The 57,671-nt window shown below is 63.7% G+C and carries 44 protein-coding genes and 1 tRNA gene; 13 read left to right on the top strand and 32 right to left on the bottom strand.

The genetic code is table 11. The features are described from left to right. The first annotated feature begins 98 nt into the window (after positions 1-98). Positions 99-175: transfer RNA gene (locus tag MPN20_RS01895), tRNA-Pro, on the top strand. Positions 176-373: 198 nt separating this feature from the next. Here the strand turns inward: MPN20_RS01895 and MPN20_RS01890 are convergent. Together MPN20_RS01890 and MPN20_RS01885 are read right to left on the bottom strand one after the other, a co-directional pair. Beyond that, on the bottom strand, positions 374-1,651 hold the full coding sequence (locus MPN20_RS01890) for an MFS transporter (protein WP_242778806.1): 1,278 nt from the start codon (positions 1,649-1,651) through the stop codon (positions 374-376). 22 nt (positions 1,652-1,673) lie between these two features. Further along, positions 1,674-3,074 (bottom strand): sodium:proton antiporter, encoded by a 1,401-nt coding sequence (locus MPN20_RS01885; RefSeq protein WP_242778804.1) that lies wholly within the window; start codon positions 3,072-3,074, stop codon positions 1,674-1,676. A gap of 420 nt (positions 3,075-3,494) precedes the next feature. On the opposite strand from MPN20_RS01885, the gene MPN20_RS01880 reads away from it, so the two are divergent. Continuing rightward, positions 3,495-4,970 (top strand): sugar porter family MFS transporter, encoded by a 1,476-nt coding sequence (locus MPN20_RS01880; RefSeq protein ID WP_242778801.1) that lies wholly within the window; start codon positions 3,495-3,497, stop codon positions 4,968-4,970. 76 nt (positions 4,971-5,046) lie between these two features. On the opposite strand, the gene MPN20_RS01875 is transcribed toward MPN20_RS01880, so the two are convergent. Together MPN20_RS01875 and MPN20_RS01870 are read right to left on the bottom strand one after the other, a co-directional pair. Further along, on the bottom strand, positions 5,047-5,574 hold the full coding sequence (locus tag MPN20_RS01875) for a VTT domain-containing protein (RefSeq protein ID WP_242778798.1): 528 nt from the start codon (positions 5,572-5,574) through the stop codon (positions 5,047-5,049). A gap of 394 nt (positions 5,575-5,968) precedes the next feature. After that, the gene (locus tag MPN20_RS01870; protein ID WP_242778795.1) at positions 5,969-7,183 is read right to left on the bottom strand and encodes an amidohydrolase family protein; all 1,215 of its coding nucleotides are present in this window, start codon (positions 7,181-7,183) and stop codon (positions 5,969-5,971) included. A gap of 464 nt (positions 7,184-7,647) precedes the next feature. Here MPN20_RS01870 and MPN20_RS01865 point away from each other — a divergent pair, with 464 nt between their 5' ends. Further along, positions 7,648-11,631: a Pls/PosA family non-ribosomal peptide synthetase gene (locus tag MPN20_RS01865; protein ID WP_242778792.1), complete on the top strand. Its 3,984-nt coding sequence runs from the start codon at positions 7,648-7,650 to the stop codon at positions 11,629-11,631. After that, complete coding sequence (locus MPN20_RS01860; RefSeq protein ID WP_347566787.1) at positions 11,558-12,925, top strand: M1 family metallopeptidase; 1,368 nt, start codon at positions 11,558-11,560, stop codon at positions 12,923-12,925. Before MPN20_RS01865 ends, MPN20_RS01860 begins: the two co-directional genes overlap by 74 nt. A 47-nt stretch (positions 12,926-12,972) precedes the next feature. Here MPN20_RS01860 and MPN20_RS01855 read toward each other — a convergent pair whose 3' ends face one another. Together MPN20_RS01855 and MPN20_RS01850 are read right to left on the bottom strand one after the other, a co-directional pair. Beyond that, on the bottom strand, positions 12,973-13,791 hold the full coding sequence (locus MPN20_RS01855; protein WP_242778789.1) for a GNAT family N-acetyltransferase: 819 nt from the start codon (positions 13,789-13,791) through the stop codon (positions 12,973-12,975). Next, positions 13,788-15,104, bottom strand: coding sequence for an MATE family efflux transporter (locus tag MPN20_RS01850; RefSeq protein ID WP_242778786.1), 1,317 nt, complete (start codon positions 15,102-15,104; stop codon positions 13,788-13,790). The genes MPN20_RS01855 and MPN20_RS01850 overlap by 4 nt, the downstream gene beginning before the upstream one ends. A 722-nt stretch (positions 15,105-15,826) precedes the next feature. Here MPN20_RS01850 and MPN20_RS01845 point away from each other — a divergent pair. Beyond that, the gene (locus MPN20_RS01845; RefSeq protein WP_242778783.1) at positions 15,827-18,754 is read left to right on the top strand and encodes an HNH endonuclease signature motif containing protein; all 2,928 of its coding nucleotides are present in this window, start codon (positions 15,827-15,829) and stop codon (positions 18,752-18,754) included. An 81-nt stretch (positions 18,755-18,835) separates the two neighbouring features. Here MPN20_RS01845 and MPN20_RS01840 read toward each other — a convergent pair whose 3' ends face one another. Beyond that, positions 18,836-20,035, bottom strand: a complete 1,200-nt coding sequence (locus tag MPN20_RS01840) for an acetyl-CoA C-acyltransferase (RefSeq protein ID WP_242778780.1) — start codon at positions 20,033-20,035, stop codon at positions 18,836-18,838. Positions 20,036-20,083: 48 nt separating this feature from the next. After that, positions 20,084-20,827: a 3-oxoacyl-ACP reductase FabG gene (gene fabG / locus MPN20_RS01835; RefSeq protein ID WP_242778777.1), complete on the bottom strand. Its 744-nt coding sequence runs from the start codon at positions 20,825-20,827 to the stop codon at positions 20,084-20,086. A 422-nt stretch (positions 20,828-21,249) separates the two neighbouring features. Here fabG and MPN20_RS01830 point away from each other — a divergent pair, with 422 nt between their 5' ends. From MPN20_RS01830 to MPN20_RS01810, 5 genes are all read left to right on the top strand, one after another. Next, positions 21,250-22,470: an ABC transporter substrate-binding protein gene (locus MPN20_RS01830; RefSeq protein WP_242778774.1), complete on the top strand. Its 1,221-nt coding sequence runs from the start codon at positions 21,250-21,252 to the stop codon at positions 22,468-22,470. A gap of 206 nt (positions 22,471-22,676) precedes the next feature. Continuing rightward, entirely contained in the window at positions 22,677-23,543 is an 867-nt protein-coding gene (locus tag MPN20_RS01825; protein WP_242778771.1) for a branched-chain amino acid ABC transporter permease, read from the top strand. Continuing rightward, entirely contained in the window at positions 23,540-24,595 is a 1,056-nt protein-coding gene (locus MPN20_RS01820; protein WP_242778768.1) for a branched-chain amino acid ABC transporter permease, read from the top strand. The genes MPN20_RS01825 and MPN20_RS01820 overlap by 4 nt, the downstream gene beginning before the upstream one ends. Beyond that, positions 24,592-25,365: an ABC transporter ATP-binding protein gene (locus tag MPN20_RS01815; protein WP_242778765.1), complete on the top strand. Its 774-nt coding sequence runs from the start codon at positions 24,592-24,594 to the stop codon at positions 25,363-25,365. Before MPN20_RS01820 ends, MPN20_RS01815 begins: the two co-directional genes overlap by 4 nt. Next, entirely contained in the window at positions 25,365-26,069 is a 705-nt protein-coding gene (locus MPN20_RS01810; RefSeq protein ID WP_242778762.1) for an ABC transporter ATP-binding protein, read from the top strand. The genes MPN20_RS01815 and MPN20_RS01810 overlap by 1 nt, the downstream gene beginning before the upstream one ends. Before the next feature lie 321 nt (positions 26,070-26,390). On the opposite strand, the gene MPN20_RS01805 is transcribed toward MPN20_RS01810, so the two are convergent. The 24 genes from MPN20_RS01805 to MPN20_RS01690 form a co-directional block, all read right to left on the bottom strand. Beyond that, positions 26,391-27,011 carry an L-threonylcarbamoyladenylate synthase gene (locus MPN20_RS01805; RefSeq protein ID WP_242778759.1) on the bottom strand — a complete coding sequence of 207 codons (621 nt, stop codon included), beginning with the start codon at positions 27,009-27,011 and terminating at the stop codon, positions 26,391-26,393. Between the two features lie 128 nt (positions 27,012-27,139). Next, positions 27,140-28,513, bottom strand: coding sequence for an AI-2E family transporter (locus MPN20_RS01800; protein ID WP_242778756.1), 1,374 nt, complete (start codon positions 28,511-28,513; stop codon positions 27,140-27,142). Positions 28,514-28,772: 259 nt separating this feature from the next. Next, a complete protein-coding gene (gene der, locus MPN20_RS01795; protein ID WP_242778753.1) occupies positions 28,773-30,284 on the bottom strand; it encodes a ribosome biogenesis GTPase Der in 1,512 nt (503 codons plus the stop codon). After that, a complete protein-coding gene (gene cmk / locus MPN20_RS01790) occupies positions 30,281-30,940 on the bottom strand; it encodes a (d)CMP kinase (RefSeq protein WP_242778750.1) in 660 nt (219 codons plus the stop codon). The genes der and cmk overlap by 4 nt, the downstream gene beginning before the upstream one ends. After that, positions 30,937-32,115, bottom strand: a complete 1,179-nt coding sequence (locus MPN20_RS01785; protein ID WP_242778747.1) for a prephenate dehydrogenase — start codon at positions 32,113-32,115, stop codon at positions 30,937-30,939. The genes cmk and MPN20_RS01785 overlap by 4 nt, the downstream gene beginning before the upstream one ends. Continuing rightward, positions 32,112-32,972 (bottom strand): pseudouridine synthase, encoded by an 861-nt coding sequence (locus tag MPN20_RS01780; RefSeq protein ID WP_347566786.1) that lies wholly within the window; start codon positions 32,970-32,972, stop codon positions 32,112-32,114. Before MPN20_RS01780 ends, MPN20_RS01785 begins: the two co-directional genes overlap by 4 nt. An 18-nt stretch (positions 32,973-32,990) precedes the next feature. Further along, positions 32,991-33,623, bottom strand: a complete 633-nt coding sequence (gene scpB / locus MPN20_RS01775; protein WP_242778744.1) for an SMC-Scp complex subunit ScpB — start codon at positions 33,621-33,623, stop codon at positions 32,991-32,993. Further along, entirely contained in the window at positions 33,620-34,537 is a 918-nt protein-coding gene (locus MPN20_RS01770; RefSeq protein WP_242778741.1) for a ScpA family protein, read from the bottom strand. The genes scpB and MPN20_RS01770 overlap by 4 nt, the downstream gene beginning before the upstream one ends. 8 nt (positions 34,538-34,545) lie before the next feature. Beyond that, on the bottom strand, positions 34,546-35,415 hold the full coding sequence (locus MPN20_RS01765) for an AAA family ATPase (protein ID WP_242778738.1): 870 nt from the start codon (positions 35,413-35,415) through the stop codon (positions 34,546-34,548). 39 nt (positions 35,416-35,454) lie between these two features. After that, the gene (gene xerD, locus MPN20_RS01760) at positions 35,455-36,402 is read right to left on the bottom strand and encodes a site-specific tyrosine recombinase XerD (protein WP_242778735.1); all 948 of its coding nucleotides are present in this window, start codon (positions 36,400-36,402) and stop codon (positions 35,455-35,457) included. Between the two features lie 10 nt (positions 36,403-36,412). Continuing rightward, positions 36,413-37,090 (bottom strand): NUDIX hydrolase, encoded by a 678-nt coding sequence (locus MPN20_RS01755; protein ID WP_242778732.1) that lies wholly within the window; start codon positions 37,088-37,090, stop codon positions 36,413-36,415. A 126-nt stretch (positions 37,091-37,216) separates the two neighbouring features. Further along, the gene (locus tag MPN20_RS01750; protein WP_242778729.1) at positions 37,217-38,881 is read right to left on the bottom strand and encodes a CTP synthase; all 1,665 of its coding nucleotides are present in this window, start codon (positions 38,879-38,881) and stop codon (positions 37,217-37,219) included. 26 nt (positions 38,882-38,907) lie between these two features. Beyond that, positions 38,908-40,044, bottom strand: coding sequence for a group 1 glycosyl transferase (locus tag MPN20_RS01745; RefSeq protein ID WP_242778726.1), 1,137 nt, complete (start codon positions 40,042-40,044; stop codon positions 38,908-38,910). Positions 40,045-40,077: 33 nt separating this feature from the next. Beyond that, entirely contained in the window at positions 40,078-41,331 is a 1,254-nt protein-coding gene (locus MPN20_RS01740) for a glycosyltransferase (RefSeq protein WP_242778723.1), read from the bottom strand. Further along, positions 41,328-43,076, bottom strand: coding sequence for a lipid II flippase MurJ (locus tag MPN20_RS01735; RefSeq protein ID WP_242778720.1), 1,749 nt, complete (start codon positions 43,074-43,076; stop codon positions 41,328-41,330). Before MPN20_RS01735 ends, MPN20_RS01740 begins: the two co-directional genes overlap by 4 nt. Next, positions 43,073-43,942 (bottom strand): hypothetical protein, encoded by an 870-nt coding sequence (locus tag MPN20_RS01730; protein WP_242778717.1) that lies wholly within the window; start codon positions 43,940-43,942, stop codon positions 43,073-43,075. The genes MPN20_RS01735 and MPN20_RS01730 overlap by 4 nt, the downstream gene beginning before the upstream one ends. Position 43,943: 1 nt before the next feature. Continuing rightward, complete coding sequence (locus MPN20_RS01725; RefSeq protein ID WP_242778714.1) at positions 43,944-44,894, bottom strand: copper transporter; 951 nt, start codon at positions 44,892-44,894, stop codon at positions 43,944-43,946. After that, positions 44,887-46,125, bottom strand: a complete 1,239-nt coding sequence (gene steA, locus MPN20_RS01720; RefSeq protein WP_242778710.1) for a putative cytokinetic ring protein SteA — start codon at positions 46,123-46,125, stop codon at positions 44,887-44,889. The genes MPN20_RS01725 and steA overlap by 8 nt, the downstream gene beginning before the upstream one ends. A 15-nt stretch (positions 46,126-46,140) precedes the next feature. Next, positions 46,141-47,844, bottom strand: a complete 1,704-nt coding sequence (gene recN, locus MPN20_RS01715) for a DNA repair protein RecN (protein ID WP_242778707.1) — start codon at positions 47,842-47,844, stop codon at positions 46,141-46,143. Next, complete coding sequence (locus MPN20_RS01710) at positions 47,845-48,786, bottom strand: NAD kinase (protein WP_242778704.1); 942 nt, start codon at positions 48,784-48,786, stop codon at positions 47,845-47,847. Then, positions 48,783-49,586, bottom strand: a complete 804-nt coding sequence (locus tag MPN20_RS01705; RefSeq protein WP_242778701.1) for a TlyA family RNA methyltransferase — start codon at positions 49,584-49,586, stop codon at positions 48,783-48,785. The genes MPN20_RS01710 and MPN20_RS01705 overlap by 4 nt, the downstream gene beginning before the upstream one ends. After that, entirely contained in the window at positions 49,583-49,771 is a 189-nt protein-coding gene (locus tag MPN20_RS01700; RefSeq protein WP_242778698.1) for a hypothetical protein, read from the bottom strand. The genes MPN20_RS01705 and MPN20_RS01700 overlap by 4 nt, the downstream gene beginning before the upstream one ends. Then, positions 49,764-50,867, bottom strand: coding sequence for an HAD-IIA family hydrolase (locus tag MPN20_RS01695; RefSeq protein WP_242778695.1), 1,104 nt, complete (start codon positions 50,865-50,867; stop codon positions 49,764-49,766). Before MPN20_RS01695 ends, MPN20_RS01700 begins: the two co-directional genes overlap by 8 nt. Beyond that, a complete protein-coding gene (locus MPN20_RS01690) occupies positions 50,864-52,000 on the bottom strand; it encodes a hypothetical protein (protein ID WP_242778692.1) in 1,137 nt (378 codons plus the stop codon). The genes MPN20_RS01695 and MPN20_RS01690 overlap by 4 nt, the downstream gene beginning before the upstream one ends. A 12-nt stretch (positions 52,001-52,012) precedes the next feature. Between MPN20_RS01690 and MPN20_RS01685 the strand changes: the two genes are divergently transcribed. The 3 genes from MPN20_RS01685 (at position 52,013) to MPN20_RS01675 (ending at position 57,366) form a co-directional block, all read left to right on the top strand. Beyond that, positions 52,013-53,512, top strand: coding sequence for a hypothetical protein (locus MPN20_RS01685; protein WP_242778689.1), 1,500 nt, complete (start codon positions 52,013-52,015; stop codon positions 53,510-53,512). 781 nt (positions 53,513-54,293) lie between these two features. After that, positions 54,294-55,772, top strand: a complete 1,479-nt coding sequence (locus tag MPN20_RS01680; RefSeq protein WP_242778686.1) for an aldehyde dehydrogenase family protein — start codon at positions 54,294-54,296, stop codon at positions 55,770-55,772. A 31-nt stretch (positions 55,773-55,803) separates the two neighbouring features. Next, positions 55,804-57,366, top strand: a complete 1,563-nt coding sequence (locus MPN20_RS01675; protein WP_242778683.1) for a GMC family oxidoreductase N-terminal domain-containing protein — start codon at positions 55,804-55,806, stop codon at positions 57,364-57,366. Positions 57,367-57,671: the final 305 nt, after the last annotated feature.

Raw genomic sequence — 57,671 nt, 5'->3', positions numbered from 1 at the left:
ATGATACCCGTTTTCTCAAGGTCACGAAATGCATTTTTGGCACTTGGCCGATGATCGTTATAGGCTTGGTCTCGTTGCCTTACGAGGTTGTTCGGGAACGGGCTATGGCGCAGCTTGGTAGCGCGCTTCACTGGGGGTGAAGAGGTCGTGGGTTCAAATCCCGCTAGCCCGACCATATGATGTGTCGCGATATCGTTCACTCGATGTCGCGGCACATTTCTCATTTCTGACACGCGTCTCTCGCAGCCACCGTTCCGGCCTTCACGCGTCTCTCGCAACCATCGTTCCGGCCTTCACGTGTCTGTCGCAACCATCGTTCCGGTCAGCCGCACAGCGACATGCCCACCAAGCTCGCACGCTGAAGCCCTCACCGTCAACGACCTTTCGTGAATGCGGCTCCGAGTCGCCCGGCGAACACCATCGTCAGGACGCCGATGACGATGAGCAGCGCCAGACCCCACCGCAGACTTCCAGCAGTCGCAATGACACCGACGAGCGGGCTGGTTCCCAAGAACCCGATCCGCATGATCCAGTTGACCAGCGTTACTCCCCCGGCCCGTCCAGCACCGGGAATGTGTGCGGCTGCACTGAGTGCGCCCGGCACGAGAGTCGCTGATCCGTATCCCATCAGCGCAAGGCCGACCAGCAGCTGAATCGGCTCCACCGCGGTCACCAGAGCCAGGCCGCCGAGTGCGATCAGACCACCGCCGAGGCGAGCGACCGCACCAGGCCCGAAGCGCTGGACGAAGAGATCCCCGCTGAATCGGCCGAGGCACTGGCTGCCGATGACGACGCTGAAGGCGATTCCGGCCGCAGCAATGGGAATCCCGCTGAACTGGACTGCCGCGATCGCCGACCAATTGTTCGCAATGTCCTCCACTGCTGTGCCGCACACGGCGAGCACGGCCAGAGGCAATACCGTAAGCAGGACTGCCCGTTTGGACCGCCTCGGCGCCCGGCTTCCCTCTGCCGATTCGGAGTCTGCGCGGCCTTCGCCGATCGAGCTCTCGCCGGAGACGGACTCGGGAGCGGATCCCCCATCTGCGGCGCCCCTGCCGTCGGGGTCAGGAGCCGCTCGAGGTGCAGCAGCCTCCCCGACCAGCACCCGGGCTATGACGACGAGCCCGACCGCGACGAGCGCAACAATTCCAAGATAAGGGCGCATGTCCATGCCGCTCGAGGCCGCAAACGTGGCAGCTGCGCCGCTGAGCAGACCGCCCAGACTCCACAGCGCATGCATCGATGACAGAATCACCCGCCCGAGGCTGTCCTGAACGGCGATTCCCACGACATTCTGCGCAACGTCGACGATCGCATCGAAGAAGCCGACGAGGAAGAGACCGAGGGCCATCATCCATCCGCTCGTCGACCAGGCGGTGGCGGCAGCAGAGAGTCCGAGCAGAACCGTCCCGCCGACGACAACGGCGTTGGCGCCGAAACGGGCGATGAGCCGAGCGGGCAGCACCGAGGAGGCTATCGCGCCGACGGCGAACGATGCGACGACGAGACCGAACTCCCAGGAGCTCAGCCCCAACCTCTCAACGAGCAGCGGATACCACGGCAACAGGGCCGCGAACACGAGACCATTGCTGGAGAAGTAGATGCCGACACCGGATACGGGTCCGATGGCAGACCTGCGCCGGGCGCTCATGCGGCGGACTCACTCCACCGTGTCACGCGGGTCTGTCCCGTTCTTCGATTCGACTCGCTCGGATGTCGAGGCCTGCTCGGCCGAGGATGACCAGGGCGACGAGGACTCCGAGCAGCTTCCACCACAGGCCCTCGGTCATGAAGATCAGCACCATCGATGCGAGGATCGGAGCCAGACGCGTCATTGACCATCCGACGTAGCCGCCAAAGCTGGGCATCGCGACATTTGCCGAGTCTGCAACGGATTTGACCATGAAGTTCGGTCCGTTGCCGATGTAGGTGATCGCCCCACCCATCACCGCGCCCAGCGACACTGCGATGAGCAGCGTCTCTGCGACGCCGGCGACCCTCGGCTCGCCAGGCACCTGGGCGGCCATTTCGAAGAACGTCACATACGTCGGCGCATTGTCGAGCACGGACGAGAGGCCTCCGGTGAAGACGAACAGCGAGATCTCATTGAGAGGAATCTTGTGGGCCACCTGACCGAGGTACTCCAAGGCCGGCATCATGGTGAGGAAGATGCCGATGAACAGGGCGCCGACCTCGAGGATCGGGCCCCAGGTGAACTTGTTGAGGTCGAATCGGGCTCCCCTATCCCCGAAGACAAAGGAGGCCAGCGCCGCCAGGAGCATCACGACCTCGCGCCACGGAACGTAGGCGGCGATTCCCGCGTGGCCGGACTCGATCGCATGGAGGTCGACTGAGGGCAGGAACGCGACGGCGACGATGATGACGGCGAGGAACAGCAGTCCGCTGGCTCCCCGCAGTCCTAGTTTCGTCACGTATTCGGCATCCTTGGCAAGCGCCTCGGCGGGTTCCTTCGCGTACATTCTCCGGTCGAGAGCGTAGAAGCTGATCAGGAGCATCGCGTTGACGAACAGCCAGTACGGCCACAGGCCGAAGGTCCACTCGAACGGGACTCCGCGCAGCATGCCGAGGAACAGCGGCGGATCGCCCAGGGGCGTGAGCAGACCGCCGCAGTTCGCGACGATGAAGATCGTGTAGATCACCGTATGGGTGCGGTGCTTGCGGTCCTGATTGGTGTTGAGGATCGGCCGGATGAGGAGCATCGCCGCTCCCGTGGTGCCGATGAAGGAAGCCAGGACACCGCCGACGAGCAGGAAGATCGTGTTGTTCTTCGGCGTGGCTTTGATGTCGCCGACGAGGAAGATGCCTCCCGAAGCGACGAACAGGCTGCCGACGAGCACGATGAACTGGAAGTATTCGAGCAGTGCGTGGGCCACAGTGGGTCCGGCTCCGCCGATGACGAACCACACGGCGATGGGCACACCGAGCACCAGCGCAACGATGAGCTTGACGAGGTTGCGGTCCCAGGTCTTCTCTGTGGCAGGAATGAGCGGCAACACCGCTATGCAGCCCAGCAGAAGGACGAACGGCAGGATGCTCCACCAGGCGACAGCCATGCAGCGGTCCCTTTCTCACGATGGTGTTGACGAGTTCCACCGAGCCCGTCGTCGATGACGAACTCCCACTCTACTGAATGCACGGTCGAGCTCCCGCCATGAGCTCACCTTTCGGACATCGACCTCGCGGCGGGACAGCTAGCTCCGTTGGCGAGACAGCAAACTCCGGTGGCGCGACAGCAGTCTCCCGCAACGCGACAGCAAACTCCGGTGGCGCGACAGCAGTCTCCCGTAACGCGACAGCAGACTCCCGTGGTGGGACACCAGGCCCACGATGTGACAGGCCCCACATTGCCTGTGGATGCGGTGTGCGTGCCCCACAGCAGCACGTGGATTACGCTGGTCTGGATTCGCTGACCGCGAACCGACGATTCTGCCTTCGCGCCGTCCGCAAAGGCGCACCAACTCCAGGAGGCCGACGTGTCCCAGCCCGAACCGACGTCTGATGGCAGGCTCCACGGCACAGAGCGAGTGAACTCCCGCATCGTCGGAATCTCACTGGCGGCCGCACTGGGCGGCTTCCTGTTCGGATTCGACACCGCCGTCATCAATGGGGCCGTGGATGCACTGGCCGAGGAGTTCGCGCTCAATGCCGGGCTCAAGGGATTCGCGGTCTCGTCCGCACTCCTGGCCTGCGCCTTGGGCGCATGGTTCGCGGGCAGTCTCGCCAACCGGTTCGGCCGTCTCCCGGTCATGGTCGTCGCAGCGATCCTGTTCCTCGTCTCGGCCATCGGGTCGGGGCTGGCCTTCGGGGTCACCGACCTCATCATCTGGCGAATGGTCGGCGGGCTGGGCGTCGGAGCCGCCTCGGTGATCGCTCCTGCTTATATCGCCGAGGTGTCGCCCGCCCGGGTGCGCGGACGTCTCGGCTCGCTGCAGCAGCTGGCGATCGTGACCGGCATCTTCGCCGCTCTCCTGTCGAACGCCCTCCTCGCTTCGCTCTCCGGCGGGGCTGCCGACACCTGGTGGCTGGGCATCGCGACCTGGCGCTGGATGTTTATGGTCGAAGCCATTCCCGCCGTCGTCTACGGTCTCATGGCTTTGGGCCTGCCCGAGTCTCCCCGCTTCCTCGTCGCCCGCGGCCGAGAGGACGAAGCCGCTCGGGTGCTGCGCGACTTCACCGGCGTCACCGACGCGGACTCGCTCATCGGCCGGATCCGCGAGTCGCTCAAACGCGAAGACAGAGAGTCCTTCAAGGACCTCATCGGAAACCGCTTCGGACTCAAACCGATCGTGTGGATCGGCATCCTGCTCTCTGTCTTCCAGCAGTTCGTCGGCATCAACGTCATCTTCTACTACTCGACGACCTTGTGGAAGTCCGTCGGATTCGACGAGTCCAGTGCACTGCTGACGTCGGTCATCACCTCGGTCACGAACATCATCGTCACGATCGTCGCGATCCTCCTCGTCGACAGGGTCGGGCGCCGGAAGATGCTGCTGGCGGGTTCGTGCCTGATGGGGATCTCGTTGGCGATGATGGCCGTGTCATTCTCGTTCGCCGAACTCGTCACGGCCGCGGACGGCACGACGAGCGCTCAGCTGGGAGCGCCCTGGTCGATTGTCGCCCTGGTGTCCGCGAACGTCTTCGTCGTCGGCTTCGGAGCCACCTGGGGGCCACTGGTCTGGGTGCTCTTGGGTGAGATGTTCCCCAATCGGATCCGCGCCGGCGCACTCGCTGTCGCGGCTGCCGCCCAATGGATCGCGAACTTCGCCATCTCGACGACGTTCCCGATCTTCGCCGACATCAGCCTGACCTTCGCGTACGGCTTCTACGCGTTCTTCGCGATCCTCTCGTTCTTCTTCGTCTGGTGGAAGGTGCCCGAGACTAAAGGCATCGAGCTCGAGGACATGACCGAGGACTTCTCAACCTCCCCGTCGACATCCCCGAAGGGCTGACCCGCACGGGTGCGGACCGGACGACCAGCGCCGAGGCGGGCCCTGGCTCAGCAGAATGAGGTCAGACGGATTCAGATCAGGCTGATTCAGATCCGGCGCGCTTGGATGGGGCGGATTCCGAGCCTGTCTCCTCCTGCTCAGGGCTCTTCTTCAACCCGATGATGAGGCCGCCGACCGCGAGGAGGAAGCATACGCTGACTCCGATCGTCAGGCCCGGCGCTGAGGCGTAGGCCATGGCCAGCGTCTTGAATCCGATGAAGCCGACGGTCGAGTAGATGAGCGCCCACACCGATCCGCCGACGACAAGCGCGGGGACATAGCGGCGATAGCTCATGGCGCTCGTTCCGGCAGCCAGATTGAGGACGGTCTGGACCCCGATCATCAGGAAGCTCACGGCGATCACAGGTGCCCCGTAGCGGTCGATCATCGCCTCGGCCTTCCGATACTTCGGACCGGACATGATCGCATCGATGCGGTCGACTCTGCGGATGCCGCGGCGGGCCAAGCGGCCGAGCAGATAGGTTCCGCCGGCGCGGACAAGAATGATGCCGAACATGATGAGCCAGGTGACAGCGAGCGGAAATGACCAGTCCAATGGGTTCATGGTCGTTCGCAGCTCTCGCGATGGTCTCCTCTGTTGCTCACACCGGAAGTCTACTCCAAGTGAGGTAAGACTGTCCTCACTTAGGGGATGAGTACTCGCCCATGACGGCGCTTCCCCTCACGCGTTCAGCGGGAGCACACGCTTGCAGCCAGGCGGCGCAGAGGAGCCGCCGACTCGACCGTCGATCCGGTGAGTCAGCGGCTCCTAGCGCTGCGGTTCTGAAGCTCGCAACCAGGCAACCAGGCAACCAGGCATTTGCCCCGCCAGTCAGCCAGTCAACCCGCCAGTCAGCCAGTCAGCCAGTCAACCCGCCAGTCAGCCAGTCAGCCAGTCAGCCAGCCAGCCACCCAGTCAGCCAGCCACCCAGCCACCCAGTCAGCCGGGCTGGTCTCGCTCAGACGAGTGCGCCGTTGAGGTAGACGGAGCTCACCTTGTTCTCGATTCCTCTGACATCCTCGGTGCTGAGGTCGCCGTCGATGAGGACGAGGTCGGCGAGCGCGCCCTCGGCGATGCGGCCGACACTGTCGTGGCCCAGCAACTCGGCCGCGACCGAGGTGCCGGCGGCGAGCGCTTCGGTCGTCGACAGGCCGACCCCGGCCAGCAGGCTGATCTCCTCAAGATTCTCGCCGTGCGGGCCGACTCCGGCATCGGTGCCCATCGCGATCTTGACGCCGGCCTCGTGAGCCTTCGAGATCGACGAATAGTGCGCTTCGATCACCGAGTGCGCCTTGTCGACCACGGACTGCGGCAGGGAGGCACCCGCCTCGGCGGCCTTGATCACGGCTTGCGGAGCCTGCAGGGTCGGGACCAGGAACGTCTTGTGTTCGAGCATGAGGTCGATGGCTTCGTCATCGAGGTAGATGCCGTGCTCGATCGAGCGGACACCGGCACGGACGGCATTCTTGATGCCGGGAGCACCCTGGGCGTGCGACATCACGTGTGCGCCCTGCGAGGAGGCTTCCGACACGATGACGGCGATCTCTGCCTCGGTGAACTGGGAGTGCTTGGGGTCGTCCCGCGGGGAGAGCACGCCACCGGTCGAGCAGATCTTGATGTGGTCTGCTCCTGCACGGAGGAGTTCGCGCACCTTGCGCTGCACTCCTTCGAGCCCGTCGGCGACACCGGAAGGGCGTCCGGGGTGGGGAGCCATGAACGGGGACTCAGCGCCGGAGACCAGGTGGAAGTCACCGTGTCCACCGGTCTGGGACATGATGTTGACGGCGATGGACAGTCGGGGGCCGCGGATCACTCCGGTCTCGACTGCGACCTTTGCGCCGAGGTCGGTCCCGCCGGCGTCGCGGACTGTGGTCACACCGCCCTTGAGCGTGCGCTCCATGTGATCGACCGAGTTGTAGAACTGCAGGGAGAACGGATCGTGGAAAGCCGATGTGTTGCCCGCTCCCGCGCTCGTCAGGTGCACGTGGCAGTCGATGACGCCTGGGATCAGGGTCTTCGTCGTACAGTCGACATAGGTGTCGCCGGCATCGTGGGAACCCTGACCACTCTCGGTCACCCCCACGATCGCTCCCCCGTCGACGACGACGTCGCGGCGCCCGGGCAGGAAGCGGACCCCGTCGAAGACTTTCGCATTCTGAAACACTGTGACCATGTGCACTCCTCATCTGTGATGACCGGCTCGTCATTGAGAACCGGTCTGTCATCGGGAAATCGACCCGTCATCGGCAGTCGACTCGTGGGCGGAACTCGACTTATCGGTGGAACTCGACTTATCGGTGATACTCGACTCGTCGGTGATACTCGACTGGGCGACGTATGCCCGGCCCTCGTTGTACATCTATCACGGACACCGGGGCCACGTCATGCCCGATCACGACGATAATGAAAACTCCATAGAATAGTGAAGATGTCCAGAAGTCGAAACGGCAGATCGACGGGAAACTGTTCACCTTCACGACACCTTGAGTCCGTATCGTCTCCGACGTCGTCCAGCGGCAGACACCTGTCCTGCTCGGCAGCACCTGCTCGACTCGGCAGCGACCACTGGCTCAGCAGGTCTGCCCGACTCAGCAGCACCTGTCCGACTCAGCTCCTTCGCTCTACCCGGAAAGTCCAGTGACCGAATACTCTGCGCAGTACCCACCCGTCGCCCGTCCCCGCGAGGACCGCACTCTCATCGACCTCCTCCTGGAGACGACCGGAGCCCACGGCGATCAGCCCGCGCTCGATGACGGACGCACGGTCCTCAGCTATTCGGAACTCATCACAGAGATCCGCAGCATGGCCCTGCAGCTGGCCGAGGCGGGCATCGGCCCCGGTGACAAGGTGGGCATCAGGGTGCCCTCGGGCTCGGTCGACCTCTACGTGTCGATCCTGGCGACCATGATGGTCGGGGCCGCCTACGTCCCCGTCGACGTCGACGATCCCGAGGAGCGAGCTGCGACGGTCTTCACCGAGGCGGCTGTGGCCGGAATCGTCACCGCCGACCGTGCGATCGAAGCTCGCAACCACAGGGGCCCGCTCGATCGTTCCGCACTGCGCCGACCTGCCCCCGACGACGACGCCTGGGTGATCTTCACTTCCGGATCGACCGGCACACCCAAGGGTGTGGCCGTCTCCCATCGTTCCGCTGCGGCCTTCGTCGACGCCGAGGCGGTCCTGTTCTGTCAGGAGGAGCCGCTGGGTCCCGGGGACCGCGTCCTCGCAGGCCTGTCCGTAGCCTTCGACGCGAGCTGCGAGGAGATGTGGCTGGCCTGGCGTCATGGCGCGTGCCTCGTCCCGGCCCCGCGTGCGCTCGTGAAGTCGGGCATGGACCTCGGCCCGTGGCTGTCTTCGCGAGGCATCACCGTGGTCTCGACGGTCCCGACGCTGGCGGCCCTGTGGCCGGCGGAGAGCCTCGACGCCGTTCGCCTCCTCATCTTCGGCGGCGAAGCCTGCCCTCCTGAGCTTGGCCGCCGGCTCAGCGACGAAGGACGCGAGGTCTGGAACACCTACGGCCCCACCGAGGCGACCGTTGTGGCCTGCGGTGCACGCTTGGACGGATCGGAGCCGGTTCGGATCGGCCTGCCGTTGGCCGGCTGGTCACTGGCCGTCGTCGACGGCGAGGGCATCCCGGTCGCCGACGGTGAGACCGGAGAGCTCATCATCGGGGGCATCGGCCTGGCCCGCTACCTCGACCCGGCTAAGGACGCCGAGAAGTACGCGCCGATGCCGACCCTCGGCTGGGATCGTGCCTACCGGTCCGGCGACCTCGTCATCTCCGATCCGGCCGGGCTCATCTTCGTCGGACGTGCCGATGAGCAGATCAAGCTCGGTGGGCGACGGATCGAACTCGGCGAGATCGACGCCGCACTCCAGGCGCTGCCCGGCGTCGAAGGGGCCGCCGCCGCAGTCAAGACGACCCCGGGCGGCATGGACCTGCTCATCGGCTACATCTCCACGAGCATTGGTGACGCTCAAGATCGGATCGCGGGCTGGGAGAAGTCGCTGCGCGCCGAACTTCCCGCGGCCCTTGTGCCGCGGCTGACGCTCATCGACGAGCTGCCGACGAAGACCTCCGGCAAGGTCGACCGCAATGCTCTGCCCTGGCCGACGTCCGACGCGGCCGCTGATGATGACGCTGCAGCCGCTGCCGGAGGAAAATCTGCCGAGAGCTTCGATCCGGCCACCTCGTGGATCGCCGAGCAATGGGCGTCGATCCTCGGCACAGCACCCCGATCCAACACCGACTTCTTCACCGCCGGCGGCGGATCTCTCGCGGCCGCGCAGCTCGTCTCGCGACTGCGCACACAGCACCCCAGCGTCACCGTCGGCGACCTCTACGCCCACCCACGCTTCGGCGCTTTGGCCTCACTGTGCCTTCGTGAGGACGGGGCAGCGGCGACCGCCTCTCCACGGCGGACGATCGGGCGGACCTCTCGGGGGATGCAGATCTTCCAGACGCTGCTCGCGATTCCCGTCCACATCCTCGGCGGGGTCAGGTGGGTCGTCATCGCCATGGTGCTCGCGAACCTCGGCGCCGGGCTCGGTGCGGACCTGCCGACGACACCGTGGCCCGTGATCATCACGCTGTTCCTCGTCTTCGTCTCGGCCTGGGGCCGGATGCTCATCTCTGCCCTCGCTGCCCGTCTGCTCATGCTCGGGGTCACCCCGGGCGACTATCCGCGGTCGGGATGGGTGCACAAGCGGCTGTGGCTGGCCGAGCACATCGCCGATCTCGCCGCCGCCGTATCGGTGGCGAGCGCACCCTGGGTGACCTGGTACGCGAAACTGCTCGGAAACAGGATCGGCCCCGACGCCGACCTCCACTCCGCCCCTCCGGTGACCGGCTTCCTGACCCTCGACGATGGTGCGGCCATCGAGCCTGAGGTCGACCTCAAGGGCTGGTGGGTCGACGGAGACCTGCTGCGCATCGGCACGATCGAGATCGGGGCCGGTGCCACTGTCGGCGCTCGGTCAACGCTCATGCCCGGCGCACGCATCGGCTCCGGTGCGCTCGTCGAGGCCGGCTCGGCTGTCACCGGCAAGGTGCGCCGCAACCAGATCTATTCAGGGTCGCCGGCGGTGCGGATCGGCAAAGCGAAGAAGAGTTGGCCCGCCCCACCACCGCGGCGTCGCTTGCCGTTCCTGTTCTACGCCCTCGGCTCTCAGATCAATGCCTCGCTGCCCTACCTCGCCGCGCTTCCCGGCCTTCTGCTCATGCTCGCGGTCTCGGGTGTGGGTGTTCTCGAGTCTCCGTGGCTCGTCCTTGCGTGGTCGCCGCTCATCGCGTGCATCTGGTTCTTCGTCACCGCACTGCTCATCCTGGCCTCGGTGCGGATCCTCTCGCTCGGAATGAGGGAGGGTGAGTTCCCGGTCCGGTCGGCCAACGGCTATCGGGTCTGGGCCACCGAGCGACTGCTCGATCTTGCCCGCGATCTGTTGTTCCCCCTCTACGCGTCGATGCTCACCCCTTGGTGGCTGCGGCTGCTCGGAGCCAAAGTGGGGCCAGGAACCGAGATCTCGACGGTCGTGTTCGTGCCGAAGATGACCACCATCGCGGCAGGGGCGTTCCTCGCCGACGACACGATGGTCGCCAGCTACGAGCTCGGACACGGGTGGATGCGCGCCGGCCGAGCCAAGGTCGGCAAGCGAGCCTTCCTCGGCAACTCGGGCATCGCCTCTCCCGGGCGGCGGGTGCCGAAGAATGCTCTGGTCGCTGTGCTCTCGACCGCCCCGGCGAAGGCGAAGAAGGGTTCGTCGTGGCTCGGGTCTCCCCCGGTCCAGCTGCGTCGGTCCGCCGTCGCTGCCGACGAGGCTCTGACCTACGCACCGTCGCTGCGGGTGCGTGGGGCCCGTGCGTTCTTCGAGACCCTGCGCATCACCTCGGTGATGGTCGGCGGTGGACTCGTGGGCGCAGTCATACTCACGATTCTGTTCCTGCTCGGACTGCCGGGAGGAGCCGAAGCCGGCGGTACGTCCTTCTTCGCCTCCGTCGCTCTCGCCCTGCTGAGCTCCGGCATTGTGATGATGGCGGCGGGAGCTGTGGCCGCAGGCCTCGCGGTGCTCGCGAAGTGGGTGTGCGTCGGACGGATCAGCGCGGGCGAGCATCCTCTGTGGTCGTCGTTCATCTGGCGCAACGAGGTGGCCGACTGCTTCGTCGAGCTCGTCGCGGCCCCGTGGTTCACGCGCAATGCTGTGGGCACTCCGGCCATCGTCTGGTACCTGCGGGCGATGGGCGCGAAGATCGGCCACGGTGTGTGGTGTGAGAGCTACTGGCTGCCGGAGACCGACCTCGTCGAGCTCGGTGACAATGCGACGATCAACCGCGGCTGTGTGATTCAGACCCACCTGTTCCACGACCGGGTGATGAGTCTCGACACGGTGGTGCTGGAGTCGGGCTCGACGCTCGGGCCCAACAGCGTCATCCTGCCGGCGTCCACATTGGGCACGAACGCCACGGTTGGGGCGACGTCGCTGGTGATGCGCGGAGAGTTCGTGCCGGCTCATGCCTATTTCAGCGGCAATCCTGTCATACCCTGGGTGGATGCACCAGAATTTTCTGCCGTCCACGGGGCACATGAAGTCGAAGCTGCACCGACGGAGCGCGGACATGCTTGATCCGTACACGCCCGGTGTCGGCAGCCCGGATCTCACGATCGACCACTACGACCTGAATCTCGACTACCGCATCGGCCCCAACCGACTCTCGGCCCGCGCTGTCCTCACCGGTCGCGTCCTTGCCGAGACGACGTCGATCGTCCTCGATCTGACCGGCCTGCGGGTCACGAAGGCCAGCGTCAACGGCCGCAAGGTCCGGTTCTCCACCCACGGCAAGAAGCTGCGGCTGACGACGGAGACCCTGCCGACGAACCAGCCGGTGCGCATCGACGTCTCCTACGTCGGCAACCCGCAGCCTGCGATCGGGACGTGGGGCGATGTCGGCTGGGAAGAGCTTGAGGACGGTGTGCTCGTGGCCGGTCAGCCGGTCGGGGCCTCGACTTGGTTCCCGTGCAATGATCACCCCTCCGACAAATCGAAGTACCGCATCCGGGTCCTCGTCGAGTCCGAGTACACCGTCGTGTCCAACGGGGCGCTCGTCGACAAGACGCGCAAGGCCGGTCGGACGGCGTGGACCTTCGAATCGACGACGCCGCTGGCCACGTACCTGGCCACCGTGCAGATCGGCCGTTACCGGCAGGGGCAGATCGCCGCCGAGGCGGGGGTCCCGAAATCGCCCGTTCCCCTTGGTCTGTATGCAGGCGAGCATTGGCGTGCGGCCTCGACCCGGTTGCGGGTTCAGCACGCCATGATGAACCTGTTTATCGAACGTTTCGGACCGTATCCCTTCGAGGTCTACGACGTGGTTGTCACCGACGACGAGCTTGAGATCCCGCTCGAGTCGCAGCCGCTGTCAGTTCTCGGGCCCAACCATTTGGGCACGGAATGGGAGGCTGAGCGCCTCGTCGCCCACGAGATGGCCCATCAGTGGTTCGGGAACTCGCTGACACCTCGGCGCTGGTCGGACATCTGGCTCAACGAGGGCTTCGCCTGCTACGCAGAGTGGCTGTGGTCCGAGGCTTCCGGGCGGATCAGCGCCCACGAGTGCGCTCTGAATTGGCGGGAGGCTCTGGCCGGCGAGCCGCAGGACATCCTGTTGGGCGATCCGGGCGGGCCCGATATGTTCGACGACCGGGTCTACAAGCGCGGTGCCCTGTGCCTGCACGCGCTCCGGCAGGAGATCGGGGACGAAGCGTTCTTCGCTGCGATCGGCGAATGGACCGCCACGCATCGCCACTCCTCCGTGGACACGGCGGACTTTGTCGAATGCGTGTCCCGCGTTGCGGACCGCGATATCGCCGAGGTGGTCCGTCCCTGGCTCTTCGAGCTCGAGCTTCCTGAGCTCGCTGACTGACTAGCTGGGCTGGGCTGGGCTGGTTGGACGTGCGACCTGGCGGATGTTCAGCTGAGGCGGCGGACGAGGATATCCGAGTCCGCATTGCGACCGACCGAGACGAATCCGTGGTCGTGATACAGACGAGCGGCACCGTTTCCGTCTTCGACTGAGAGACTCACGGCTTGGAAACCGCTCATCTTCGCCAAGGTGCACACAACGTCGAGGAGCATGCCGCCGATCCCCTGCCCCTGATGATCGGGAAGCACGGCAATCGAGAGCTCCGGAATGTCAGCGGCCACCCATCCGTAGCCGGTGAAGGGAGCGGCATCGGTCTGGCCTGTGCTGCTGTCGAGGTCTGTGCCCGAGTGGCCGCTGGGGACTGCCTGTACGTCGGCACCTGCGCCTTCGTTGGCTCTCGACGACCTCCCGATCACAGACTCGATCTCAGCCAATCTCAGCCACGCCAGGCCCACGATGCCGGTTGAGGAGTCGCCCTCGTCGGCGCTGCGGGGTTCGGGAGCTTGAGCATACGCCGCCACGGCGATGTCCCCGTTCCGCCCCCACCCCTTGAAGTAGAACCCAGCGTCTTCCCGCTCGAGCAGTTCGGCGACTTCAACACGGGGTTTGTCCATCGACCAGTTGAAGCACAGGTCGAGGAAAGGCAGGAACACATCCTCGGAAGCGTCGTTCCGCAGTGGACGAATACGTGCGCTCAGCCCGGTCCCGCGCTCGAACCGCGCCCCAGCCACGGAGGTGGCGGACTTCTCCTCCGCCTCGGTGGTGGACTGCGCCCCAGCCTCGGCGGAGCCGTCCCCACCTGACTGCGCCCCAGCCTCGGCGAGGTTCGGATCGTCGTTCTGGTCCGTGTTCCGTATGACGTTCATGAGATTCCTTTCTCGACCGCGCGATCGATCCAGCCTCGGTTGCGAACCCGCCATCCCAGAGTCAGGGCCCGGAGCCCGACGAACCCGATGCAGAACGCCGCCCAGAGCCCCAAGGCACCCGGCCAGAAGGCGATGATCGGAACCAGCAGGATCGCATACCCGCCTACAGCAAACAATTGTGCCAGAGCGAGGTACCGCGCGTCCTCGGCTCCCATGAGGACTCCGTCGAGGACGAATACATAACCTGCCAGCGGCATGCTCAGCGCGAGCACCGGCAGGAGACCGGCCAGCATTGCGACGACGGCGGGGTCCGATGAGAACGCGCGCGGGATGATTCCGGCGCCCGCGAAGAGCATCAGTCCCACGACGACCCCGAAGCCGATGCCCCAAATGCACAGGCGTCGATTGATCGCGGAGACCGAGTCCGCGTTCTTCGCTCCCAGCTGCAAGCCGATCATGGCCTGACCCGCGATGGCCAGCGAATCCAGGGCGAGCGCCAGCGCGAAGAAGATGCTCTGGGCAACTTGGATCGCGGCAAGCTCGGTCGTGCCCATTGCTGTGGCGAGGAAGACGAGGATGATGAGCGCGGCGCGCAGCGAGGCGTTGCGGACGAGGAGCCAACCCGACGTCTTCGCGGAGGCGAGAACCCCTGACCAGTCGGGACGGAACGTGGCGTGGAATCTCTTCGCCGCGCGGATCGAGATCACTACGTACACAGAGCACATGCCCGCTTGCGCGATGACTGTACCGATTGCCGAGCCCGCGACTCCCATGTCGAGGCCGTAGATGAAGAACGCGTTGAGGCCGATGTTGGCGATGCAGCCGGCGGCCGCGACGATCAGAGGCGTGCGCGTGTCCTGAAGTCCACGCAGCAGGCCTGTGGCGGCGATGACGACCAGCATGAAGGGTAGCCCCCACCACGATATCGCCAGATAGGAATGGGCTCCAGCCGCGATCTCGGCGCTGGGGTCGAAGGCAGCGATGAGCGGTCTGAGGAGCGGCAGTCCCACCACAAGCAGAACCACAGACGTGCAGAGCGCCAGCCAGATCCCGTCGAACCCGGCATTGATCGCACCCGGGCGGTCCCCGGCACCCATGTGCTTGGCCACCCGCGGAGTCGTCGCATAGGCGAGGAAGATCATCAACCCCAGCACGGTCTGCAGGATCGTCGATGCGATGGCGAGCGAACCAAGGGCACCAGCACCGAGGTGGCCGACCATGGCCGTGTCAGACAGGAGGAAAATGGGTTCGGCAATCAGGGCTCCGAGAGCCGGGAGCGCCAGTCGGAGAATGTCCTTATTGATCGATGCCACGACCCGAGTCTAGTTGTCCTGACCTGGTGCACTGACCTCTTGCCCTGGTCGGGTGCGCTGCTCAGATACGGCGGTCTGGTGCGCTGACCTGTTGCCCTGGTCAGGTGCGCTGACCTGTTGTCCTGGTCAGGTGCGGCGGTCTGGTGCCGCGGTCTGGTGCCGCGGTCTGGATGGTCAGGTCAGGAGGTCTGGTGCGGCGGTCAGGTGCGCTGGTCGGTTGCGATGGTCTGGATGGTCAGTCCGGGAGCTTGGTCAGGACAGTCGGCTGGCATGGCCCGTCTAGGCGGCAGGTCAGGTCAGTCGGCTCGCACGGCCTGTCTGGGCGGCCGGTCAGGACTGTCGGCTCGCAACGTACCTGCGGTCGGTCAGTCGGCCACCTTCCGGTCCGGCAAACGAAAGGCACCGGACGCGGGTCGGTGGGTTGGTACTTGCGAGTGACTTTCCGACCATCTCAAAAACAGGCACCACAAAAAACACGTCTCGTGTCAGTGGCGAATGAGACGATAACACCGTAAACGAATAGATTTCGTATCTACGATGGTCCACTACCATCATTCTTCATCCATCCGCAGAATATGGCTTTTATTATTTGATCGCTTGACCTAGTTCTGTTCTATATTTAATCATATTTCTATATCTTTCCGTCCCTCTCAGCAGTATAATTGAGAGAGACACCATCACACCGAAGTGATCCCGCAGTCCAGTGGAAAGGAGGCGGCACCATGAAACTCATCGACGACAGCACCGTCGGAAACAGCTGGTCCCAACCGCATGCCGATTCCACCAACCCATCTTCGTCCAGTGGACGCGGACTTGAACTCGCCGATGATTCTCCGCTTGCCGACCTTCTATCCATCTACACGCACAGCGACCGAGCACAGATTGCCGCTCTTGCCGCGACAAGCGGAATCTTCGCCAGGGAAGTCGTCCATTATCTCGGCCTCGCCAGCCCTGATTTGGACGAAGCCTACGACTTCGCTTCGCTCGCAGAGACCGTTCAACGTCATAGCACTCGCGAACCCGGACGAAAGAAGTCGCCGACTAGTACATGCGATTCGAAACCAGCCTCCGACAGAGAATCACCTGGAGACGCATGGACAGGAAGCGTCGACTATTCGACGTCCACGGCTGGTGACGAAGCACCTGGATCTTCCTCCACCGCACCGCATGTGGGCCGATCCGGTCGGAAGAAGGATCGCAGCGCAGGTCGCCGATTCCGTCGCGAGCAGAAACGGTCACGCGAAAACCCTGATCCCCTCCCGGACTTTCCCGGCTTCGCCCTCAACTCCACCTTCAACGGGTGGACGCATCAATTCGCGATGCCGGACGACATCAGTGAATACTCAACTCTCCTCGGCGCCACGACTGCCGGTACGTACAAGCACATCACCTCCGCGATGACACTCGTCCACGGACTTCCCCAGTTCCACCAACGCTGCATCGACGGCGACTTCACCATCGAACACGTCATATTCGTGACCCGACGTTGCCGCGATGTCGAATTCAAATACCTGCCGACAATCGACGACTACCTAGCCAACCGACGCGCCGACATTACGATCGACACCTTCAAACGGTCGCTCGCACTCAAGATCGCGGCAACCCAGCCAGCTGTTGAGACGCTCGAAAAGGTGTCGGTTCGCCGCCGAGTGGATATCAGCACCGGCGACGACGGCACCTCGTATCTGACCCTGACAGGTCCCGCTCCCGAGCTCCATGCCTGCTACAGAAGAATTGAAGCCTTCGCTCGCGCTGTATACAAAGGCAACACCGCGGCCTTCGGCGACCAGCTCAACCCTGGCGACGATTTCGAAGATACTCGTGGCATCGATGCCCTGATGTTCGACATCCTCACCCGAACTCGCCCACAGTTGAAGCTTCGAGTCACCAGCCACAACACATCGACCGGTGGCACGTCGACCACAGACTTCCCCATCGACGAGTTCTTCGTGCGCCCCGACGGGGTACCAACGTCAGATGCGGATTCTCTACTCGACTTCATCGACCGCACCTTCGGAAAGATGCCTGAGGAGCAGAATTCCAAAGCGCAGAATTTCGAAGAGCAGTCGGCGAAGAACGCAGGCACCTGTACTACGGAACCCTCAAATCAGGCCCAGCCGTCAGAGGACCAGCCGCCCGAAGACCAGTCGCCTCCGGCCCAGCCGCACGAAGACCAACCGCTTCCGGCCCAGCCGTCAGAGGACCAGCCAGATAAGGAACAGTCCGATACCAAATTCGCCTGGCCCCACAATGCGCGCCTGACTAACGCACTCTTGAACAGCAGCACCAGACCCAGCGGCGCATTCGGCAACGACTTCAAGTCCGAGCCGGCGGATCGGGACGGCAATTCACCGAGTTCAGTCACCTACGAAATGCTCCTTGAGATGCCCACTGGCGAATACTGGCTGGCCGAGCAGGCCCGGACGACCATTACCGTTCCGATGCTGACCATGTTGAACCAATATCTCGGACAACCAGGTGCCGGCGGCATCAGCAATCCTGCTTGCGACGTGGAGGGAGTCGCCCCGGATCGGCAACCGAGCGAAGACGCTCACAGCAGTGAAGACGCCACGACCCAGGGCACCGGTGCGTCTCAAGCGAAGACACAATCTCGGCAGCCACGCTCAGCCGGCGAAGGTTCATCGGCAAATGTATGCGACCTCGCCGGAATGCTGCCGGACGGCTCCCCACTCCCCGCCGACATGGCACGCAGACTCGCGGGATATTCGTCAACGTGGACCAGGATCCTCACCGATCCTGCAACTGGAACGCCACTCGATGCGAAGGCAACCAGCTATACGATTCCACGATCTGTCCGTCAGACACTCACCGCCCAGTGGCTCACCTGCACTGTGCCCGGTTGCACCAGGCGTGCAGAGACTTCTGAAGTCGATCACATCGAACCGTTCAACCACGACGAGCCTGACCATGGCGGACTTACCCGCTTCGGCAATCTTCACAGCCTGTGCAAACTCCACCACCAGGCGAAGACAGACAACCGATTTTCAGTGACAATGACGGATCCGGGGCGACTTGAGTACGTCTTTCGACACGGCATCACCGCTGAGGTACTCGCTCCCGACAACCCGATCAACGTCGAGCACGCACGACTCTTCCTCAAATACTTTGCTGAAGCTGCAACAATGCCAGCTGCAGCATCGCAGAAAACATCCTCAAGTGAGTCTCCATCCCCCGACGCACAGCGGGCCGATTCACCGACAGTCCCAACAGCGCCACCCGACTCACCACCCCAACCAGGAAACGAAAGCTTCAGCGGACAGAGGAAGCGAGCGCGCTCATGTCCCGAGCCCGCTGCCGAAGATGGCCGCCCCGGATGGTGCGAATACGTTGACCCGTTCGCCGACAGCACTGAACCTGATCACACCGATCCAGACGCCCCAAGTTCAGACGCCCCAGGTTCAGACGCCCCTGGTTCAGAAAATATCCAACCGGGCAATGTGAGTACAGGCAATTTCGCGCCTGATGATTCCGGCTCAGACAGTCCGGACTCAAATGCTTCAGCTACTGGCCCCGCGGGTTCGAAAGACTCAAGTTCCAACACCTCAAGTTCTAACACCTCAGGTTCTAACACCCGCACTTCGATCCCTAAGGAATGGTTCTGGGACACAGGAGAGCCCCCGCCCTTCTGATGATCGGACCCACATCAATATGTGGGCCGAACATCAGTAAGCCAGCGGGGGCTGTCCTTAGCCGAAGTGAGGGTCCTGCGGTCAGCAGACCTCGAACAAGCCGGCAGCGCCCTGTCCGCCGCCGATGCACATCGTCACCACAACGTACTTGACACCACGACGGCGCCCCTCGATCAGCGCATGGCCGACCAGGCGAGCACCGGTCATTCCGTAGGGGTGACCCACTGAAATGCCACCGCCGTCGACGTTGTACTTCTCAGGGTCGATGCCCAGGCGGTCTCGGCAATACAGCGCCTGGACAGCGAACGCCTCGTTGAGCTCCCACAGCCCGATGTCGTCGATCGACAACCCCTGGGTCTTGAGCAGCTTCGGAATTGCGAACACCGGGCCGATACCCATCTCGTCAGGTTCGCAGCCCGCAACAGCCATACCGCGGTAGATGCCCAAAGGCTCCAGCCCGCGGCGGCTCGCTTCCTCGCCCGACATCAGCACAGATGCAGAAGCTCCGTCAGACAGCTGTGAGGCATTTCCTGCCGTGACGCTCGGGACCTTCGATGCTGCACCAGGCTGAAGCACGGGGTTCAATCCCGCCAGGCTCTCCAGAGTCGTCGACGGGCGGTTGCCCTCATCTTGTTCAAGGGTGACCTGCTGCTTCGAGGTCTCTTTGGTCTCCTTATCGACGACGATCTTCGTCGTCGGCAGCGCCACGATCTCGTCGTTGAACCGACCGGCTTCCTGAGCTGCTGCTGTCCGCTGCTGCGAGCTGAGGGAATACTCGTCCTGAGCCTCACGGCTGATGCCGTATCGCTCCGCAACAACCTCGGCGGTGGCGAGCATCGGATAGTAGACGCCCGGAACGTTTTCAACCAACCATGGGTCCTGCGCACGGTACATGTTCATCTTGTCGTTCTGCACCAGGGACACAGACTCGACACCGCCGCCGACCGCAATCTCCTGACCATCGACGAGGATCTGCTTGGCGGCAGTGGCGATCGCCATCAGCCCGGAGGAGCACTGACGATCGATGGTCATGCCGGGGACCGTGGCGGGAAGCCCGGCACGAAGTGCACCCTGGCGTCCGATGTTCGTACCCTGGCTCCCCTGCTGGAGAGCGGCGCCGAGGATGACGTCCTCGACTTCGCCACCCTCAAGACCGGCGCGCTTGACCGCATGAGAAATTGCATGCCCCGCCAGTTCCTGAGCCTGGGTATCGTTGAAGGCCCCCTTGTAGGCCTTGCCGATGGGGGTTCTGGCTGTCGATACGATGACCGCTTCACGCATGATGATTCTTCCTTCTTCTCAAATGTTCTGACGACGATCGAGCACGGATCAGCCTCGAGGACCGCCGGCAACGTAGATGACCTGTCCGGACACGAACCCGGCTCCTTCTGACGCCAAGAACGATGCGGTGTGTGCGATATCCGCAGGCTGGCCCGTTCGCGCGACAGGAATCTGCTGAACCGCGGCTTTGGTGAAGTCCTCGTAGTCGACTCCCATGCGTTCGGCAGTTGACTTCGTCATGTCGGTTTCGATCAATCCGGGCGCAATTGCGTTTGCAGTGACTCCGAACTTTCCGAGCTCGATCGACCAGGTCTTCGTCATGCCCTGAATACCGGCCTTGGCCGCCGAGTAGTTTGTCTGTCCGCGATTGCCCAGGGCCGAAGTCGAGGACATGGAGACAATGCGACCGAACTTCGCTTCGACCATGTACGACTGCACAGCCTTGGTCATCAGGAACGATCCGCCGAGGTGAACGGAGAGGACCTTCTGGAACTCCTCGTGGGTCATCTTGAACAGCAGGTTGTCCCGCAGGATGCCCGCGTTGTTGACCAGAACGGTCGGCGCGCCCAGAGTCTGCGCCACCTTCTCCACCGCGGCCTGGACCGACGCCTCGTCGGAGACATCCGCCTCAAGCCCGAGCCCCTGGACTCCAGCGGCCTCGATGGCTTTGACCGATTCTTCCGTGGGGCCCATATCGAGAACTGCGACGTTCATTCCATCTGAAGCCAGCCGCTGGGCAATGGCTGCTCCGATTCCGCGGCCGCCGCCGGTGACGATTGCTGTCCGAGTCATAGAAAATCCTCCGAAACGATGGTTCGTGATTGGTTTGCAGCGAGAGTGATGCACCTCACCCGCCGTTGCTCCCACTCTAGACCACAAATCCCACTGAACGATTGATTGCTCAGAAAATGGATCACGGACAGGAATGACAGCCGGGGCCACAACACGCTCCCCTAAGCACGACAAGCTTTCATCCACCGCTGAACCGGGAATGAGTTTCTCATCCAGCCCACCATGTCAGACCGGTCGTCGAACCAAATTCACGAACGTTCAGATAATGCATCGGATATGATTGACATCACATTCGAAGATTGGATAGGTTCCTTATAGCCCGCTATCGATCACTCGATCAGATCGTGTTCGGGTTCCTGTTCCGGCGTCCTGCCGACCTTTAGGAGCACCGTTGCTCCGCCCCACTTTTCAAAGGAGAAAAGATGAACTCAGTTCCGCGTAGGGTAGGCCGTCCCATTCTGGCGACTGCCGTCATGGGAGTACTTGCGTTGACCGCCACTGCCTGTGGATCAAGCGGTGGCTCCGACTCCGGCGACGCCGAAAGCGTCGTCATCGGTTACACAGGCCCATTGAGCGGCGGAGGCGCCGCGTATGGCGAGAACGTCAAGGTCGGTCTCGAAATGGCCGTTGACGATCTCAACAAGGACGGACTGGAAGTCGATGGGAAGAAGGTGACCATCGAACTCAAGTCACTGGATGACAAGTACGCGCCGTCGACAGCGGCCAGCAACGCGCAGCGCCTGGCAGATCAGGACAAAGCACCGGTCGTCGTGTCCCCTAACGCCGGAGCTATCAAAGCAATCCAGCAGATCAACAACGGTCGATCCAAGTTCATGATCTCCGCGTACACCTCGGATCCGGCAATCGTGCAGTCCGACAACCCGCTGACGATGATGATCCCGCCCAACTTCGAGTCGTATGCCAAGCCCTTCACCGAGCAGGCTATGAAGCACGGCGGCAAGAAACTCGCCCTGATGGGCACCCAAAGCGAATACGGCCAGCAATGGACGAAGTCCATCACTGATGCCTGGAAGAAGGCCGACGGTGAGATCGGCAGCGACAACAGCATCGACTACGCCACCGTGTCAGACTTCGCTGGACCAGTCTCCAAGGCACTCGCTGAGAAACCGGACTCGATCTTCGTCGGCGGCCCCTCACAGCCGACGGCACTGATCATGGAAGAGGCCAGAAAGCAGGGCTTCAAGGGCAGCTTCCTCGTCATGGACCAGGCCAAGCTCGACGAAATGGGGACGGTGACCAAACTCAAGAACCTGACGAACGCGGTCGGCGTGCTCCCGGTCAAGGAATACGAAGATCCCGGCACGCAGGACTTCCTCAAGAAGTTCGCTGAGAAGACCAGCAAGGACAAGGTCGCCACCAGCGAAACGGCGCTGAACTACCAGAGCATGGCCATCATCGCCAAGGCCATTGAACTTGCGGGCACCACCAGCGATCCGGAGAAGATCCGGGCGGCTATACCGGATGCGCTCAGCAAGGTCGATGACAAGTACAAAGTCAACGGCTTCCCGACCGAGATCTCTGACCAGGGGCATCTGAAGAACCCCGAGCTGGAAGCGACCTACCTCAACGACGACGAGAAGTTCGAGAAGTTCCCGGTCGAACAGGTATCCGACTCCAAGTAGCCGCTACAACCGGCACCGCCGGCAGCGTCTCCGCCGGCACCGCCGGCATCGCCGCTACATCTGGCAGCGCCGCTACAGCTGGCACCGCCTTCGGTGGCAACCGGCTCTCCCGGCCTTCCCCGGCTGAAACCGGCATCTCTCCGGGTGGGGTATGAACGTCATACCCCACCCGCTCTCGCCTTGACGCCTTATGAGGACTCACACAAATGACACTTTTCATCCAACAGCTCTTCAACGGGTTTGCGTTGGGCGGCGTGTACTGCCTGGCCGCCATCGGACTGACGCTGGTCTTCGGCGTACTCCGCATCCCCAACCTGGCGCATGGTTCGCTCTATATGCTGGGCGCCTATGTCACATACTTCTTCCTCACCACAGTCGGAGTGCCGTATGTGGCGGCCATCGGAATAGCCGCCCTCGTCCTGTTCTGTCTCGGAATCCTTCTCGAACGGCTGGTCTTCCGCCCGCTGCAGAACTCACCTCACACGCACCACATGATCGCAGCGATCGGCGCGATGTTCTTCTTCCAGGCGGTGGCACAGGCTATCTGGGGTGCTGACTTCCGTCGCATGGAGACTCCGATCTCCGGAAGTCTGCACATCCTGGGCGCAGAGATCTCAGCCCAGCGCATCGTGATCATCGTGACTGCGGTCGTCGTGCTCGCGCTGCTCACCTGGTTCATCAAACGCTCGATCCACGGACAGACCATCGAGGCGACTGAGCAGGACCGCACCGGCGCCGCCCTCGTCGGCATCAACCCCAGCATGGTGGCCATGCTCACGTTGGGCCTGTCTGCACTGTTGGTCACCATCGCCGCCGGCCTGGTGGCACCGATCAACCTGCTTTCACCCACGATGGGTGACTCGCTCAACCTCAAGGTGTTCGCAATCATCATCCTCGGCGGTCTGGGCTCCCTGCCCGGCGCCATCGTCGGCAGCTTCGTCCTCGCTATCGCCGAGACGATGACCTCGACCTATATCTCGTCCGCGGTCGGCGAAGTCATCGCCTTCGTCGTTCTGGTGGCGGTGCTGGCGATCAAACCAACAGGCTTGTTCTCAAAGGCGGTGCAACGATGAACGGACTGAAGAATCCACGCGTCATCGGCACCCTCGTTGTCCTGCTTCTGCTCGCCCTGACCCCTGTGGTCTTCGGCAACGAGAACTACATCATGCGAGTGGTCACCGTCGGGCTGTGTTCGGCTATCGCCGTATACGGCATGAACATCATCCTCGGCTTCACTGGACAGCTTTCTCTTGCCCAGGGCGGCTTCTTCGGCATCGGAGCGTACGCAGTAGGCCTGCTCACCACCGACTATGACTGGTCGTTCTGGTCTGCGTTCGCTGCTGCGGTCGTTGGCACAGCCGTCATCGGCTACTTGTCCGGACTGATCGCGCTGCGCACGAAGGACGAATACTTCGCCATCTTCACCATGGCCATCGGCTTCATCATCTACCTGACGATCAGTCGCTGGGAGTCGGTGACGCACGCGCATTCGGGAGTCAACAATGTGAAATTCCCCGAAGGCGGCGGGATCCTCGACTTCAGCACCCCGACGGCAATGTTCTATCTCGTTTTCGTCGTCCTCCTCGTCACCGTGTACATCACCTTCGCGATTCGTCGTTCGAGCGTCGGCCGCACACTGCTGACGATCCGAACCAGCGAAGACCTGGCAGATGCCATCGGAGTCAGCGTCGGAATGAGCAAACAGCTGGCGTTCGCAGCCTCAGCGGTGTTGGGAGGTGTCGGCGGCGCCTTCTATGCCACCGTCGTCGGCTTCATCGGACCCGATGCGGCATCAGTGGACAAGACCTTCGAGTTCCTGATGTTCATCCTCGTCGGTGGAATGGGAACCGTGGCCGGGCCACTGGTCGGAAGCATGATCGTGACGTATCTGTTCGAGTTCTTCCAGGACTTCCAGGCCTACCGCTTCATCGTTCTCGGACCGATCATCATCGCTCTTGTGATCTTCGCTCCCCGCGGCATCGTCGGATACCTCGGCGGTTTCGTCGACAAGCGCAATCGGAAGAAGAGAGTCGAAGCGGCCCGCAGCGAAGCGAACTCGAAGTCGTCTGCGCCTCATGACACCACGGACGCCTCGGCGTCCACCCATGCCGAGAGGACCAAATGATGCTGCTCGAAATCCACGGTTTGGGAAAGCGCTTCGGCGGTCTCGACGCCGTCAAAGATGTCGATCTCGACGTCGAGGCCGGCCAGATCACGGCAGTGATCGGCCCCAACGGCGCCGGCAAGTCAACGCTTTTCAACCTCGTCCATGGCTTCTACCGCCCCACCTCGGGGACGGTGACATTCAACGGTCGCAACATCACCCAGTCGTCTCCGCACTCGACCGTTGCTGATGGAATCGCACGCACCTTCCAGACGACTCACCTCTTCGATGACACGACTCTGCTGGAGAACGTCCTGGCCGGCCGCATCGTCCGCTCGAAGTCCAACGTCTTCGACGCGATATTCCATACCCCTCGGCATCGTCGCGAGACCAAGATCAATCACGACACTGCGCTCGAGGCACTCGAATTCTGCGGTGTCTCAGAGTACCGGAATGACTTGGCTTCCAACGTGCCGCAGGAAGTGCAGAAGCGAACGGCTGTCGCCATGGCACTGGCGACCGAGCCGGAGCTGATTCTGCTCGACGAGCCTGCCGGTGGAATCCCTGAAGAGGAGACCACCGACTTCGGCAACCTCATCCGGTCTCTGCCCAAACGCGGGGTATCCGTGCTGCTGGTGGAGCACAAGATGTCGATGATCATGGACCTGGCCGACAAGATACTCGTGCTCGACCACGGTCAGAAACTGGCCATCGGCACACCTGAGGAGATCCAAAGCAATCCAGACGTGATCCGGGCCTACCTGGGATCCGCCAAGGATGAGGAGAACTGATGCTCACTCTGAACAATGTCAGCGTCGGCTATGACGCCATCGATGTCCTCCACGGTGTCAGCATCACGGCCAAGCCCGGTGAGCTGACAGTGATACTGGGGGCCAACGGCTCAGGAAAGACGACGCTGTTCAAGACCATCAGCGGTCTTCTGCGCGCTCGAACTGGAACGATCGAGTACAACGATCAGGCTATCCAGCGGGCTCGGGCGAATTCCATCGTCAAGCGGGGAATCGCGCATTGCCCCGAAGGTCGGCATCTGTTCGGCAAGATGTCGGTGGAGAAGAATCTGCGGTTGGGCACTTATCCGCACCGGAATCGGGCCCGTACGGAAGAAATCCTCGCCGAGGTGCTAGATCTGTTTCCGATCCTAAGGGAGAAGGCATCCGACCCTGCCGGTTCGCTCTCGGGCGGGCAGCAGCAGATGGTCGCGATCGGGCGGGCTCTGATGTCCGATCCCAGCCTCCTGATCCTGGATGAGCCGTCCATGGGTCTGGCTCCGATTGTCGTCGATCAGGTACTCGAATCAGTCGCCCAGATCAACAGAAATGGGATCGGGGTCCTCCTCAGTGAGCAGAACGCCAAAGCCTCCCTCGCGATCGCACATCGAGGATACGTTCTGGCTGAAGGCCGCGTGGTACTGGAAGGCGATGCCGATCAGCTGCTGCACAACCCCGATGTGCAGGCCGCCTACCTCGGTCTGTGAACGCACTGGCCTCCTAAGCCTGCGTTCCCAACCTGGCGGCGCTGCCGTGCGATTGCGAGAGGCAGACGAAGCGCCGAGGTGATCGTTGAGTGCTCATGGAACGCGGAGGTGATCGTTGAGTACGCATGAAGCACCGAGGTGATCGTTGAGCACGCCGAGGTTATAGCGAGGGGTGGCGGCATTGCCGAGGCGATTGAGCCGAGGCTTGCCCCACCCCTCGTGCCGCTTCACAGCGTCCACGAGCAGAAATTCGCGACTAGAAATTAGAGCGTGGAAATGCCCGCGCGTATGTCTGCCCGGGCCTGAGCCGGGTACTGCAGATCATTCGAAGCGGGACACGTCTCCGGAACCGACTCGGGCAACTTCTGGGAATCGACCGGTGAAATCGATGACAGAGGTCGGTACGACGCCAGGAACACCGGACTCGATGACCACATCGACGTCGTTGCCGAGCTGTTCCATCACGTCATCAGCAAGAGTCAACGGATCCTCTGCTCCGGGCAACAGCAGGGTCGACGACAGGATGGGCTCCCCCATCGCCTCGACCAGCGCCAGAGCGGTCACGTTCTGCGGGATGCGGGCACCGACCGAATGCTTCTTCGCATGCATCATCCGTCGCGGCACCTCTTTGGTGGCCTTCATGATGAAGGTGTAGGGCCCGGGAGTCATCGACTTGATTGCTCTGAAGTCCGAGTTGTCGACGATGACGAACTGTCCCAACTGGGCGAAGTCATGACACATGAGTGTGAAGTGGTGCTTCGAATCGAGCTGTCGGATTCGAGTGATGCGCTCGATCCCCGCCTTGTTATCCAAAGCACAGCCCAATGCGTAGCACGAGTCCGTGGGATAGGCGATCAGTCCCCCATCGCGCAGGGTCTGCACGGCCTTATCGATCAAACGGGTCTGCGGATTCTCAGGATGAATATTCAGTAGTGTCGCCATACTTCATGCTAACCACACACGGTGCCGGTGGCGAGCGAATCGCGCGACATCTTCCATCGCAATCCCGCCGGGGCGAGTCGCCAGCTCTGAATCAGGGCCTCAAACGGATGCTGATCTTGAGCAGAGCCTTACTCTGAGTCCCGCCCTGAACCAGTCTCGGCGTCAGACTCAGCCGCAGACTCCGCGGCAGCCGCAGTGTCTCCGGCAGCCGCAGACTCTCCGGCAGCCGCGGACGGGGTATCTGCCCCAGAGTCGGATGCGGCACCGGTTCCAGCGCCGGAGCCGGAGCCGGAGCCGGAGCCGGAGCCGGAGCCGGCTGCAGTTGCAGCGACAGAACCAGTTGCAGTTGCAGAGCCAGCACCAACGCCAGCGCCAATATCAGAGTCGGAGGCGACCTCCGCCGCATCGGCTGTCGATCGGGGTCGAGCCGTGTCCGGGTCAGAAGCCAAGAGAATATTGACCCACCTGGCGCGTGGATCGGCGTCGACGAGAAATGCCTTCAGGAGCAGCGTCGCGGGCAGAGCCAGCAGAGCTCCCAGCCACCCGAGGACCCACACCCAGAACAGCAGCGACAGGAAGGACACCAATGGCGTCACACCTACTGACTCGCCGGTGAACTTCGGTTGGATGATCGCCTGGATGACGAAGTTGAGCACGCTGTAGGCGATGACGACCCAGAGCGCCGACTGCCAGCCCCCATCGACGAGAGCGAGCAGCGCAGGCGGCAGGAGACCGATGACGAATCCGATGTTCGGAATGTAGTTCGTCAGAAACGCCAGTACGCCCCACACCCAGATCAGCGGGACATCGATGATCGCCAACGCGATGACATCGAGAACAGCCACAATGAGACCGAAGATCGTCGCCACGATCCAATAGCGGCGGACACCACTGGCGAAACCGCCCATCGCTGATGCCAGCGACGGCTTCTCAGCGACGAGCAGCCGCATTCGTTTGTCGATTCCCATCGAATCCATGGCAACGAAAAACACAGCCATGATCACGGTTGTCAGCAGTCCCGCGACCAGCGACACATTGGTCAGGACCGGATAGATCGCATCGATAACAGATCTGACGTTGAACTGCTGGAACTGCTGCTGAAGCACCGAGGATGTCACCCCGATGTCCGACAAGAAGGACAACGAGCTCTGATACGTCGCCACCAGTTTGTCGCCGTAGCTGGGAATCAGGATCACCAGCTCGGCCACCGACCACGCCGTGAGTCCGAAGAAGCTCAGGATCATGCACAGCACGAGGACTACCGACACGCAGGCGCCGATCGCACGCGGCACCTTCAGCCGGGTCAGATACTTCTGCAGAGGGTAGACAACGATGTAGAAGTTCAGTGCCAGGAACACCGGGGCGACGATGTCCTGCAGTCCCCTGAAGAACATCAGCGCATAGGCGAACCCGGCAACCGTCAGAGCGATGATGAGCGCCCGGGCCGGCGGTTTCGTATGCCACGGTCGCTGCGCCTCGACCACCTGATCTTCGTTGTTCACTCAACGTCCTTGTCGTTCACTCAGCGACTCCACCAGATACGCAGCGTCTCCGCCGCACACCCAGACTCACCGCACCAGATTCAGCACAATCGCCAGCTCACCAGCCCGGTTGCCGCCGGTTCACCATCCCGGTTGCCGCCAGCTCGCCGCACCAGATTCAGCACAATCGCCGATTCACCAGCCCGGCTGCCGCCAGCTCACCAACGCACTTGTCACCGGCTCAGCACCCTGGCCGAACCGATGACAACCCCACATTCACTCAGCGACGCTTGCGCTTCTCGCGAATGCGCATCGATACTTCGATCGGAGTTCCGGTGAAGCCGAAGGTCTCGCGCAGTCGCCTGACGATGAACCGACGGTAGCCCGGATCGAGGAATCCAGAGGTGAAGAGCACGAACTTCGGCGGCCTGGACTGAGCCTGCGTCCCGAACAGGATTCGCGGCTGCTTGCCACCACGCACCGGGTGCGGGTTCGCCGCAACCAGCTCGCCGAGGAACGCGTTGAGCCGTCCTGTCGGAATGCGCATGTCCCAACCCTCAAGGGCAGCTTCCATAGCAGGCACGAGCTTCTCGGCATGCCGTCCGGTCTTCGCCGAGATGTTGACCCGGGGTGCCCACGCCACGTGAGCGAGGTCGCGCTCGATCTCGCGTTCGAGGTAGTAACGGCGCTCGTCGTCGAGGAGGTCCCACTTGTTGAACGCCAACACGATCGCACGACCGGCCTCGGCAGCCGTCGTCACGATCCGAACGTCCTGCTCGCTCAGCGGTTCCTGGACCTCGAGAAGGACCAGAGCCACCTCGGCTCGTTCCAACGCCGTCTGCGTCCGCAGTGCAGCATAGAAGTCGGCGCCGCTGGCCTGGTGGGCACGACGGCGGATGCCTGCGGTGTCGACGAAACGCCACTGCTTCCCGCCGAGCTCGATGAGCTCGTCGACCGGGTCACGAGTGGTTCCGGCGACATTGTCGACGAGCACGCGGTCGGAGCCGATCAGCTGGTTGAGCAGCGAGGACTTGCCGACGTTCGGTCGACCGACCAACGCCACCCGGCGCGGTCCGCCCTCTTCGATCCGAGTCTCAACGCCCGATACCTCGGGCAGGATATTGAGCACCTCGTCGAGAAGGTCTGCGACTCCCCGACCGTGCAGCGCGGACACAGTCCACGGCTGCCCCAGGCCCAGGCCCCACAGCTCGGCGGCCATGAGCTCACCGCGTTCGTCATCGACCTTGTTCGCAGCGAGGATGACAGGCTTCTTCTTGCGCCGCAGCATCCGCACGACCATCTCGTCGGTCGCAGTCGGCCCGGTCGTCGCATCGACGACAAGCAGGACGGCATCAGCCATGTCGACGGCGACCTCGGACTGGATCGCGATTCGCGACGCCATGCCCTTCGAGTCGGAATCCCAACCGCCGGTGTCGACGAGGCTGAACTCCTTCGTGTTCCACTCCGCGCGATAGCTCACGCGGTCGCGGGTGACACCGGGAACGTCTTCGACAACAGCTTCGCGCCGGCCGAGGATCCTGTTGACAAGGGTCGACTTGCCGACGTTCGGCCGACCGACGACGGCCAGCACGGGGTCGGCTCCCCTCGTCTCCTCTTCTTCGGCCTCGAACCCGTAGGCATCGAGCAGCGCCCGGTCCTCGTCTTCGAGGTCATAGCTCTCAAGTCCGGCCTCGAGGGCGGTCGCCCTCTTCTCCGCCTCTTCATCGCTGATGCTCGAAAGACGCTCGACCAGGTGATCGTCGGGTGCTTCGTGGAATTCTGGTTCTGTCATTGTGAGTCCTTCACCAGCGTCAGCACCGTCTCGACCACCTGGTCGAAGTCGATGTCGCTGGTATCGAGTGTGTAGACACCTTCAGAGGCTTCGAGGAAGCTCGTCGTCGCGGAGTCCTTGGCGTCACGGCCGGTGACCAGTGACTGTGTGGCGGCGATCGCCTCGGCGTCGGCATTTCCGTGCATTTCCTTGGCCCGGCGGGCCACGCGCACGTCATCACGGGCGGTCATCAGGATGCGGACCTCGGCGTCGGGAGCGACGACCGTCGTGATGTCACGTCCTTCGACGACGATGCCCTCGGGCGCCGCGGCGATGATGGTTCGCTGCATGTCGATGAGCTCTTCGCGAGCATCGATGACGCCGGAGACCGTCTGAACGTTCTCGGAGACTTCGGCTTCCCGGATCTCCTCGCTGACGTCGATTCCGTCGACGGAGACGAAGAACTCGTCCGGGTCGGTCGAGATCTCCAGATCGACGCCCCGCACCTGTTCGAGGACATCAACCGGGTCGGTCACGCCCCGGTTGAGGCACAGCCAGGCCATTGCCCGGTACATGGCACCCGTGTCGAGGTAGTGGTATCCCAGCCGGCGGGCGACTTCTTTGGCGGTGCTGGACTTGCCCACTCCGCTGGGTCCGTCAATGGCGACGACGCTCATGCAATTCCTTCTTTCTCGATGGCTGATTCGGGAATCTGCCATCCCTTCGACAACAAACCGATTTCGAGCTCCTGCTGGGTGGCCGGCACCACGGAGACATCGACGATTCCGAGCTTGCGACCCGGTGAGTGATCCATCCGGAAGTCCTCGACGTTGATGTCCAGATCACCGATGTCCTTGAACAGCCGCGCGAGGGTCCCGGGCGTATCCGGAACCAGGATCGTGACAACAGCATATTTGGTCGGCGCCTGCCCGTGCTTGCCCGGGATCCGATCATGTCCCTCATTGCCCAGCGCGATCGCCTTCGCGAGCTCCCCGGTCGACCCGGGGCCGAGCTCGAGTGCCGTGATGACATCATCGAGTTCCGTGCGCAGATCCACGAGGACCGAACGGACCTCCTCGGCGTTGCCCACCAGGATCTGCGTCCACAGACGCGGGTCCGAGGCAGCGATCCGAGTGACGTCTCTCAGTCCCTGACCGGCCAGTGCGACCTCCTCGAGCGGCGCATGGCGCAGCTGCGAGGCGACCAGCGATGCGACGACCTGCGGCACGTGGGAGACCTTCGCGACCGCGGCATCGTGGATGCGCGGGTCGAGATGGATGACCGAGGCACCGGTGGCCTCCGCCAGGGCGATGACCTCGCCGAGGCGGTCCGACGGTGTGTCCTCATCCGAGCAGATCACCCATGGTCGGGCGGTGAACAGATCCGACCGAGCCGCGATCGCCCCGGACTTCTCCCGACCGGCCATCGGATGACATCCGATGTAGCGGGCGAGGTCAGAGGCCGAGACGAGCTCGCGCACCGACTCGAGGAGTCGAGTCTTGACGCTTGCGACGTCAGTGACCGTGGCGTTCGGATACGTAGCCAGTGCTGCCGCGATGACTTCAGCGGCCACGTCCGGAGGCGTGGCGACCACGACGACATCGGGATCGTCGTTCACATGGGCAGCGGCAGATGGCGTGGCGCTGTCCGGCGCGGTGCTGTCCAACCCTGTGTTCGCCGGCGCTGTGAACAGCTGTGCTGTGTCCGCGACCAGCTCGCCAGCCCCGAGGTCGGCGGCCAGCTGCTGTGCAGTCGGCGACGTGTCCTCGAGGGTGACGTAGTGATTCTGTGCACTCAGCGCCAGCCCCAGGCTCGCGCCCAGAAGACCGGTGCCGATGATGTGGACTCTCACAAGCCGACGGCCTCGAAGAGCTCGCCGATCTCGTCAGAACGCAGCGGGCGGATCTTGCCCTGCCTCTGCTCGTCCAGGGTGATGGGACCGAACTTGGTCCGCACGAGGCGTTCGACCGGGTGACCGACCTCTTTGAGCAGGCGGCGCACGACTCGGTTGCGGCCCGAGTGCAGCGTCAGTTCGACGACCGATTTGCCGGGAGTCGAGTCGACGAGTTTGAACTGGTCGACCTTGACGAACCCGTCATCGAGATCGATGCCAGCTTTGAGGCGTGAGCCCACGTCCTTGGCCAGCTGGCCCTTGACCTGAGCCAGGTAGGTCTTCGGAATCTCATAGCGCGGGTGGGCCAGTCGATTACTCAGCTCCCCGTCGTTGGTGAGCAGGATGAGACCCTCGGTCTCCGTGTCGAGGCGTCCGACGTGGAAGAGCCGCTCGGTGCGGTTGTTCACGTAGTGGGCCAGGCACGGGCGGCCGTCGGGATCGTCCATCGTCGAGACGACGCCGGCCGGCTTGTTGAGCACGAGGTAGACCTTCGCGGTCTGTGTCGAAATTCTCATCGCATCCACGTACACGGACTGCGTTTCCGGGTCGATTCGGGTGCCCAGCTCCGTAACCAGGGAACCATCGACCTCAACGCGACCGTCGAGGATGAGCTGCTCACACGCACGACGCGAGCCCAGACCCGCCTCGGCGAGGATCTTCTGCAGCCTCACACCGTCGCTGACATGGGCGTCAGAGGCCGCGCCCTGACTGGACTTGGCACGTGTGGTGCTCTTGGAACCGGTGCTGGCCCGCTGTTTTCGGGTCGGTCGGTTCTGGCGCCCGCCAGGCGCTCGGGGATCACGATATGGACTCATGTAGTCCATTCTCTCAAATCAATCGCCATCTCGTGACATCTCATCGTCGTGATCGGACATCTCGGCGTCGACCGCGGCCAATACTTCGGTGTTGTCGGCACCCAATTCCGCCACATCGGCATCCTCGGGCAGGTACGGGGCGATCTCCGGGAGATCGTCGATGCTGTTCATTCCCAGCGCATCGAGGAACTGGTGCGTGGTCGTGTAGAGCAGCGCCGAGGTGGTCGCTTCCTTCCCCGCCTCGACGATGAGTCCGCGCAGCAGCAGGGTCCGAATCACGCCGTCGACGCTGACGCCGCGGATGGCTGCGATGCGTGGTCGTGAGATCGGCTGGCGGTAGGCGATGACGGCAAGCGTCTCGAGTGCTGCCTGGGACAGCTTCGCACTCTGGCCCGAGGTCAGGAAGTCTTTGACGATCTCGTGGTAGTCACCGCGGGAGAAGATGCGGAAGCCGCCCGCGACCAGCCGGATCTCGAATCCGCGCTGCCGGTGATCCTCGTCTCCGTCGTAGTCGGCCTTGAGCGTCGCAATCGCCTCATCGACGGTGTCCTCGTCGAGGCCGAGGGCGCTGGCCAGCTCGGCCGCGGAGACCGCGGCATCGCTGATCATGAGCACCGCTTCGATCCCGGCCAGAATTTCGTCGTCGATCATCGCGGTTCCTCTTCTCGTGCGTCAGGTCCGGCGTCTGCGGCTGGTGGTCCGGCGTCTGGCCCAGCGTCTGCGGCGTCTGGCCCAGCGTCGGCCTCTGATGGTCCTGCGCTTGGGTCGTCGCTCTCATCATCCTCGGCGCTCCACTCCCCCTCGGTCCGCAGGTCCACTCCGTCGATGGTGGATTCGGTGCGGGAGATGAGGAGAGGCCCGAGCGGTTCGTCCTGAGCGAAGTCGCAGAGCCCGACCTTGAACAGTTCGAGCAGTGCCAGGAATCGGGCGACGACGACCAAGGTGTTGTCCGCAGTGTCGAGCAGCTGCTGGAAGTCGAGATCGCCGGTCCGCAGCAGACCGAGGATGTGTCCGCGCTGCTCGGAGACGCTGACCAGCGGCAGGTGGATGTGGTCGACTGCGACGCTAGGCGGCGTGTGATCACGTTGGAGGACGGTTGCATACACTCCCGCAAGCTCCCCGGGACCGATGTGCAGCTCGAGTGGTGGGAGCACGTCTTGGAACTCTTCCTCGAGCCCGACGCTGCGGGGTGCTCTGACCGATCCGGCAGCCATCGCGTCGGCGAAGAATCTGCTCACCGATTTGTAGGCGCGGTATTGCAGAAGCCGGGCGAAGAGGAGATCACGGGCCTCGAGGAGCTCAAGATCAAGCTCGTCCTCGCCCTCTTCGTGCGGCAGCAGACGTGCGGTCTTGATGTCGAGCAGGGTGGCCGCGACGAGGAGGAACTGGGAGATCTCGGCGAGACTCGCCTTGTCCTTGAGCTCGGTCGTGTAGGAGATGAACTCATCTGTCACCTCGGCGAGGGCGATCTCCGTGACGTCGAGACGACGCTTCGAGATCAGCCCGAGGAGCAGGTCGAACGGACCGGAGAAGTTCTCCAGTTCGACCTGGAACCCCTCGTGCACGGTCTCGCTCAGGGTGCGCCTCCGCGGGCGATGAGCTCCCTGGCCAGACGCCGATACGCGGCCGATCCTGCATGTTTGGGCGCGAAGCTCGTGATCGGCTCGGCCGCGACCGAGGCATCGGGGAACTTCACAGTGCGGTTGATGACCGTGTCGAAGACCTTGTCGTCGAAGGCTTCGGTCACGCGTGACATGACTTCCTTCGAGTGCAGGGTCCGCGAGTCGAACATCGTGGCGAGGATTCCGTCGATCACCAGTGACGGGTTGAGCCGGTCCTGGATCTTCTCGATGGTTTCGACGAGCAGTGCCACACCGCGCAGCGCGAAGAATTCGGTTTCGAGCGGGATGATCACGCCGTGCGCGGCGGTCAGCGCATTGACGGTGAGCAGGCCAAGGGACGGCTGGCAGTCGATGAGGATGACGTCGTATTCGTCGGCGACCTTGGACAGCACCCGCGAGAGGATCTGTTCGCGGGCGACCTCGCCGACGAGCTGGACCTCAGCGGCGGACAGGTCGATGTTGGCCGGGAGGATGTCGATGTTCTCGAAGTCGGTGCTGACGATGACCTCGTGCGGGTCCATACGGGGGCTCATCAGCAGGTTGTAGATGCTGATCTCGAGATCGTAGGGGTTGACACCCAGGCCCACCGACAGCGCGCCCTGCGGGTCGAAATCGACCAGCAGCATCTTGCGTCCGTAGGCGGCCAGCGACGCACCGAGGTTGATCGACGACGTCGTCTTGCCGACGCCGCCCTTCTGGTTGACCATTGCGATGATGCGGGCGGGCCCATGAGAATCCAGCGGTGCCGGTTCGGCGAAATCCTGCTGCTCGGCTTCAGCTGATTTCGCATTGGGGATATCCAACGCCTGTTGCGTATTCATCACTCGGATGGCCACCTTTCGTTGCTCTTCGATCCAACCCTACCGTGCCCTGGGGTGCGAGGTCGCGTACACCTCGCGCAATGTTTCCTCGGAGACTTTCGTGTAGATCTGCGTCGTCGTCACCGAGGCATGTCCGAGCAGCTCCTGGACCACCCGAATGTCCGCCCCACCCTCAAGCAGATGCGTCGCGAACGAGTGCCGGAAGGTGTGCGGAGAGACATCGGCGGTCAGCCCGGCAAGCTCACCGGCGTCCTTGACGATCTGCCACGCGGTCTGACGCGACAGCCGGGTCCCCCGCGCATTGAGAAACAGTGCTCCTGCCGGGGCACTCGTCTTCGCCTTCGCCGCCATGCTCGGCCGCACGCGTGAGACCCAGGATCCCAAGGCGTTCGAGGCGTGGGAGCCGAACGGAACGATCCGTTCCTTCCCGCCCTTGCCGTAGAGGCGGACCAGGGAGGTTTCTAGGTCGAGATCGTCGAGGTCGACGCCCACGGCTTCCGAGATCCGTGCGCCGGTGGCATAGAGCAGCTCAAGCAGGGCCGCCGCCCGGATCTGAGTCGGCTCCTCCCCCGCCGTCGTCGCGAGCATCGCCTCGATGTCGTCGAGGGACAGTGCCTTCGGCAGTCGCAGCCCCTCCTGCGGCGGGCTGACGTCCGAGGCCGGATCCGTGCTGGCCAGTCCCTCTGCGAGGGCGAATCCGTGGAATCGGCGGACGGCGACGAGCGCACGGGCTCGCGTGCGCGGTGCCAGATTCGCATCGAGGAGGTGCAGCGCGAAGGCTTCGATATGGGAACGATCGACCTCGCCGAGGCTGCTGATCCCGGACTCGGTCAGCCAGGTTCCGTATCGGGAGAGGTCACGGGCATACGCGTCGATCGAATTGCGTGAGAGACCGCGTTCGAACCTCAGCGACGTCAGGTACGACTCGAGGGCACGGGTGAGCTGAGCGGGGAGGTCCGGAAGAAGTTCGGCACCGTGCCGAGCCATCGTCGCCGCCTCAGGCCTGCGAGGAGTCTGATGCGGACGAAGCTTTGCGTTCGCGTCCGTCGACCAAGCGCCGAGGCGCGTCCACGCTGCGTGTCCGTGTGGGCTCACCGGCGGCTTCCGCCCGCAGAACCCGAGCCACCTGCAGAATCGCCAGCTGAGCGATGGCGTTCGTGATCTCGCCCGCGCCGAGAGCATCAAGTGCCTCATCGAGCGTGGCCCACCGGTAGGCGAATCCGGCTTCCTCTTCGCTGCGTTCGTGGCGCTCGGCTTCGGCGATGAGTTCGAGATCGCGAGCAAGGTAGAGACGAATGGTCTCGCTGCTGCCGCCCGGGGACTGGCTGGAGTCCGACAGCACTTCCCACCGCGAAGCACGCAGGTCGGCCTCTTCGGCCAACTCACGCTTGACGGCGTCGAAGGGATCTTCGCCCGGAATGTCGAGCAGACCGGCCGGAACTTCCCACAGCCTGGCCCGGACCGGGTGCCGGTACTGCTGGAGGAGCAGGATTCTGTCCTGCTCGTCCACACAGGCCACTGCCACTGCCCCGGTGTGGTCCATCATGTCGCGGACGATCCCCTTGGCCTCCGGAAGGTCGAAGGTCTCGCGCCGAATGTTCCATACCGCGCCGTGGTAGACCACGTCAGAGGCTGTGATGTTCGGGTCATAGACCTCGTCGTGCAGATCGCTCATGCGAGCCCTCCCGCTCATCGAATTCGGTGGTGTCATCGAATTCGTTGGTGGTGCCGAATCCAGTATTGCAACGCGGCACCCGGCCGGCCTGTGTCGAACAGATCCGGCCGGGTGCCACGCGATGTCTTACTTCCGGGCGCCCAGTGCCGCGGCGACCAGTCCGGCGAAGAGCGGATGCGGCTTCGTCGGACGTGACTTCAGCTCGGGATGAGCCTGGGTCGAGACGTAGTACGGGTGCTCGGATTCCGGCAGCTCGACGAACTCCACGAGCTCACCGTTGGGCGAGGTACCTGAGACCACGAGCCCGGCTTCGGTGAGCTGATCGCGGTACGAATTGTTGACCTCGTAGCGGTGACGGTGACGTTCGTTGATGACCGTCGAACCGTAGACGCCAGCAACGACGCTGCCTTCGTCGAGCTTCGCTTCGTAGGTGCCCAGACGCATCGTGCCGCCCAGGTCGCCTTCGCCCTCGACGATCGAGAGCTGCTCGGCCATCGTCGCGATGACGGGGACAGCCGACTCAGGGTCGAACTCCGACGACGAGGCATCGGCGATGCCTGCAACGTTGCGTGCGTATTCGACGACCATGCACTGCAGACCGAGGCACAGACCCAGTGTCGGAATCTTGTGTGTGCGGGTGTACTCGAGTGCTCCGAGCTTGCCTTCGATGCCGCGGATGCCGAAGCCGCCGGGCACGCAGATCGCGTCGAGACCGGCCAGGCTCTTGGCCGCGCCTTCCTCGGTTTCGCAGTCATCGGACTGGATCCACTTGACCTTGACCCTGGCGTTGTTGGCGAATCCGCCATGGCGCAGCGCCTCGGTGACGGACAGGTAGGCGTCGGGAAGGTCGATGTACTTGCCGACGATGCCGATGGCGACTTCGTGCTCGGGATTGTGGACCCGCTCGAGGACCCAGTCCCACTTCGTCCAGTCGACGTCGCGGAAGGGAAGGTTGAGGCGGCGGATGACGTAGACGTCGAGCCCGCCGTCGTGGAGGACCTTCGGGATGTCGTAGATGCTCGGTGCGTCCACACAGGACACGACAGCCTCGGCGTCGACGTCGCAGGAGGAGGCGATCTTCTGACGGATCGAATCCGGCAGTTCCCGGTCGGAGCGCAGGACGATCGCATCCGGCTGGATGCCGATCGAGCGCAGAGCGGCGACCGAGTGCTGGGTCGGCTTCGTCTTCAGCTCGCCCGAGGGCCCGAGGTAGGGCACCAGCGAGACGTGGATGAAGAACACGTTGTCGCGGCCGATGTCGTGACGGACCTGACGGGCCGCTTCGAGGAAGGGCTGCGATTCGATGTCGCCGACGGTGCCACCGATCTCGGTGATGATGACATCGGGGCGCTCTGCCACGGGACGCTCCGCCTGTGCCCGCATCCGCGACTTAATCTCATCGGTGATGTGCGGGATGACCTGGACGGTGTCGCCCAGGTAGGCGCCGCGGCGTTCCTTGGCGATGACCGAGGAGTAGACCTGTCCGGTCGTGACGTTGGCCGCGCCGTCGAGATTGATGTCGAGGAATCGCTCATAATGGCCGATGTCGAGGTCGGTCTCAGCGCCGTCTTCGGTGACGAAGACCTCGCCGTGCTGGAAGGGATTCATCGTGCCGGGATCCACATTGAGGTAGGGATCCAGTTTCTGCATCGCCACGGAGAGTCCGCGTTGAGTGAGCAGATGCCCGAGGCTCGAGGCCGTGAGACCCTTGCCCAACGAGGAGGCGACGCCCCCCGTTACGAAGATGTGCTTTGCCGTATTTGTGCCACCAGGGCCAGTTCGATTCACCACGGGATTTGATTCTATCAAACTCGGGTTCACGAATCCCCCGATTCAGTGACTTCGGCGTACAGATCGAGCAGAGTCGAAGAGATCGCTGCACCGTTATTCACGTCGATGACGCGCTTCTTCGCGGCTACGGCCTGCGAACCACGCCCGGCCGGATCGTCGAGAAGATGATTGATCTCACGCAGCAGAGCATCCGTGTCGTCGGCATCGACGCTCTTGGCTGCGGCTCCCCAGATGCCTGCCCGGCGGGAGCTGCCGATGAAGACTGCGGGCTTCGACAGCTGCATGAGGTCTTCGTGGCTCAGACCCGTCATGGTCTCGCTGGCGATGACGACATCGGCCGCTGCGACCACGTCGACGAGGTCGCCGGCGGGAGCGACGATGATGTCACGGTCGGCAAACGCCGAGGCGATCGTGCTCCGGTCCTTGCCCGTGCCGGTGAGCACGGTGACGACGTGACGATCTGGGCGGCGTGAGTTGATCTGACTGGCCGCGTCGAGGACCGTCGCCAGGGCCGTGTGGTCGCGCAGGGCGATGGGGCTCGCGACCATCCAGGTACCCGCCTTGACGCCGAGTTCGCTGCGCACCCCGGCGCGAGGGGTCCTGACCGTGAGGTCGACGTCGATGTCTGGGTGGACGAGTTCAGCGCGTTCGACGAGGGGAACCTTCTCGCCGAAGTAGTCAACGACCGGTTCGGTGGTGCCCAAGATCGCGGTTGCCGTGCGACCGACGATCTCAGCGCCGGTCTTCTCGATCACGTTCGCGGAGTCGAAGGATTCGATCGTGGCGACGACCTTCGGATGGAACCGGGCGGGCAGGCCGGTGAAGGCGAGTCCCGCCAGCGTCGCCGCGTGGAGGCCGTGGGCGTGGACGATGTCCACGTGCTGGTAGTACTTGTGCAGCGTGAAAGCGGTGTTCGGATCGGCGATCGTGAAGCGGCGCCTGGCTGCGAGTTCGATCTCACGGAAGTTGTCCGCCAGCTCCGGAGGAACGCCGAACGTGCCGAGTAGAGAACGGTGGGCTGCCACAGCCACTTTGAAACCTGCCCGCAGATGACCGAGCACGGCGAGTTTGGCCACTTCTACGACTGGGCCCGTGGTCTCGGCGAGTACATGCAGAATTCGCGTATCTGCGCTGAGTGGGTGGACCTCGCCGGATTCGCTCATTTCCTCATCCTTTTCATTAGATCGACGCTGCTTCTACCCTACCTGGGGCGGCAGGAGTTCTGTGTATATGCCCATCAGTTCTTCCGCCACTTCCCTCTCTCCGGGAAGTTGGGCGCCGCGAGCGCGTGCACGCTCGCCCAGTTCCACCCGCCGAGCAGGATCTGACACAAGTTCGCTGATGGCGTCGGCGAGTCCCCGATCATCGTCGGACTCGATCAGGATGCCCGCATCGCCGACCAGTTCCGTCGTGCCGCCGGTGCTCGTGGCGATGATCGCCCGGCCGGCGATGAGCGCCTCCTGGAGGACCAGTGCGCGGGCCTCCCACACGCTGGTGAGGACATAGATGTCGGCTGCCGCGTTGAGCTCGGCGACGTCGTCCCGGGGGCCCAGGAAGTGCAGTTCAGGCACCGCCGAGGCGGCTCCCTGGTTCTCGTGCCGTGCTGCGTTCTCATGCTGCGCTGCGTTCTCGTGCTGCGCGCTTTCATACTGTGCACGGACATCGGCGAGGACGTTCTCGTCCGCGGCACCCGCCACGAGGACAACGAGGTCCGACACTGGGGTGGCCGCTGGGGCACCCGTCGTCGCGCTCGTGTCGGTCTTCGCCCCGGTGGACACATCCTCACCGAGGTGGGCCAGAGCCCGCACGAGCATCGGGTAGTTCTTCTGCGGGGCCACCCGGCCGACGGCCAGGACGATGACAGCGGAACGGTCGAAGCCGTACTCTTCGGCCAGCTGCGCACGGGTGGCCTGGGCCGCCTCGGCGGTGACAGTTCGCACCTCGGGTGCGGCAGCAGGCAGGAACCTGGCGTCCCGGGCACCGAGGTCGTGCGCACGGACAACGAGGTCGGTGCTCGCCCCCAGCGTCAGGTCCGCGCCTTTGGCCAGCAGCGTCTCGATGCCGGTCTCGACTCGGCCGCGCAGGCCCTGACCGCTGGCCTGGTTGTGCAGGCTGATGATGAAGCAGGGGCGGGGCCGCAGCGTCCGTGAGGCCAAGAGCCCGACAAGACCAGCACGGAAACCGTGGGCGTGGACGATCTCGGCTCCGAAGCTGCGGATGGTCCGTCGCAGCTTCGTCACCAGCGCGGCGTCGCCAGGACCGATGCCGGTGCCCATGTCGAGGGCTGCGAAGCGGACGCCCGGCAGATCGGAGAAGCCGAAGTGCTCATCCGTGGAGGCGGGTCCGATGACGCCGATCTCGTGTCCGGCGGCAGCCACATCTCTGGCCAGGGCTCGCACATGCGTGCCGACTCCCCCGGTGGATGTTCCGATCACAAAGACGATCTTCATGTCTCATCCTGATTCTGTTGGGAACTATCAGCGTTCTGGTGCGAACTATCAGTCGGGTTCGACCCTGTGGTCGGGCCGGGTTGGTGACCGCCGCCTCGGCGGCCTGCGAGGAGTCCGCGCACCTCGCCCAGGTAGCCGCGGTCGATGAGGAGGAATCCAACGAATATCGCGCAGCCGATGAGCGCAGAGACAACACCGTTGATCACCGAGGGGGCAGCTCCGGTCCCCAAGAGGCCCGCCAACCAGTGTGAGATCAGCACACCCACCGTCGAGGCCACGATGGCGGCCACCAGCGACAACAGACTCCGACGACCGACTCGTGCCAGACCTGCAGGTCCGAGCACGCGGCTCATGGAGAAGAGCAGGAAGGCACCGGCCACGCTCATGCCGAGCGCATAACCGAGGCAAATGGAGATCAGGGTCAGGCCCGCATCACCGAAGGCATTCGTGAACACGATGGCCAGCAGCATGCCGACGATGACGAAGATCCAACCGGTTGTCGTCGCGACAGCCGAATGTCGGGAACGTTCCATGGCGTAGAAGACGCGAGTTCCCCAGGCCACGAAAGACCATCCCGGCACGGCCAGGGCCATGACCATGATCGACTGGCTCATGGCGCCGAACGGCGCACCCTTCTGGCCTTGACCGGCAGTATCGATGGCGGTGAAGAACGCCTGCAGGGGGCCCGCGGCAGAGATCAGGATGAGGGCTCCGAGGAACCCGATGGTGATGATGAGAGCCGTGGTCGTCGAGGTCAGCTGCCTCATGCTCACCTCAGCGGCATCACGTTCACCTTGACTCGCCTCGGCGTCCTTTGACCTGCCAACCCAGGCTGACAGCGACGGAAAGGTGATGGTGGCTACGGTCACCGCGAGCACTCCGTACGGCAGGAGGTAGACGGCGTTGATGTAGCTGAAGAGGACGAATGTGCCCTCACCGCCGACGCGATTCGATACGAGGATGGTTGCCAGCATGGCACCTTGCTGGGCCAGCAGTGCAGCCATTCCGGCACCGGCCAAGCGCAGAGCCCGGTGGGCGACACCAGGAGGGAATGACCACGTGGGCCGGATCCGCAGCCCAGTCGAGCGCATCGGCAGCGCCAACGGCAGAGCCAAGGCCGCGACACCGATCGTGGTGCCCCAGCCGAGCCAGCCGATGTGGGTCCTCCAAGTGTCATCCGTGCCGCCGACCACCGAATAGACGACGTAGCTTCCGATGACGACGAGGCTGGACAGCAGCGGAGCGAAGGCTGGCCAGACGAATTTCCGGTGGGCCTGCAGCACCCCGGTGAGTACAGCACCGATGCCATAGAGGACGAGCTGCGGGGAGAACATGAGCAGGAAGACGACGGTCGCCTCGACCTGAGGTGCCTTACCTGGCGCGGACCCAGTCAGCACGGTGGCGATGGGATGCGCGAAAACCGCGAGAATGATGCTCAGCGGCAACGTCACCGACACTGCCCAGGTCAGAAGCGCCGAGGCGATCCGACCGGCGGTCTGTCTGTCGGACCGGGCCAACGGAATGGCCAGGAGCGGAATGACTGCTCCGGCCAGCGCCCCACCGGCCACGACCTCGAAGAGGATGTTGGGAACGAGGTTCGCCGACTGATAGGCCGACCCGACCGTGCCTGCGCCCACAGTGGGCGAGAAGACCAGCCACCGCAGGAACCCGACAAGTCGGGTGAAGAGGGTGATGACCGAGACGAGCAACGCCGCAGAGGCGAAGACCCGAACCAGCTTATTCACACGCCCTCGCGACCGAAGGCGTCGATCTCCCGCAGTCCAGGGGTGGATTCGATGATCTGAGTGAAGGAGACCTTCTCACTGAGCAGGGTCAGCCCGGCGAGTACGATGAGCATCGCGACTCGCTGTTTGGCCGTCGAATTCGCGGCCAGTGTCGTGCCCAGCACTGCACCGAGAGCGTTGGCTCCGGTGTCGCCGAGCATCGCCGCGCCGCTCAGGTCGTCTGGCCAGGCGGCAACGGTCCCACCGGCCACGACGGCGCTTGAGGTCCAGGTCGTGCCGTGGCTGTGGGGCATGAACAGCACAGTGAGCAGGCCCGCTTTGAGCGCCCGACCGGGGCGCAGGTCAAGTAAGTTGAACAGGTTCGCCGATCCGGCGATGACACCGCCGCTGACGACGACGTCGGCAGCCGAAGCGAACCAGGACCGTTCGTCGGCGGAACGCAGTGCGGCGAAGAGGCCATGACGGTCGCTTCCGCTGCGCAGGATCGCAGCTGCCGCGATCGACGCCAGCGGAATGCCGGTGACCTTGATCGCGCCGGTCGTGATCTCGCCGTGGGCGAGGGCGCTGAGGTGGCCGCGCAGACCCTTCGAGCTGCCTGATTCGAGGAAGTCGTCGACTGCCCCCAACCCGCCGGAGACACTCGTCGCCAACAGCGTCGCCGCACGCTGGCGAGGATCTTCGATGAGGAAGCTGCCCGTGAGGAGTCCAGTGGTCAGGGCGGGCCCTTCGATGAGGGAGACGTCCCTGTCGGCGTGATTCGTGCGCACGACCTTCTTGTGGGTGCGCAGCTTCGAGCTGAGGACGGCTTTCGTCGCCGCATAGCCTGCGAGGCCGGCGACGGCGGAGCTGACGAGTGAGCGGATCATCTCATTCCTTCCCGGGCATAATCTCTTCGGCGTCATCGGCGAACCCGAAGTGGCCGTGCTTACCGGCCTCTCCGGCGGCCAACGCTCGAACGGCGATGACGGAACCGGCACCCAGGCCGAGTCCGTCGGCGGTGCTGGCGCGTGACTTCTCGGTGCGCAGGACGTCGACGAGTCCGTTCTGAGCCGACCTGGCGTCTCCGGCCACGACCACGGACTTCGCGTCGGAGGTCAGGGCGTTGATGAAGTCGGTGACCAGAGTGCGGGTTGCTTTGTCGTCGGTCGCCTCGGGGCTCGGCTTCGTCTCATCGGCGAGGTTCGAGTTCTCATCGTCGACGACGATGAACAGCTGCGTCTTCTTGTGGTCGGTGTCGGTGCGCAGGCGCCCGGCATCGACAAACGCGTCGAAGAGCGCAGAGGACTTCTTCTCGGCCTGGTCGCGATCCTTGCCCTCAGCAAGCATCGAGGCCTTGCCGGTCAGAGCGATGACCAGAGCGGATTTGATCGCGGTTGAGTCGTCCTCCGGCAGGCTCGGGACCAGATCACGCACGGTCTTGAGGAAGTCGGCCGATTTGTCGAGCGAGAGCGTGTTCGCCACGAATGAGACGTCGCCGGCGATCGAGCCGCCGGCTTCCTTGACCCGGTTGCTGACCTCTTCGACCTGCTCAGGGTCCGCCTGCGGGGCTGAGATAATGCTGACGTCCTTGTCCTTGAGCGTCTTGCCGATCAGCTCAGGCGCCGCCGAGGTGATGAAGTCGTTCTGCTTGTCGATGTTGCCTTTGGCGGCATCGAGATCAGCGCGCAGACCGTCACGGTCGGTGCGCAGCGAATCGACTTGGCTCTGCAGCGACTCGCCGATGGGCTCCTTGAGCGGACCGGCGCCCAGGACGATTCCGACCGCCAAGGCCAGGAACACCGAGACGAGAGAGACGAGGTGGTAGCGGAAATCAATCACTGGTCAGTCCTTGGAAAATGCTGGCGGATTGTGAAGTGGCGGCAGGGTCGCCCCCGAAGAGCGAACCGATCCATCCGAACACGCCGTCGAGCTGCGCGCCGATGAGACCGAGGAACGTCTGTCCTGCCGAAGTCGCGAACAGAGCCACTCCGAGAGCGATGAGTCCGGCGATGATGAGCACGCTCAGCTGCAGACTGGAGATCCTCTGCCGGTAGAGCAGAGACACCCCCTTCGCGTCGATGAGCTTCGACCCCACCCGCAGACGCGTGATGAACGTCGAGGCCATGCCCTTGCGCCCTTTGTCGAGGAACTCCATGACGGTGTCGTGGGTGCCGACGGCCACGATCAGGCTCGCACCCTTGTCGTCAGCCAACAGCATGGCGATGTCCTCGCTCGTGCCGGAGGCCGCGAAGGCCACACAGTCGACGCCGAGGGAATGGACCCGCTCGGTTCCTGGAGCATTGCCGTCACGGTAGGCGTGGACGACGATCTCGGCTCCGGACGTGAGTGCGGTGTCGGAGACCGAGTCCATGTCGCCGACGATCATGTCAGGCTTGTAACCGGCTTCGATGATGGCGTCGGCTCCGCCGTCGACTCCGACGAGGATCGGTCGGTACTCGCGGATGTAGGACCCGAGGATCGCCAGGTCCTCTTTGTAGTGGTAGCCGCGGACGACGATGAGGACGTGTCGGCCCTCGAACTTCGTGGCGACTTCGGGGACGACGAGTTCAGCGGAGAGGAGGTCCGAGTCCTTGCGGATGTATTCGATCGTGTTGTCGACGAAGTCGACGAGCACGGAGTTCATGCCGGCTTCGGCCTCATGCATGTCCGCGGCGATCGACTCGGTGGTCTGGACGATGCCGGTGGCGACTTCCTTCTCACCGAGGTAGACGCTGGCACCGTCGATGCTGATCTGCTCGTTCTCCTCGACCAGGTCGAAGATCTCGGCACCTGCAGCGTCGATGAGGGGAATGCCGGCATCGATGATGATTCCCGGCCCGAGGTTCGGGTAGCGACCCGAGATCGACTTGTCCGCATTGATGACTGCGGCGGGCCTGCACGCGACGAGTGCTTCAGCGGAAATCCGGTCGATGTCCGAATGTTTGATGACGGCGATGTCGCCGGCGCTGAGACGTTTCGTGAGGTCTTTGGTTCGCCGATCGAGCCGGGCAGGGGCCGGGCCGGAACGGGTCGGAACAGTCTGGTTCTCCCGAGTTCTACGCACTTTCATGATTCGCTCATCCTCTCATGTCCGTGCTTGCGATCCGGTCTTGACCTGCCGTGCTGAGTCGAGGAGTTCCGCTGCGTGGGCCTTCGCGGAGTCGGATTCTTCCATGCCCGCGAGCATTCGTGAGAGTTCGATGACACGTTCGTCCTCGCTCAGTTCTCGCACTCCGGACTTCACTGTCTCCGCGTCGTCATCCTTGACGATCGTGACGTGGGTGTCTGCCCATGCAGCGACCTGCGGCAGGTGCGTGACGACGATGACTTGGGCGTTCTCGGCCAGTTTCGCCAAACGCCGACCGATCTCGATCGCGGCCTTGCCGCCGACGCCGGCATCGACCTCGTCGAAGACATAGGTGGGGATGGCCTCCCCCGCCGCGCGGACGACCTCGATGGCCAACATCACACGTGAGAGCTCACCGCCGCTGGCGATCTTGCCGATGTCGTCTCCTGCCGAGGAGTCGTGCGGGGCGAACGTGAGTCGGACATCGTCACAGCCGTGGGATGCCGGTTCGCGTTCGGTGAGTTCGAACGTCACCTGCGCCTTCGGCATGGACAGTGCGGCCAGTTCTGCGCTGACGGCCTTCGAGAACGACTCGGCGGTCGTGGAGCGGATCTCGGTCAGGGCTCGGCCCGCCGTGGCCATGGCGTCCTCGGCGGCGCTTAACTCGGCGTCGAGCTGGCCGAGGTCGCGGTCCTCGGTCTCGAGTTCGGTCATCTCCTGCGCGGAGCGGGCCTCAAAGTCGAGGACCTCGGCCACGTTCTGGCCATAGGGGGCCAGGGAACCGAGTTCGGCACGCCTGGCCTCGGTCTCCTCGATCGAGGTCTCCCCCAGCTCGTCGAACCCGGTCAGATAGGAGCTGAGTTCGGCTGCTGCGTCGGACAGCCGCAGCACGGCGTCGTTGAGCGCGTCTTTGATCGTGACGAGTTCCGGGTCGGCAGCGTCGACCTGGGTGATCGCCGCAATCGCCTGGTGGACTTGGTCGACTGCGGCACCGGAGTCGTCGAGTTCGCTGCCGAGGAGGAGGTCGTGTGCGCTGCCGACGGCGCGAGTGATGTCCGCGGCGGCGCCGAGCTTCGCCGACTGAGCCGCGAGTGCCTCATCTTCGCCGGGAACAGGCCGGACTTTGTCGATGGCCTCGAGGCAGCCTTTGAGCCACAGGATCCGTTCGCGACGGGCCGCGGTCGTGTCCTTGATTCGAGTGACGCGGGCCTGCGTCTCACGCCACTGGTCGAAGGCTCTGCGGTAGTCGGCGGCCACGGCTTCGAGCTCGGCCCCGCCGGCGCTGTCGAGGAGCTGTCGCTGAGCTGCGGCGCCCTTGAGGCTCAGCTGCTCGGACTGACCATGCAGGGTGATGAGGTCTTCGGAGATCTCTGCCAGGACCGAAATCGGAACGGTCCGGCCGCCGGCTGTGGCACGGGCGCGGCCCTTCTGCGCCACAGTCCGAGAGATGATCGCCTCCCCATCGGCACTGCCGCCGGCTTCTTCGATGCGGGTGCGCACGGAGTCAGTGATGTCGGAGAAGATGCCTTCGACCTCGGCCTTCTCCGCCCCTTTGCGGACCACTCCGGCACCCACTTTGCGCCCCATGAGCAGACTCAAAGCGGAAACGAACATCGTCTTGCCTGCGCCGGTCTCGCCGGTGACGACGGTGAAGCCGGTGGAGAGTTCGACCTCGGCTTCAGCGATCACGCCGAGGTGGGAGATGCGGAGTTCGGAGATCATCTACGCCCTCTCGATCGGTCCCCGCCAGCCGGAGACGGGGAGCCGGAACTTCGCGACCAGCCGGTCGGTGAAGGGTCCGGTGTGCAGGCGGGCAAGTTTGATCGGTGACTCGGAGCGCTTGGCTTCGATGCGCGCTCCGGCTGGGAGCTCGATCGCGCGCCTGCCGTCGCACCACAGGACCGCGGAGAAGTCAGGGTTGCTCGGTGAGATCTCCACGCCGAGGCGTGAGTCCGGGTTGACGACGAGCGGTTCGGTGAACAGCGCGTGGGCGGAGATCGGCACGAGCAGGAGTGCTTCGACCTCGGGCCAGACGATGGGCCCGCCGGCGGAGAACGAATAGGCCGTCGAACCCGTGGGCGTGGCCAGGATGACTCCGTCGCAGCCGAACGACGACACCGGACGGGAGTCGACGCCGAGGACGACGTCGATCATGCGGGATTTCGAGGTCTTCTCCACTGTGGCCTCGTTGAGTGCCCAGGCGTTGAAGATGATCTCCCCTTCATGCCATACGGTCACGTCGAGGGCGAGCCTCTCCTCCACCAGGTAGTCGCGCACGGATGCCCGGTGGACCGCCTCGGCGAGGTCTTCTCTTTCGCTTTCGGCAAGGAATCCGACGTGACCGAGGTTGACGCCCATGAGGGGAACTCCGGAGCCGTGGAAGCGTTCGGCAGCGCGCAGGATCGTGCCGTCGCCGCCGAGGACGATGACGAGTTCGCACCGAGACTTCCAGGCTGCCAGCTGGGAGGGGTCGATGACCTCGCAGCGGCTGAGCAGCTCCTGCTGGACATCGGCGTAGGAGCTGCGGGCGGCGAAGTCGAGGACCTCTTCGTCGAGGACGACTGGGATGATCCCGTCGTCGAGGAGTGCCTTCCACACGCTCACCGCCGCCACAGCTGAGTCTTCACGCTGCGGGTGCAGGAGCACCATGATGTGTCGAGTCACGTCTCTCCCCTCATGATCGTCTCAAGATGGTCGGTGATGTCCGCCTCGCTGAGCCTATCGGACTCGGCTGGTGTTTTCCCTGGTCGAACACGCAGGAAGTACTCGCGGTTGCCGCTGGGTCCGGGCAGGACCGAGGCGGCGATGTCGACCACCCGGGCGTCGATTTGGCCGATGCCGGAGAGCACGGAGTCGAGGGCCCGACGCCGGTTGGCGGCACTGGATACGACGCCGTGTTTGTCGAGTGCGCTGCGGGCGAGTTCGAACTGTGGTTTGACCATGAGAAGGAGTTCTCCGCTCGGGCGTGTGGCCGCGAGCAGAGGGCCGATGAGCAGGCGCAGAGAGATGAAGGAGACGTCGGCGACGACGAGGTCCACGGCCGGCACGTCTGAGGCTGCGAGGTCGCGCAAGTTGAGTCCCTCGCGGACGTGGACGCGGGGATCGGCGCGCAGGCGTGCGTCGAACTGGTCGTGGCCGACGTCGACGGCCCACACTTCGCCGGCTCCGCGATGCAGGAGGACCTGGGTGAAGCCTCCGGTTGAGGCTCCGGCGTCGAGGACACTCGCTCCGGAAACGTCTGAGATCGCGAACGCGTCGAGGGCTCCGAGGAGTTTGTGCGCGCTGCGGGCGACCCAGGGGTCGGCTTCGGTGACCGCCAGGTCATCAGCATCGGTGACCTCGGTGGATGGTTTCGTCACGGTCTTGCCGTTGACGCTGACATGCCCGGCTGCGATCTCTCTTGCCGCCCGGGACCGAGTGGCGATGAGCTCTCGATCGACCAGTGCGCGATCGAGCCGGCTCACAGCGAGCCCACCTGCGCGTCGAGATCGTCGAGCAGTGCTGACAGGCGCGCGTGCCGGGCGGAGAGTGGTGCTTCCTTCGCCTCGCCGAGGCTGTTCCTCCACGCCTCGACCGGCACGTCACCGTGCACCGAGGCTGGAGTCGGGGTCGGCTGTTCAGGTGTCTGTTCAGGTGTCTGGTCAGTCATGAATCCTCCGCGGCAGATTTCCAGGGCCCACCTGATGACCGCGATCGATCGCGTGCCATGCAGTGCTCAGCGCGGCCTGCACTCCGATGCTGCTGGTCAGAGCGGACTCACTCAGTCGGAGCTCGCCGTCGACGATGCGGCAGGCATCGGCGACGTCCTCGGAGTCGGACTCCACGGTGATAGCGGCATCGGCTTGGGCATCGGGCGCACTCCCTGCCCCGGCTTCGCGATTCGCCGAGGTGCTCGTGCCACTTGCTGTGATGAGCAGTTCGAGTCCGCGCAGGCTGGGCAGGATGAAGGTGGGGCGCAGTTGCGGGCGGGCGTAGAGGGCGTCATGGATGTCGTGGACGCCGGTGAGCACAAGCGCAGTCTCGAAGCCAGCACTGTTGCCGCCCTCGATGTCAGTGTCGAGCCGGTCGCCGACCATGAGCGGTCGTCTGGCGCTGAGTCGGTTAGCCGCGTGCTCCATCATGTGCGGTGCTGGTTTGCCGACGATCGTCGGCGTCGCGCCCGTGAGGTGGGAGAGCATGTCGATGAATGCTCCGTTGCCCGGGACTCTGCTGCGGGCACCGACCATCGAGTAGTCGGGGTTCGTCGCCCACCATTCGATGCCCGACTCGATCGCCTCGCACGCGCTCACGATTCGCTGATAGGTGATGTCCGGGTCGAGTCCCTGCGCAATGGCGACAGGGTGGTCGTCGAGCGAACGAGTGACCGTCAGTCCGACTGACTCGAGAGCCGTGGCCAACCCGGCGGCGCCGATGAGATAGACGACTGCACCGGGCCCGAACTTCGTCCCCAGCCGATCGGCGAGCACCTGCGCCGAGGTGGTCACTTCGTCCGCATTCGTGCTGATTCCCAGCTCGGTGATGTGCTCGGCGACTGCCTCGGCGGTGCGGGTGGCATTGTTCGTGACGTAGTTGACGGGAATGGAGCGGGCGTGGAGGAAGCCGATGCCCTCCACCGCGCCGGGGATGGGTGATGGCCCGTGATAGACGACGCCGTCGAGGTCGAAGAGCACACAGTCGATCACCGCGCCCGCTTTCACGGGCGGGCGGTGATCGACTGTTGATGCTTCGTCAGCGGCTGGTGTCACTGATCGCCGTTCGGACGATCCGTTTCAGTCGATTCCGGGGCGGCTGAGCCCTCGGGAGTCGATTCCTCGACCTCGGCCAGGATTTCGTCGAGTTCAGCCTCGATCTCATCGTCGGAGATCTTGATCTTCTTCAGTTCCTTCTCCGACACCTGGGTCTTCGACTTCGCTGGTGCCTGTTCGGCTGCAGCGTCGTCAACTCCCCCGTCGAGCTCCGAGGAGTCCTCGTCATCGAACTCGGCATTGCCATCGAAGTCAGTACTGTCGTCGAAGTCAGAGTCGGCAGATTCCGCTTCCTCATCGACGGAGTTCGAGTCCTCAGCGGCCGAGCTCTCGGACTCGGTGAAGCCGGTTTCGAGGTCACCGGATTCTGCATCGTCGACATTGCCGTCATCTGCGAACCCGTTGACGGACCCGGCTTCTTCAGACTGCGCGAAGTCAGCTGCGACGGCAGCCGTGCTCGCTGCACTCGCAGCTGAGCCGAAGGAGACAGACGAATCCGACTCGTCGTCGTCGAAGTCGTCGCCTTCTTCGTCGCTCTCGTCCTCGTCGCCCTCGAGCTCGTTTTCGTCCTCATCCAAGTCCTCGTCCGAGTCCTCGAATTCGGTCTCGTCCTCGTCCGGGATCTCTTCGACGGTTTCGATCTCGACGCCGAAGTTGGGGTCGGGCTCCTCATCGCCGAAGAGAGTGCCGGTGGCCTTAGCCGTGCGGCGCGAGAGCTCCTCGTACTTGTCGGCCATTTCACCTTCGCCGTGCAGACGGAGAACGCCGGCATAGGCAGCCATGAGTCGGACCAGGGCACCGCTCGGCTTCTGAGTGAAGTCCTCGGCCTCAATCAGAGCGCGGGCACCCTTGAGGTCGCCGAGGTCCGACTTGGCGCCGGCAGCCACAATGACGAGCTCCGTGCGAGTGTCATTGTCGAGCTCAAGTTCGCTGGCCGACTCGTACAGTTCGAGTGCCTTCTGCGGCTTGCCGCGGCCGCGCTCTGCGTCAGCGATGAGAGCCATGTTGTCGTTCGAGCCCGAGATGCGACGGTGGGTACGCAGCTCGCGGACCGCCTCGTCATACTTCTCGACGTGATAGGCGGCGATGCCGAGTGCTTCGCGAACAAGTCCGACGCGGCCGGCACGGGCCATTGCCGCTTTTGCGTGATCGTAGGCGCGTTCGGGGTCGGCGTCGAGGAATCCGCCGGCAGCAACAAGATGCTTGGCAACAGCTGCCGCATTCTCCTTGTCGAGAGTGCGCAGCTGGCTGCTGATCTCCTTGTCGAGCTCCTTGCCGGTGACCTCTTCGGGGATCTCCGGTTCCTGGATCCGAGGACGACGTGCGCGCTGTTCGCGGGCGTATTCACCGGTGTCCGTCGAACGAATCGCCCGACGGTCGTTGGGGTTACGGCCTGCACCGCCGCGATCGCTGCCGCCCCGGCCGCCGCGGCTGTCGTCACGACGATCACCCTGGTATCCACCGCGACGATCGTCATCACGGCGATTGCCCTGGTAGCCGCCACTGCGGTTGTCACGGCGTTCACCGTCGTTGCGACGGTCGCTGCCCGAGCCGCCTCGGCGGTCGTCACGGCGGTCTCCGCCGAAGCTGCGACGCTCACCATCGTTGCGACGGTCACCACCGAAGCTGCGACGTTCGCCGTCATTGCGACGATCACTGCTGAAGCCCCCACGACGATCATCATCACGACGATTGCCCTGGTACCCGCCACTGCGGTTGTCACGACGCTCACCGTCGTTGTGACGGTCGCTGCCCGAGCCGCCTCGGCGGTCGTCACGGCGATCTCCGCCGAAGCTGCGACGCTCGCCGTCATTGCGACGATCACCCTGGTACCCGCCACGGTTGTCACGGCGTTCACCATCATTGCGATTGCCTTGGTACCCACCGCTGCGGGTGTCACGACGCTCACCGTCATTGCGACGATCACCGTCATTGCGACGGTCACCGCCGAAGCTGCGACGTTCGCCATCATTGCGGTTGCCCTGGTAGCCGCCACGACGTTCGCCATCATTTCGACGCTCGCCCTGGTAACCACCAATGCGACGCTCACCCTCGCTACGACGGTCATTGCCGAAGCCACCACGACGGTCATCTTCACGGCGATTGCCCTGGTAGCCGCCACTGCGGTTGTCACGACGCTCACCGTCAGCGCGACGGTCGCTGTTGAAGCCGCCACGACGATCATCATCACGGCGATTGCCCTGGTACCCGCCACTGCGACGGTCGCCATCGTTGCGACGGTCATTGTTGAAGCCGCCGCGGTTGTCACGACGCTCGCCGTCGTTGCGACGATCTCCGCCGAAGCTGCGACGCTCGCCATCTTCACGACGATTGCCCTGGTATCCACCGCGACGATCATCATCACGGCGGTTCCCCTGGTATCCGCCGCGACGATCACCGTCGTTGCGATTGCCCTGGTACCCACCACTGCGGGTGTCACGACGTTCACCATCATTGCGGGTGTCACGGCGTTCACCATCGTTGCGACGATCGCCGCCGAAGCTGCGACGCTCACCATCGTTGCGGCGTTCACCGTTGAACCCGCCCCGGCGGTCACCGTCGTTGCGGCGGTCGCCCTGGTAGCCACCTCGGCGGTCGTTGTCGCTGCCGCCCCTGCGGTCATCGCGGCGATCGGAGTTACGTGACCCACGCTCGTCCCGGGACTGGTGAGATCCCTGTCGACGGTTGTCCTTGCTGTCGCGATCGGAGCGGTAACCACCCTCTGATCGGCGGTTCTGCTGGCTGTCTCGCGAATCCCCTGGGGCCACGATTCTCCCTATAAAGTCTTTTCAATGATTCCGGTCCATTCTAGTGCACTCGACTCGCGCACGCCCTGTGTGAGAGGACACGTACGGCCCTTAATCCGCGCAGAATACTGTGCGATTGCTCGCAGTCAGACTCACTCAAGGCCGATTCCCCACTTCACCTGCTCTGTTAGGATCGAGGCGAACCGAGCTGTCGGCCAATGACTCCGAAGGCGGTTAATCGCCCGATCGCGGTCAGTAAGGGATTTATGAACGCTGATGAGAACGAATCGATTGCAGCAGTTGAATACAAGCGTGCCGTTGAATCTCTCAGTGTTCTTTCCGAATTGACTACTCCCGTAATATCCGTGACGGCGAACGAGCTGCCCAGCACTCTCGCCGCACCCCTGAAACGCGGATCACAACACAGGCCGGACCGAGGTCCGTACCCAAGCCCCTTGTCACACGAGAGCAGTCGCCTCCGTGCTGTTTCCACCGTTGACTGTGATCAGACTCATTGGATTGAGCATTCGGGGCCCACATTCGCCTATCGTGTTTCTCAGAACAGGCGCCGCGATCACGTCGAGGCTCCCCGGATCGCTGCGACAGTCGATTCTGTCGCGTGGACCGACGCACCACGTTCGCCCGCAACGACATTCACCGTCAAGGAATAGGAGACATCGTGCCCAACACACTCTTCATCGATGGCAAGTGGGTCTCGGCCCAGAACGGCGGAACCCGAGAGATCCGCAACCCTGCCGACGGCAAGCTCGTCGCCGAGGTGGACGAAGCGAGCCCAGCCGACACCGAGCTGGCCATCGCCGCCGCCCGTCGGGCCTTCGACTCCGGCGTGTGGTCGAGCGTTCCCACCAGTGAACGCGGGGACCTGCTGCTCAAGTTCGCGGCCGTCCTGCGTGAGCGCAAGGACGAGTTCGCACGTGCCGAATCGCTCGACACCGGCAAGCGCTTCATCGAATCACAGATCGACATGGACGACATCGCCAACTGTTTCGACTACTTCGGCAAGTTGGCTGGAAACGATGCCGGCCGCATGGTCGACGCAGGAACGGACACGGTCGTCAGCCGCATCGTCCACGAACCTGTCGGTGTCTGCGCACTCATCACCCCATGGAACTATCCCCTGCTGCAGGCCGCGTGGAAGATCGCCCCGGCCATCGCCGCTGGCAACACCTTCGTCCTCAAACCTGCTGAGCTCACACCACACACTGCGATCCTCACGATGCAGGTCCTCGAAGAACTGGGACTGCCGGCTGGAGTCGGAAACCTCATCCTCGGTGCCGGTGCAGACGCGGGCGCTCCCCTGTCGACGCACGAAGATGTCGACATGGTCTCCTTCACCGGCGGACTCGTCACCGGACGCCTGCTGGCCGCCAACGCCGCAGCAAGCGTGAAGAAGATCGCCCTCGAACTCGGCGGCAAGAACCCGAACGTCGTCTTCGCCGATGCCGACTTCGAGGCTGCCGTGGACAACGCACTCAACGGGGCCTTCGTCCATTCGGGCCAGGTCTGCTCCGCCGGTGCGCGACTCATCGTCGAGGAGTCGATCGCTGAGAAGTTCGTCGACCGCCTCGTCGAGCGTGCACAGCAGATCCGTCTCGGCGGACCCTTCGATGAGAACGCCGAGTCCGGACCGCTCATCTCTGCCGCCCACCGCGACAAGGTCAGTGCCTATGTCGAGAAAGGCATCGCCGAAGGCGCGCGTCTGCGCTGCGGCGGCAAGTCGGGCGAAGGAGACCTCGAGCAGGGCTTCTACTACCTGCCGACCATCCTCGACCAGGTCAAGCGCGGCATGTCCGTGGTCTCCGATGAGGCTTTCGGCCCCGTCGTGACCGTCGAAACCTTCTCCACTGTCGACGAGGCAGTCGAGATCGCCAATGACACGTACTACGGTTTGGCCGGCGCCGTCTGGAGCCAGGATGCAGGCAAGACGCAGCTCGTGGCTCAGCGTTTGCGCCACGGGACGATCTGGATCAATGACTTCCACCCCTACCTGCCGCAGGCTGAATGGGGCGGCTACAAGCAGTCCGGTTCAGGACGCGAACTGGGACCGACCGGTCTGGCGGAATACCAGGAGCAGAAGCACATCTACCACAACCTCGAGCCCGCTGTCACCGGCTGGTTCCCCGATCACAGCAAGTGAACTGACCCCCGCGAATTAGGAGAGATGGAACGTGGAAACAACTCATAGCTTTGACTACGTCGTTGTCGGCGGAGGTTCCGCAGGTGCCGCTGTCGCTGCTCGACTGAGCGAGGATCCGAAGGTCAGCGTCGGACTGCTTGAAGCCGGCCCCACCGATGTCGGCCAGGACATGGTCCTCAGCCTCAACCGCTGGATGGAGCTGCTCGAATCCGGTTTCGACTGGGACTACCCGATCGAAGAGCAGGAGCACGGCAACTCGTTCATGCGCCATGCCCGTGCGAAGGTCCTCGGCGGCTGCTCATCCCATAACTCGTGCATCGCGTTCTGGGCACCGAAGGAAGACCTCGACGATTGGGATCAGAAGTTCGGCGCCACCGGTTGGGGTTCGAAGGACACCTTCGGTCTCTACAAGAAGCTCGAGACGAATGAGCTTCCCGGTGACCACCACGGCCACGACGGCCCAGTCCACCTGATGAATGTTCCGCCTGTCGACCCCTGCGGTGTCGCACTCCTCGACGCCTGTGAGCAGGCCGGAATCCCGCGCACGCAGTTCAACGAGGGCGAAACCGTCATCAACGGCGCGAACTTCTTCCAGGTCAACCGCAGGGAAGACGGAACTCGTTCGTCCTCCTCGGTGTCGTACCTGCACCCGATCCTCGAGCGTGAGAACCTCACGATCCTCACGGACACCCAGGCCCGCGAACTCGAGTTCGATGCCGACGACAACTGCACGGGCGTGCACGTGGTCAACAATGCATTCGGCCACACGAAGCGCATCGAGGCGAAGAAGGAAGTCGTCGTCTCCTCGGGTGCGATCAACACCCCGCAGCTGCTCATGCTCTCGGGCATCGGCCCGAAGGACCACCTCGCCGAAGTGGGCATCGACGTTCGCGTCGACTCCCCAGGTGTCGGTGAGCACCTGCAGGACCACCCCGAGGGCGTCATCTCCTGGGAGGCCAAGAAGCCGATGGTCGAAGAGTCCACCCAGTGGTGGGAGATCGGCATCTTCTCCCCCACCGAGGACGGCTTGGACCGCCCCGACCTGATGATGCACTACGGTTCGGTGCCGTTCGACATGCACACTCTGCGTCAGGGCTACCCGACGTCGGAGAACACCTTCTGCCTCACCCCGAACGTCACCCATGCTCGCTCGCGCGGCACCGTACGTCTGCGTTCGAAGGACTTCCGCGACAAGCCGAAGGTCGATCCTCGCTACTTCACCGATCCTGAGGGCCACGACATGCGCGTCATGATCGCCGGCATCCGCAAGGCTCGCGAAATCGTGTCTCAGGACGCGATGTCCGAGTGGGCAGGACAGGAACTGTTCCCCGGTCAGGATGTGCAGACCGACGAGCAGATCGAGGACTACATCACCCGCACCCACAACACCGTCTACCACCCGGTGGGCACGACACGCATGGGTGCCGCCGACGATGCCATGTCGCCGCTGGATCCGCAGCTGCGGGTCAAGGGCGTCAATCGACTGCGCGTCGTCGACGCCTCGGCGATGCCCGAGATCACCACGGTCAACCCGAACATCACCGTCATGATGATGGGCGAGAAGTGCGCTGAGATGATCAAGAACGGTCAGTGATCGTGTCAGTGACACAGTCTGGTCAGTAAATCGGTCTGCTCAGTGATAGCTGTCCGATATGACTGTGGGGCCGGAGGGAACATCAAGTTCCCTCCGGCCCCATTGTCGTCTCGGCACAGCTGAAATGGCCGTGCGAAGGCTTAAGGGGCTCTTCGTAAACGAGAGTGTAGGTCAGTGATCTTCAAACACGGCGAGTCGCTGCCCGGATAAACGTCGAGGCCTTCCGATGATGGAAGTTCCTACACAATCCACACGGAAGACCTCAACGTGGCCAAGCCTACTTTCTCGATCCCTGACCTCACGAC

The organism is Brevibacterium sp. ZH18 (genome assembly GCF_022748595.1).
Classification (GTDB): domain Bacteria; phylum Actinomycetota; class Actinomycetes; order Actinomycetales; family Brevibacteriaceae; genus Brevibacterium.
The sequence above is the reverse complement of the archived record's forward strand: the minus strand, read 5'-3'. Positions and strand labels throughout refer to the sequence as shown.

Bases quoted from the DNA above. Each gene is read 5' to 3' on its own strand.
- MPN20_RS01890 (WP_242778806.1), bottom strand. From the start codon at position 1,651: ATGAGCGCCCGGCGCAGGTCTGCCATCGGACCCGTATCCGGTGTCGGC.
- MPN20_RS01885 (WP_242778804.1), bottom strand. From the start codon at position 3,074: ATGGCTGTCGCCTGGTGGAGCATCCTGCCGTTCGTCCTTCTGCTGGGC.
- MPN20_RS01875 (WP_242778798.1), bottom strand. From the start codon at position 5,574: ATGAACCCATTGGACTGGTCATTTCCGCTCGCTGTCACCTGGCTCATC.
- MPN20_RS01870 (WP_242778795.1), bottom strand. From the start codon at position 7,183: ATGGTCACAGTGTTTCAGAATGCGAAAGTCTTCGACGGGGTCCGCTTC.
- MPN20_RS01860 (WP_347566787.1), top strand. From the start codon at position 11,558: ATGCACCAGAATTTTCTGCCGTCCACGGGGCACATGAAGTCGAAGCTG.
- MPN20_RS01855 (WP_242778789.1), bottom strand. From the start codon at position 13,791: ATGAACGTCATACGGAACACGGACCAGAACGACGATCCGAACCTCGCC.
- MPN20_RS01845 (WP_242778783.1), top strand. From the start codon at position 15,827: ATGAAACTCATCGACGACAGCACCGTCGGAAACAGCTGGTCCCAACCG.
- MPN20_RS01840 (WP_242778780.1), bottom strand. From the start codon at position 20,035: ATGCGTGAAGCGGTCATCGTATCGACAGCCAGAACCCCCATCGGCAAG.
- fabG (WP_242778777.1), bottom strand. From the start codon at position 20,827: ATGACTCGGACAGCAATCGTCACCGGCGGCGGCCGCGGAATCGGAGCA.
- MPN20_RS01830 (WP_242778774.1), top strand. From the start codon at position 21,250: ATGAACTCAGTTCCGCGTAGGGTAGGCCGTCCCATTCTGGCGACTGCC.
- MPN20_RS01825 (WP_242778771.1), top strand. From the start codon at position 22,677: ATGACACTTTTCATCCAACAGCTCTTCAACGGGTTTGCGTTGGGCGGC.
- MPN20_RS01820 (WP_242778768.1), top strand. From the start codon at position 23,540: ATGAACGGACTGAAGAATCCACGCGTCATCGGCACCCTCGTTGTCCTG.
- MPN20_RS01815 (WP_242778765.1), top strand. From the start codon at position 24,592: ATGATGCTGCTCGAAATCCACGGTTTGGGAAAGCGCTTCGGCGGTCTC.
- MPN20_RS01810 (WP_242778762.1), top strand. From the start codon at position 25,365: ATGCTCACTCTGAACAATGTCAGCGTCGGCTATGACGCCATCGATGTC.
- MPN20_RS01805 (WP_242778759.1), bottom strand. From the start codon at position 27,011: ATGGCGACACTACTGAATATTCATCCTGAGAATCCGCAGACCCGTTTG.
- der (WP_242778753.1), bottom strand. From the start codon at position 30,284: ATGACAGAACCAGAATTCCACGAAGCACCCGACGATCACCTGGTCGAG.
- cmk (WP_242778750.1), bottom strand. From the start codon at position 30,940: ATGAGCGTCGTCGCCATTGACGGACCCAGCGGAGTGGGCAAGTCCAGC.
- MPN20_RS01780 (WP_347566786.1), bottom strand. From the start codon at position 32,972: ATGAGTCCATATCGTGATCCCCGAGCGCCTGGCGGGCGCCAGAACCGA.
- scpB (WP_242778744.1), bottom strand. From the start codon at position 33,623: ATGATCGACGACGAAATTCTGGCCGGGATCGAAGCGGTGCTCATGATC.
- MPN20_RS01765 (WP_242778738.1), bottom strand. From the start codon at position 35,415: ATGAATACGCAACAGGCGTTGGATATCCCCAATGCGAAATCAGCTGAA.
- xerD (WP_242778735.1), bottom strand. From the start codon at position 36,402: ATGGCTCGGCACGGTGCCGAACTTCTTCCGGACCTCCCCGCTCAGCTC.
- MPN20_RS01755 (WP_242778732.1), bottom strand. From the start codon at position 37,090: ATGAGCGATCTGCACGACGAGGTCTATGACCCGAACATCACAGCCTCT.
- MPN20_RS01745 (WP_242778726.1), bottom strand. From the start codon at position 40,044: ATGAGCGAATCCGGCGAGGTCCACCCACTCAGCGCAGATACGCGAATT.
- MPN20_RS01740 (WP_242778723.1), bottom strand. From the start codon at position 41,331: ATGAAGATCGTCTTTGTGATCGGAACATCCACCGGGGGAGTCGGCACG.
- MPN20_RS01730 (WP_242778717.1), bottom strand. From the start codon at position 43,942: ATGATCCGCTCACTCGTCAGCTCCGCCGTCGCCGGCCTCGCAGGCTAT.
- steA (WP_242778710.1), bottom strand. From the start codon at position 46,125: ATGAAAGTGCGTAGAACTCGGGAGAACCAGACTGTTCCGACCCGTTCC.
- recN (WP_242778707.1), bottom strand. From the start codon at position 47,844: ATGATCTCCGAACTCCGCATCTCCCACCTCGGCGTGATCGCTGAAGCC.
- MPN20_RS01700 (WP_242778698.1), bottom strand. From the start codon at position 49,771: ATGACTGACCAGACACCTGAACAGACACCTGAACAGCCGACCCCGACT.
- MPN20_RS01690 (WP_242778692.1), bottom strand. From the start codon at position 52,000: ATGGCCCGTGCCGGCCGCGTCGGACTTGTTCGCGAAGCACTCGGCATC.